Origin of the sequence: Eikenella sp. Marseille-P7795 (assembly GCF_916618725.1) — a bacterium.
In the GTDB taxonomy this organism is placed as follows: domain Bacteria; phylum Pseudomonadota; class Gammaproteobacteria; order Burkholderiales; family Neisseriaceae; genus Eikenella; species Eikenella longinqua.
In genome coordinates, this window is the sequence record NZ_CAKAJZ010000002.1 from 115344 (window position 1) to 171738 (window position 56395).

55 protein-coding genes and 3 pseudogenes (2 of these 58 only partly in view) are annotated in these 56395 nt (G+C 55.0%); 39 read left to right on the forward strand and 19 right to left on the reverse strand.

Annotated elements, in window-relative coordinates; genetic code table 11:
* Positions 1 to 166: the 5' portion of a PTS sugar transporter subunit IIA gene (locus LG371_RS03895; protein ID WP_225747789.1), read on the reverse strand. The gene continues 248 nt to the left of window position 1, outside the view; 166 of the gene's 414 nt are visible here — the first part of the coding sequence; its start codon is at positions 164 to 166; its stop codon lies beyond the left edge, outside the window.
* Positions 167 to 750: 584 nt separating this feature from the next.
* Positions 751 to 1235: pseudogene (locus tag LG371_RS03900) on the reverse strand (DUF456 domain-containing protein).
* Between LG371_RS03900 and LG371_RS03905 the strand changes: the two are divergent.
* Together LG371_RS03905 and LG371_RS03910 are read left to right on the forward strand one after the other, a co-directional pair.
* A complete protein-coding gene (locus LG371_RS03905) occupies positions 1132 to 1383 on the forward strand; it encodes a hypothetical protein (RefSeq protein ID WP_225748060.1) in 252 nt (83 codons plus the stop codon). The pseudogene LG371_RS03900 and the gene LG371_RS03905 sit on opposite strands and share 104 nt — an antisense overlap.
* A 48-nt stretch (positions 1384 to 1431) precedes the next feature.
* The gene (locus tag LG371_RS03910; protein WP_067589710.1) at positions 1432 to 2223 is read left to right on the forward strand and encodes an inositol monophosphatase family protein; all 792 of its coding nucleotides are present in this window, start codon (positions 1432 to 1434) and stop codon (positions 2221 to 2223) included.
* Positions 2224 to 2886: 663 nt separating this feature from the next.
* Here LG371_RS03910 and LG371_RS03915 read toward each other — a convergent pair.
* Complete coding sequence (locus LG371_RS03915) at positions 2887 to 3405, reverse strand: hypothetical protein (RefSeq protein ID WP_225747790.1); 519 nt, start codon at positions 3403 to 3405, stop codon at positions 2887 to 2889.
* A 77-nt stretch (positions 3406 to 3482) separates the two neighbouring features.
* A complete protein-coding gene (locus LG371_RS03920; protein WP_225747791.1) occupies positions 3483 to 5078 on the reverse strand; it encodes a peptide chain release factor 3 in 1596 nt (531 codons plus the stop codon).
* Between the two features lie 140 nt (positions 5079 to 5218).
* Between LG371_RS03920 and xseA the strand changes: the two genes are divergently transcribed.
* Positions 5219 to 6571 (forward strand): exodeoxyribonuclease VII large subunit, encoded by a 1353-nt coding sequence (gene xseA / locus LG371_RS03925; protein ID WP_370632662.1) that lies wholly within the window; start codon positions 5219 to 5221, stop codon positions 6569 to 6571.
* A gap of 159 nt (positions 6572 to 6730) precedes the next feature.
* On the opposite strand, the gene LG371_RS03930 is transcribed toward xseA, so the two are convergent.
* Positions 6731 to 6904, reverse strand: coding sequence for a hypothetical protein (locus LG371_RS03930; RefSeq protein ID WP_370632655.1), 174 nt, complete (start codon positions 6902 to 6904; stop codon positions 6731 to 6733).
* Between the two features lie 329 nt (positions 6905 to 7233).
* On the opposite strand from LG371_RS03930, the gene LG371_RS03935 reads away from it, so the two are divergent.
* Positions 7234 to 8598, forward strand: a complete 1365-nt coding sequence (locus tag LG371_RS03935; RefSeq protein ID WP_067589727.1) for an L-serine ammonia-lyase — start codon at positions 7234 to 7236, stop codon at positions 8596 to 8598.
* 198 nt (positions 8599 to 8796) lie between these two features.
* On the opposite strand, the pseudogene LG371_RS03940 reads toward LG371_RS03935, so the two are convergent.
* A pseudogene (locus LG371_RS03940) lies at positions 8797 to 10464 on the reverse strand (ABC1 kinase family protein).
* Between the two features lie 148 nt (positions 10465 to 10612).
* Here LG371_RS03940 and LG371_RS03945 point away from each other — a divergent pair.
* The 3 genes and pseudogenes from LG371_RS03945 to dapE all read left to right on the forward strand — a co-directional run bounded on the left by LG371_RS03945 (position 10613) and on the right by dapE (position 12732).
* The gene (locus LG371_RS03945) at positions 10613 to 11224 is read left to right on the forward strand and encodes a C40 family peptidase (protein ID WP_225747794.1); all 612 of its coding nucleotides are present in this window, start codon (positions 10613 to 10615) and stop codon (positions 11222 to 11224) included.
* A gap of 12 nt (positions 11225 to 11236) precedes the next feature.
* Entirely contained in the window at positions 11237 to 11455 is a 219-nt protein-coding gene (locus LG371_RS03950; protein ID WP_067589736.1) for a hypothetical protein, read from the forward strand.
* 148 nt (positions 11456 to 11603) lie between these two features.
* Positions 11604 to 12732: pseudogene (dapE, locus tag LG371_RS03955) on the forward strand (succinyl-diaminopimelate desuccinylase).
* 420 nt (positions 12733 to 13152) lie between these two features.
* Here dapE and LG371_RS03960 read toward each other — a convergent pair.
* The gene (locus LG371_RS03960; protein WP_225747795.1) at positions 13153 to 13956 is read right to left on the reverse strand and encodes a 1-acyl-sn-glycerol-3-phosphate acyltransferase; all 804 of its coding nucleotides are present in this window, start codon (positions 13954 to 13956) and stop codon (positions 13153 to 13155) included.
* A 20-nt stretch (positions 13957 to 13976) separates the two neighbouring features.
* Positions 13977 to 14726, reverse strand: a complete 750-nt coding sequence (locus LG371_RS03965) for a GNAT family N-acetyltransferase (RefSeq protein WP_067590333.1) — start codon at positions 14724 to 14726, stop codon at positions 13977 to 13979.
* Between the two features lie 560 nt (positions 14727 to 15286).
* On the opposite strand from LG371_RS03965, the gene rpmB reads away from it, so the two are divergent.
* The 4 genes from rpmB to lolD all read left to right on the forward strand — a co-directional run bounded on the left by rpmB (position 15287) and on the right by lolD (position 17923).
* Positions 15287 to 15520, forward strand: a complete 234-nt coding sequence (rpmB, locus tag LG371_RS03970) for a 50S ribosomal protein L28 (RefSeq protein WP_035579964.1) — start codon at positions 15287 to 15289, stop codon at positions 15518 to 15520.
* A 23-nt stretch (positions 15521 to 15543) separates the two neighbouring features.
* The gene (rpmG, locus tag LG371_RS03975; protein ID WP_067589743.1) at positions 15544 to 15699 is read left to right on the forward strand and encodes a 50S ribosomal protein L33; all 156 of its coding nucleotides are present in this window, start codon (positions 15544 to 15546) and stop codon (positions 15697 to 15699) included.
* Positions 15700 to 15999: 300 nt separating this feature from the next.
* Positions 16000 to 17250, forward strand: coding sequence for a lipoprotein-releasing ABC transporter permease subunit (locus tag LG371_RS03980; protein ID WP_225747796.1), 1251 nt, complete (start codon positions 16000 to 16002; stop codon positions 17248 to 17250).
* Positions 17243 to 17923 carry a lipoprotein-releasing ABC transporter ATP-binding protein LolD gene (gene lolD / locus LG371_RS03985; protein ID WP_067589749.1) on the forward strand — a complete coding sequence of 227 codons (681 nt, stop codon included), beginning with the start codon at positions 17243 to 17245 and terminating at the stop codon, positions 17921 to 17923. Before LG371_RS03980 ends, lolD begins: the two co-directional genes overlap by 8 nt.
* Before the next feature lie 213 nt (positions 17924 to 18136).
* On the opposite strand, the gene LG371_RS03990 is transcribed toward lolD, so the two are convergent.
* The 4 genes from LG371_RS03990 to LG371_RS04005 are packed head-to-tail and all read right to left on the reverse strand — an operon-like array spanning position 18137 to position 23923.
* Positions 18137 to 18871, reverse strand: a complete 735-nt coding sequence (locus tag LG371_RS03990; RefSeq protein ID WP_064087660.1) for a DUF4400 domain-containing protein — start codon at positions 18869 to 18871, stop codon at positions 18137 to 18139.
* Positions 18864 to 20912: a type IV conjugative transfer system coupling protein TraD gene (gene traD / locus LG371_RS03995; protein ID WP_049258643.1), complete on the reverse strand. Its 2049-nt coding sequence runs from the start codon at positions 20910 to 20912 to the stop codon at positions 18864 to 18866. Before traD ends, LG371_RS03990 begins: the two co-directional genes overlap by 8 nt.
* Positions 20913 to 23447: a MobH family relaxase gene (mobH, locus tag LG371_RS04000; protein WP_080984519.1), complete on the reverse strand. Its 2535-nt coding sequence runs from the start codon at positions 23445 to 23447 to the stop codon at positions 20913 to 20915. It lies immediately after the preceding gene.
* The gene (locus tag LG371_RS04005; RefSeq protein ID WP_153717614.1) at positions 23438 to 23923 is read right to left on the reverse strand and encodes a hypothetical protein; all 486 of its coding nucleotides are present in this window, start codon (positions 23921 to 23923) and stop codon (positions 23438 to 23440) included. The genes mobH and LG371_RS04005 overlap by 10 nt, the downstream gene beginning before the upstream one ends.
* Positions 23924 to 24632: 709 nt before the next feature.
* Between LG371_RS04005 and LG371_RS04010 the strand changes: the two genes are divergently transcribed.
* The 27 genes from LG371_RS04010 (at position 24633) to LG371_RS04140 (ending at position 46622) form a co-directional block, all read left to right on the forward strand.
* On the forward strand, positions 24633 to 25934 hold the full coding sequence (locus LG371_RS04010) for a GspE/PulE family protein (protein ID WP_081258883.1): 1302 nt from the start codon (positions 24633 to 24635) through the stop codon (positions 25932 to 25934).
* Complete coding sequence (locus tag LG371_RS04015; RefSeq protein WP_064087657.1) at positions 25934 to 26596, forward strand: thioredoxin domain-containing protein; 663 nt, start codon at positions 25934 to 25936, stop codon at positions 26594 to 26596. The genes LG371_RS04010 and LG371_RS04015 overlap by 1 nt, the downstream gene beginning before the upstream one ends.
* On the forward strand, positions 26577 to 26981 hold the full coding sequence (locus LG371_RS04020; RefSeq protein ID WP_153716081.1) for a hypothetical protein: 405 nt from the start codon (positions 26577 to 26579) through the stop codon (positions 26979 to 26981). The genes LG371_RS04015 and LG371_RS04020 overlap by 20 nt, the downstream gene beginning before the upstream one ends.
* Positions 26978 to 27499: an OmpA family protein gene (locus LG371_RS04025; protein ID WP_064087655.1), complete on the forward strand. Its 522-nt coding sequence runs from the start codon at positions 26978 to 26980 to the stop codon at positions 27497 to 27499. Before LG371_RS04020 ends, LG371_RS04025 begins: the two co-directional genes overlap by 4 nt.
* A complete protein-coding gene (locus LG371_RS04030; protein WP_049258635.1) occupies positions 27496 to 27801 on the forward strand; it encodes a type IV conjugative transfer system protein TraL in 306 nt (101 codons plus the stop codon). Before LG371_RS04025 ends, LG371_RS04030 begins: the two co-directional genes overlap by 4 nt.
* Positions 27801 to 28691: a TraE/TraK family type IV conjugative transfer system protein gene (locus tag LG371_RS04035; protein ID WP_064106238.1), complete on the forward strand. Its 891-nt coding sequence runs from the start codon at positions 27801 to 27803 to the stop codon at positions 28689 to 28691. Before LG371_RS04030 ends, LG371_RS04035 begins: the two co-directional genes overlap by 1 nt.
* A 13-nt stretch (positions 28692 to 28704) precedes the next feature.
* Positions 28705 to 29517 (forward strand): type-F conjugative transfer system secretin TraK, encoded by an 813-nt coding sequence (locus tag LG371_RS04040; RefSeq protein WP_153716079.1) that lies wholly within the window; start codon positions 28705 to 28707, stop codon positions 29515 to 29517.
* Between the two features lie 4 nt (positions 29518 to 29521).
* Positions 29522 to 30793, forward strand: a complete 1272-nt coding sequence (locus LG371_RS04045; protein ID WP_049258632.1) for a TraB/VirB10 family protein — start codon at positions 29522 to 29524, stop codon at positions 30791 to 30793.
* Positions 30790 to 31398 carry a TraV family lipoprotein gene (locus LG371_RS04050; protein ID WP_080984517.1) on the forward strand — a complete coding sequence of 203 codons (609 nt, stop codon included), beginning with the start codon at positions 30790 to 30792 and terminating at the stop codon, positions 31396 to 31398. Before LG371_RS04045 ends, LG371_RS04050 begins: the two co-directional genes overlap by 4 nt.
* 48 nt (positions 31399 to 31446) lie before the next feature.
* The gene (locus LG371_RS04055) at positions 31447 to 31776 is read left to right on the forward strand and encodes a TrbC/VirB2 family protein (protein WP_049258631.1); all 330 of its coding nucleotides are present in this window, start codon (positions 31447 to 31449) and stop codon (positions 31774 to 31776) included.
* A 53-nt stretch (positions 31777 to 31829) separates the two neighbouring features.
* Positions 31830 to 33737 carry a DNA topoisomerase 3 gene (locus tag LG371_RS04060; protein ID WP_225747797.1) on the forward strand — a complete coding sequence of 636 codons (1908 nt, stop codon included), beginning with the start codon at positions 31830 to 31832 and terminating at the stop codon, positions 33735 to 33737.
* Positions 33738 to 33739: 2 nt separating this feature from the next.
* Positions 33740 to 34318 carry a DUF882 domain-containing protein gene (locus LG371_RS04065; protein ID WP_064106235.1) on the forward strand — a complete coding sequence of 193 codons (579 nt, stop codon included), beginning with the start codon at positions 33740 to 33742 and terminating at the stop codon, positions 34316 to 34318.
* Between the two features lie 57 nt (positions 34319 to 34375).
* A complete protein-coding gene (locus LG371_RS04070; RefSeq protein ID WP_225747798.1) occupies positions 34376 to 35047 on the forward strand; it encodes a DUF3577 domain-containing protein in 672 nt (223 codons plus the stop codon).
* A gap of 136 nt (positions 35048 to 35183) precedes the next feature.
* Entirely contained in the window at positions 35184 to 35450 is a 267-nt protein-coding gene (locus LG371_RS04075) for a hypothetical protein (RefSeq protein ID WP_049258628.1), read from the forward strand.
* Positions 35447 to 35602, forward strand: coding sequence for a hypothetical protein (locus LG371_RS04080; protein ID WP_153716077.1), 156 nt, complete (start codon positions 35447 to 35449; stop codon positions 35600 to 35602). Before LG371_RS04075 ends, LG371_RS04080 begins: the two co-directional genes overlap by 4 nt.
* Positions 35603 to 36479: 877 nt before the next feature.
* Positions 36480 to 36683 (forward strand): hypothetical protein, encoded by a 204-nt coding sequence (locus tag LG371_RS04085; RefSeq protein WP_049258627.1) that lies wholly within the window; start codon positions 36480 to 36482, stop codon positions 36681 to 36683.
* An 81-nt stretch (positions 36684 to 36764) separates the two neighbouring features.
* The gene (locus LG371_RS04090) at positions 36765 to 37379 is read left to right on the forward strand and encodes a hypothetical protein (protein ID WP_064106232.1); all 615 of its coding nucleotides are present in this window, start codon (positions 36765 to 36767) and stop codon (positions 37377 to 37379) included.
* 32 nt (positions 37380 to 37411) lie between these two features.
* Positions 37412 to 37738: a hypothetical protein gene (locus LG371_RS04095; protein WP_049258625.1), complete on the forward strand. Its 327-nt coding sequence runs from the start codon at positions 37412 to 37414 to the stop codon at positions 37736 to 37738.
* 234 nt (positions 37739 to 37972) lie between these two features.
* The gene (locus LG371_RS04100; RefSeq protein ID WP_049258624.1) at positions 37973 to 38206 is read left to right on the forward strand and encodes a hypothetical protein; all 234 of its coding nucleotides are present in this window, start codon (positions 37973 to 37975) and stop codon (positions 38204 to 38206) included.
* Positions 38207 to 38423: 217 nt separating this feature from the next.
* Entirely contained in the window at positions 38424 to 38999 is a 576-nt protein-coding gene (locus tag LG371_RS04105) for a DUF3275 family protein (RefSeq protein WP_049258623.1), read from the forward strand.
* Between the two features lie 6 nt (positions 39000 to 39005).
* A complete protein-coding gene (locus tag LG371_RS04110) occupies positions 39006 to 39599 on the forward strand; it encodes a hypothetical protein (RefSeq protein WP_152907634.1) in 594 nt (197 codons plus the stop codon).
* 313 nt (positions 39600 to 39912) lie between these two features.
* Entirely contained in the window at positions 39913 to 40263 is a 351-nt protein-coding gene (locus LG371_RS04115; RefSeq protein WP_049258621.1) for a hypothetical protein, read from the forward strand.
* Positions 40264 to 40359: 96 nt separating this feature from the next.
* Complete coding sequence (locus LG371_RS04120) at positions 40360 to 42714, forward strand: helicase-related protein (RefSeq protein WP_080984516.1); 2355 nt, start codon at positions 40360 to 40362, stop codon at positions 42712 to 42714.
* Positions 42715 to 42935: 221 nt separating this feature from the next.
* Complete coding sequence (locus LG371_RS04125; RefSeq protein WP_225747799.1) at positions 42936 to 44045, forward strand: DUF6094 domain-containing protein; 1110 nt, start codon at positions 42936 to 42938, stop codon at positions 44043 to 44045.
* Positions 44046 to 44335: 290 nt separating this feature from the next.
* On the forward strand, positions 44336 to 45106 hold the full coding sequence (locus LG371_RS04130) for a hypothetical protein (protein WP_049258619.1): 771 nt from the start codon (positions 44336 to 44338) through the stop codon (positions 45104 to 45106).
* A gap of 133 nt (positions 45107 to 45239) precedes the next feature.
* On the forward strand, positions 45240 to 45998 hold the full coding sequence (locus LG371_RS04135; RefSeq protein ID WP_049258618.1) for a hypothetical protein: 759 nt from the start codon (positions 45240 to 45242) through the stop codon (positions 45996 to 45998).
* A 150-nt stretch (positions 45999 to 46148) separates the two neighbouring features.
* The gene (locus LG371_RS04140) at positions 46149 to 46622 is read left to right on the forward strand and encodes a hypothetical protein (protein WP_225747800.1); all 474 of its coding nucleotides are present in this window, start codon (positions 46149 to 46151) and stop codon (positions 46620 to 46622) included.
* Positions 46623 to 46705: 83 nt separating this feature from the next.
* Here the strand turns inward: LG371_RS04140 and LG371_RS04145 are convergent, their stop codons facing one another.
* The 4 genes from LG371_RS04145 to LG371_RS04160 form a co-directional block, all read right to left on the reverse strand.
* On the reverse strand, positions 46706 to 48265 hold the full coding sequence (locus LG371_RS04145; RefSeq protein WP_225747801.1) for a surface lipoprotein assembly modifier: 1560 nt from the start codon (positions 48263 to 48265) through the stop codon (positions 46706 to 46708).
* Positions 48266 to 48356: 91 nt separating this feature from the next.
* A complete protein-coding gene (locus LG371_RS04150; protein ID WP_225747802.1) occupies positions 48357 to 49340 on the reverse strand; it encodes a Slam-dependent surface lipoprotein in 984 nt (327 codons plus the stop codon).
* A 215-nt stretch (positions 49341 to 49555) separates the two neighbouring features.
* Positions 49556 to 52927, reverse strand: a complete 3372-nt coding sequence (locus LG371_RS04155) for a TonB-dependent receptor domain-containing protein (RefSeq protein WP_370632663.1) — start codon at positions 52925 to 52927, stop codon at positions 49556 to 49558.
* 405 nt (positions 52928 to 53332) lie between these two features.
* Complete coding sequence (locus LG371_RS04160; protein ID WP_225747804.1) at positions 53333 to 53515, reverse strand: hypothetical protein; 183 nt, start codon at positions 53513 to 53515, stop codon at positions 53333 to 53335.
* Between the two features lie 197 nt (positions 53516 to 53712).
* On the opposite strand from LG371_RS04160, the gene LG371_RS04165 reads away from it, so the two are divergent.
* Positions 53713 to 54411 (forward strand): recombinase family protein, encoded by a 699-nt coding sequence (locus LG371_RS04165; protein WP_049258613.1) that lies wholly within the window; start codon positions 53713 to 53715, stop codon positions 54409 to 54411.
* 70 nt (positions 54412 to 54481) lie between these two features.
* Here LG371_RS04165 and LG371_RS04170 read toward each other — a convergent pair whose 3' ends face one another.
* The 3 genes from LG371_RS04170 to LG371_RS04180 form a co-directional block, all read right to left on the reverse strand.
* Positions 54482 to 54847, reverse strand: a complete 366-nt coding sequence (locus LG371_RS04170) for a hypothetical protein (RefSeq protein WP_225747805.1) — start codon at positions 54845 to 54847, stop codon at positions 54482 to 54484.
* A gap of 41 nt (positions 54848 to 54888) precedes the next feature.
* Positions 54889 to 55830, reverse strand: a complete 942-nt coding sequence (locus LG371_RS04175; RefSeq protein ID WP_197903082.1) for a tyrosine-type recombinase/integrase — start codon at positions 55828 to 55830, stop codon at positions 54889 to 54891.
* Between the two features lie 64 nt (positions 55831 to 55894).
* Positions 55895 to 56395, reverse strand: the 3' portion of a protein-coding gene (locus LG371_RS04180) for a lytic transglycosylase domain-containing protein (protein ID WP_225747806.1). The gene runs 210 nt beyond the window's last position; only the last 501 of its 711 coding nucleotides appear in the window; its start codon lies off the right edge, out of view; it ends in the stop codon at positions 55895 to 55897.

The following is a 56395-nucleotide window of genomic DNA, read 5'->3' on the forward strand; positions in this document are numbered from 1 at the left end:
GCCGCTCCGCTTCCTTCTGCGCCCGCGCCATCACCGCCTCCGGCTCCTCATCCGGCCGCACGCCGATAATCGACAAATACTCCGGCATCTCGCCGAAAAAATGCTGCGCCAGCTTGCTATAAGACTCGCCCAGCGTTTCATGCGTCATAATCATCAAACCGATCATCTACTTCTCATTTCACTCAAAATTATTTTTCAGGTAGCCAATCATAGCAGAGAAAGGCTACCTGAAAACGTCAGCCTCAACTCAGTTCAAACCCAGCGCAGCAAAATTGCCGTAAAGACAAAATCATCCCGCCGTTTTTCAGGCAGCCCCATTTCGCCACAGGCTACCTGAAATCCAAACTCCCAACAAAACTTCCTGAAAAACCAAGCGCAGAATATCTTGATGTCAATACTTGGGGCTGTGACTTCTCTGCTGGCGCAGCCGAACGGAGCGCGGTTTTTCGGGAAACAAGGGCTTGCATGTTCGAAGCGGCGCAACCGCAAGTTGCGAGCCCGCCCGAAAAACTGCGTGGAGTGAGGGAAGTTTGGCGAAGCCAAACCTGTGCCCGCAGTCGCCTTTCTTTTGCTTCCTTTTCTTTGGCGAAGCAAAGAAAAGGAAGTGCCCGCGCCGGCATGAGGCGCAAGGGTGAATAGGGCAAGGATGGCAAAGGCTACCTGAAATTAGCAGGCCACCTGAAATCTCTCCCATGCCGTACAAAATATTATCGATACCAAGTTTCAAGCTAAAGTCCCAAAACCCTCAACTCACCCAATGATACACATACAAGCCCAAAATACTAAACAACACCACCAGCGCACAGCCCAGTTTCGCCACCACCCCGCCACCATGCCCAACAGCGTGCCCAGCCCCACCTTGCCCGCCGACCACAAACTGCGCCGCGCCGCAAACTCCCTGCCGCGCGCGCCCACCAGCGGGCCCAACACCATCCCCGGCAGCGCAAAAACAGCCCCCACCACACCGCCCGCCAGCGAACCCCACAGCGCCTGCCTGCTCGCCCCGTAAACTTCGCCCCCAGCAGCCCCGCCACATAATCCAACGTCCAAGCCAGCGCCAAAATCAGCCACAGCACCACCAGCGCCGTCGGGCCGATTACCTCGTAATCCTGGCTATAAGCCAACAACCACGTGCCCGCAAACATTATCGGCATCCCCGGCAGCAGCGGATGCACCGCCCCCGCCAAACCCGCCAGCAGCAACACCAGCGCCAACACAACCAACAAAGCCGTCATACCCGCTCCCAAACAAAACAATGATTCACCCCCGCAAAATAAGGCCGCCCCCGCCGATTTAAAGCCCGCCCGCTTTTGCCCGCCCGCCGCCCAAGGTATAATGCCGCCCCAACAATCGGCTGCCGCCCCGAGCGCAGCCCCTTTCTAATTTTCAGGTAGCCAGCCTGCCCACAGCCCGAATCGGAGAAAGAGAAACATGAACCCCGTCCTCAACACCGCCATCAAAGCCGCCCGCCGCGCTGGCGACATGATGCTGCGCGCCTCCAACAACCTTTCCGCCGTCAAAATCGACAGCAAAGCCTTCAACGACTTCGTGTCCGACATTGACCGCACCGCCGAAGAAATCATCAGCGAAATCCTGCACGAAGCCTACCCCCAGCACAAAATCACCGCAGAAGAAACCGGCACCTCCGGCCCCGAAAAAGCCGAATACGAATGGATTATCGACCCGCTCGACGGCACCACCAACTACCTGCACGGCCATCCCCAATACGCCGTCAGCATGGCCCTGCTGCACAAAGGCGTGCTACAAGAAGCCCTCGTTTACGCCCCCGAGCGCAACGATCTCTACCTCGCCTCGCGCGGCCAAGGCGCCCTGCTCAACGACCGCCGCATCCGCGTATCCAACCGCACCGAGCTCAACCGCTGCCTCATCGGCACCGGCTTCCCCGTGGTCGATCAAAGCATGATGGAAAGCTACCTGCAAATCCTGCAAAGCTTCCTTGCCAAAACCGCCGGCGCCCGCCGCGAAGGCGCCGCCTCGCTCGACCTCTGCGCCGTGGCCTGCGGCCGCTTCGACGGCTTCTTCGAATTCAACCTCAAACCCTGGGACATCGCTGCCGGCGCCCTCATCGTGCAGGAAGCAGGCGGCATCGTTACCGATATGCAGGGCAACGAAGGCTGGCTCGAAAGCGGCAACATCGTCGCCGCCCCGCCCAAAGTGCTGGCGCAAATGCTGCAAACCATCGCCCCGCATCTGCCCGCCTAATTTGCCGCACAATATTAAGGCTACCTGAAAACGCAATACAGCAAAGTTTCTACGAAGCTCCCGTTTTCAAGTAGCCTTTTCCCTGCTGACACGCCCGTACAAAGGCTATCTGAAAATACGAGATAAGGAGTAACACAATGAAAAAACAGATCATCACCGCCTGCCTCATCGCCATGTTGTCCGTCCCCGCCCATGCCGAACCCAACACTCAGGAAATACACGAATTCTGCAAATAACCGGCAATATCACCTACGACGCCGTACGCGCCAGCCTCAACGGTGAAAGCCGACAAACGGTACAGCGGAAACTGGAAGCCAGCTATATCAATCCCCTCCCAAACGATCCCAGAATACGCGAGCTAATGCGCGCGCAAGTCAAACACTCGCTGGATAAAGCCTATGACCTGTATCCATACCTAAGGAGGCTGCCTAGGTCGGAGCACACAAAAACCTCTGTTGCGGTGGGTAGAATCGAATATCAGGTTTGCATGGAACAATTTTTGAAACACGACAACAGCAAGCACAGGTCAGATTCACACCCCGCCAGATAATATCAACCTGAAATAAAACGACTGCTCCATTTAGCCTGCCCTGCTTAGCGCCAAACCAAAGGCTACCTGAAAACGCAATGAAGTTTTCAGGTAGCCTTTTTCACACCCACGCCCTACTCCGCCACCACATAATACCCCAGCCCATTCTCCCGCACCCTCACCCGCACCGTCTGCCCCGCCAAATCCTCCGGCGTACGCCGCAGCACACCCTCGTCCAGCTCAAAACGCATCCCGTCCTCCAGCTCCAGCACCCAAGATTTGAAAGCGCCCTTCTGCGTTTCCAGCAAACGCGCCTCCACCGACACCGGCTCAACCGGCAGCAGCGACACCAGCAACACCGCATTCACCAGCACCCGCGTCAGCACCCCCGCCATCAACACCCCCCACATCACGCGCGACATATCCCGCTTAAACCGATCCCCCGCCGGCAAACCTGCGCCGCCCTTGCGCAGACGGAAAAGCCAGCGCACGCACAGCGCCGCCAGCACGGCAAACACCACCCCCGCCAGCCAAGACGCCCCCTTCTTCCACGCCAGCGGCTGCGTCATCACCAACACCGCGCCCAACACCAGCGCCGCCGCCAGCGCCAGCTTGTTCCACCACTCCCACTCGCTCATTTTGAACCAAGCCATTCGTTTCCCCATCCGGTTAAGGGCTACCTGAAAACAGTGGAAACAAGATTGCCAAAATTTTCAGGTAGCCTCTTTATTCAGCTCAACTTCGCCGCGTGCTCGCGCGTTTCGTGGAACACAATATCCGGCCAGCGTTCCTGCGTCAGGTTCAGGTTCACGCGGTTGGGCGCGAGATAGGCCAGATTGCCGCCTGCATCTATCGCCAAATTGCCCGCGTTGGCTTTTTCAAATTCCGCCAGCTTTTTCTTGTCGTCGCACGACACCCAGCGCGCCGACCAGATGGACGCGCTGTCGAACACGGCTTCCACGCCGTATTCGTTGGCCAGCCGCGAGGTAACGACTTCAAACTGCAACACGCCCACCGCGCCCAAAATCAAATCCGCGCCGCTCATCGGTTTGAACACCTGCACCGCGCCTTCTTCGCCAAGCTGTTGCAAGCCTTTTTGCAGTTGCTTGATTTTCAGCGGGTTTTTTATGCGGACGCTGCGGAACAGTTCGGGCGCAAAGAAGGGGATGCCGGTGAACGCCAGTTGCTCGCCTTCGGAGAAGCTGTCGCCGATTTGGATGTTGCCGTGGTTGGGGATACCGATGATGTCGCCCGCAAAGGCTTCTTCCACCAGCTCGCGGTCGTGCGACATGAACGTAACCACGCTGGATGCGGCGATGTCGCGGTTGATACGCAGGTGCTTCATCTTCATGCCGCGCTCGAATTTGCCGGAGCAGACGCGCAAAAAGGCGATGCGGTCGCGGTGCTTCGGGTCCATATTGGCTTGGATTTTAAAGATAAATCCGGAGAATTTCGGCTCGTCCGGCTCAACCATGCGCACGGTCGCGTCGCGCGGTTTCGGCGCGGGTGCCCAGTCAATCAGCGAGTTCAAGATTTCCTGAATACCGAAGTTGTTAATCGCCGAGCCGAAAAACACGGGCGTGAGGCTACCTGAAAGAAATTCGTCCAAATCAAACTCGTTGGAAGCCGCCTGCACCAACTCGATTTCGTCGCGAAGCTGCTGGATTTCCAGCGGAAAACGTTTTTCCAGCTCGGGATTGTCGATGCCTTTGATGATGTCGAACTCGTGCGGCAGACGCTCGCCCCCCGCTTCAAACAGATAGATTTCGTCGTTCAGGATGTGGTACACGCCTTTGAAGTTTTTGCCCATGCCGATGGGCCAGGTTACCGGCGCGCAGCGGATTTTTAAAATATTTTCCACTTCGTCCAGCAATTCCAAAGAATCGCGCACTTCGCGGTCGTATTTGTTCATGAAGGTTACGATGGGCGTGTTACGCAGGCGGCAGACGTTCAACAGTTTGATGGTTTGCGCTTCCACGCCTTTGGCCGCGTCGATGACCATCAGCGCGCTATCGACAGCGGTGAGCACGCGGTAGGTGTCTTCGGAGAAGTCTTGGTGGCCGGGCGTGTCCAGCAGGTTCACCGTGTGGTCTTTGTAGTCGAACTGCATCACGCTGGATGCCACGGAAATGCCGCGCTGCTTCTCGATTTCCATCCAGTCGGAAGTGGCGAATTTGCCGGTTTTTTTGCCTTTCACCGTGCCCGCGCTCTGAATCGCGCCGGAAAACAGCAAGAGTTTTTCGGTGAGCGTGGTTTTGCCCGCGTCGGGGTGGGAGATGATGGCGAAGGTGCGGCGGCGGCGCACTTGGTCTGGAATATTGGACATGGCGGAAACCCGAATTGAAAACGGCGCATTCTAACATATCGCCGCGCGGGGTAAGGCTACCTGAAAATCCATCTGCCCGATTTTTCAGGTAGCCTTCCGGCTGTATAATGCCGCCTTCCATCATTCCCCTGCCCGATGCCATGTCTGACCTGTTTGCCCCCGCCGCGCTTTCCGTTTCCGAGCTGAACCATCTGGCCAAAACCCTGCTGGAAGACCAGCTCTCCGGCCTGTGGGTGGGCGGCGAGGTGTCGAACTTGGTGAAGGCGGCCAGCGGGCACTACTACTTTGTTTTAAAAGACCAACGCGCCCAAGTGCGCTGCACCTTGTTCAAACACGCCGCCCGTTCGCTGGCCGCGCTGCTGCGCGAGGGGGCGGAAGTGGAAGTGCTGGGCAAAATCACGCTGTATGAGGCGCGCGGCGAGTTTCAGATTAATGTGCAGGAAGTGCGGCGCAAGGGGCTGGGGCAGTTGTTTGAAGCTTATGAGCGGCTGAAGCAGCGTTTGCAGGCGGAAGGCTTGTTCGACGCTTCGCGCAAACGGCCGCTGCCCGAAGCGCCGCAGTGCATCGGCGTGGTTACCAGCCTGGCCGCGGCGGCGCTGCGCGATGTGGCCACCACTTTGCGGCGGCGCGCGCCGGATGTGCGCGTAATCGTGTATCCCACGGCGGTGCAGGGCGCGGGCAGCGAATTTCAGGTAGCCTCCGCCCTTGCCGCAGCGGCGGCGCACGGGCAGGCAGATGTGCTGATTGTGTGCCGAGGTGGGGGCAGCATGGAAGATTTGTGGGCGTTCAACGAAGAGGCGGCCGTGCGCGCGGTGGCGGCCTCGCCGATTCCCGTGGTGAGCGGCGTGGGCCACGAAACCGATTTCACGCTCACCGATTTCGCCGCCGACCTGCGCGCGCCCACGCCCACCGCCGCCGCCGAGCTGGCCAGCCCCAACCGCACGGAACAGCTCGGCAAAATGCAGCAGCTGCTCGGCCATTTGCGCCACACCCTGCAACGCCGCTGCACCGATGCCGCCCAGCGGCTCGACTGGCACGCCGCCCAACTGCGCCACCCGCGCCAGAAGTGGCAGGAGCAGCAGGCCGCCCTCCTGCGCAGCCGCCACGCCCTCGCCGGCCACATGCAGCGCCACCTGCTGCGCAAACAAGAACAGCTGGCCTATCTGGCGCAACTGTGCCGCCGCAGCCGCCCCGCGCCGCAGGCCGCCGCGCGCCAGGTGCAAGCCCAGGCCGTGCAACTCAACCGCCACCTGGCCGCCCTGCTCGCGCACAAACAGACGCAGTGCCAAAAGCAGGCCGGCATCTTGGAAGCCCTCTCGCCGCAGCACACCCTGGCGCGCGGCTACAGCGTGATCACCGACCGCGCGGGCAAGGTGGTGCGCGATGCCGGCCGGCTGCACAGCGGGCAGGTGCTCTCGCTGCATTTCGAAACCGGCACCGCGCAGGCGCAGGTGTTGCCGCGGCGCACCAGGCAGCAGGATTTGTTTGACTAGGCAGGCTTGCCGTTTGCCCGCCCTTGGCACGCAAATATTTTCAGGTAGCCTCATTTGCGCCACGGCGGGCAAATAAGGCTACCTGAAAAAGGAAAATGGCTTCCGCCGTGGAAGCCATTGGCTATTGCTGCGATTGCGTGCTGCCGGAAAGGCGCGGGTTTATTCGGGAGAAAAGCCTTCTTCCGTCAACGCGGCTTTGAATGCGGCGATGTCGAAGCCGTCGCCGTAAGTAATCACCACGCAGCCATCTTCGTGATTGGCGTTTACCATTCTCACGCCGGCCACGGTTTCGCCTTTGGCAACCAGCCGGTCCCCATCCGTTTTGTTCTGCATACCGGATACCTGAATCAACATTTGTGGCATATTAACCTCTAAATAATGTAGTCGATTAAAAAATATATCTATCTAAGCTTACTGCATTGTTTTGTGAAAATATGCAGTAGACGTCGCAAGTATTGCCCGCGTTTATGACTCCGTTATCCAAACTTCGTTACAACATTTAACAGGCAATAATGCGCATTTTGCCTAGATAACGCCCGGTTGTCTAGCCTTACAAAGAGAATAAATGCCACAGCCGGCATCTGCGCCACGCCGCCCGCCTAGGCTGCCACAGCCGGATTTGGTAAAATATTGAAAAATTACGACAGAAAGGCGGCAAAAGAATGATCAGTTTTTTTGATATGTTCAAAATCGGTATCGGCCCTTCCAGCTCGCACACTGTCGGGCCGATGCGTGCCGGGGCGCTGTTCCGGCAGCAGCTAATCGATCAGAAGTTATTAAACCGAATCACCCGTTTCCGGGCGCATGTTTATGGCTCTCTCTCCTTCACCGGCCGCGGCCACGGCACGGATTCCGCCATCATCGGCGGCCTGGCCGGCTACGAACCGGACACTGTGGACACCACCACCTTCCCCGAATTCATCCGGCAAGTGATGTCGAGCAAAACCCTTCCCGACATCAACGGCCACCAAACCCCGTTCGACTACATGCGCGATTTCCGCTTCCACTCCTCCTTCCTGCCCTTGCACGAAAACGGCATGCGTCTGGAAGCCTTCATTGGCGATGAAATCGCAGCGCAGGAAGTGTATTACTCCATCGGTGGCGGCTTCGTGGTCACCGAGCAGCAGTTTGCCAAAGCCGACCAGCAGCAGGCGCCGCTCAACGTGCCCTACCCCTACCAAAGCGCCGCCGACCTCATCCGCCAATGCAAAGAGCATAAGCTGAGCCTGTCGGAAGTCATCTTCCGCAACGAATGCGCACTGCACCCCGAAGAAGAAGTACGCGCTTACGCCCGCGCCATCTGGCAAACCATGAGCGACTGCATCCAACGCGGCCTCAACACCGACGGCACGCTGCCCGGCCCGCTGCACATCCAGCGGCGTGCCCCGCTAGTGAAAAAACAGCTCGAAAGCAACGCCGGCATCAGCAGCGACCCGATGGGCATCGTGGATTGGATTAACATGGTAGCCTTCGCCGTAAATGAAGAAAACGCCGCCGGCGGCCGCGTGGTTACCGCCCCGACCAACGGCGCCTGCGGCATCGTGCCCACCGTGCTCGCCTACTACGACCACTTCGTGAGCAGCCTCACCGACGAACAAGTGCTGCGCTACCTGCTCACTTGCAGCGCCATCGGCAGCCTCTACAAAATGAACGCTTCCATTTCCGGCGCCGAAGTGGGCTGCCAGGGCGAAGTGGGCGTGGCCTGCTCCATGGCCGCCGCCGGGCTCACCGAGCTGCAAGGCGGCAGCCCGGATCAAGTGTGCATTGCCGCCGAAATCGCCATGGAACACCACCTCGGCCTCACCTGCGACCCGGTAAACGGCCAAGTGCAAGTGCCCTGCATCGAGCGCAACGCCATATCTTCCGTGAAAGCCATCAACGCCTCGCGCATGGCGCTGCGCCGCACCACCGAGCCGGCGGTAACGCTGGACGAAGTGATCGCCACCATGTATGAAACCGGCCGCGATATGGATCAGAAATACCGCGAAACCTCCATCGGCGGCCTGGCCAAACATGTGTTGTGTTAGCTTGCTGATTTTAAAATTAAAGGAGTGTGGGATGCTGGTTCCACACGCCTTTTTGTTTTTCAGGTAGCCTGTATCCGCTGCCAGGAAAGCAAAAGGCTACCTGAAAAATCCGCCACCTCGTTTTCCGCTTCGCCGAAACCATTTTTCAGGTAGCCTCTCTCCTTCATCAAATTCCCTTTACGCTTGAAAAGTTTTGTTTTAATGTTTGCCCGAACGCCAAATAGCCCAGATAATCCACAGGCTGTTGGCGAAGGCCAAGAGGTAGCCGAAAAAGCCGAGAAACGATAGGCCGAACAGCTTGGGGCCGATGTTGCTGCTCAGCAAGATAGAGGAGCCGATAATCAGCGCGGCGGTTACCATGCCCATGGTGAGCCGGTTGGCGCTGTGTTCCAGATGCTGGTTGAGGCTATCGAGGCGTTTCAAATCGAGATTTACGTTTACGCGACCGCTTTGCAGGCTGCGGTTGAGGCGCAGCAGGTTTTTCGGCAAATCGCCCATTATCCGCCCCAGCATCCGGCTCTGCGTGCGGGCGCGCCGCCAAACGCGCTCGGGCGAAAAGCCTTGCCGGATCACGCTTTGCACAATCGGCTTGGCATGCTCCAGCAGCTGGAAATCGCCGTCTAGGCGCTTCACCACGCCTTCCAGGGTGAGCAGGGTTTTAAACAGCATCACCAAATCGCCGGGCAGCGCCAATTCGTGCTCGCGCATGATGCGGGTGAGATCGTTGATAACTTGGCTCACGCGCAAATCGCGCACGGCGGTGTGCTCGTAGTCGAGCAGCATTTCCATCACATCCGCGCCGAGCAGGTCTTCATCGGGCACATCTCCCTGCGCCCAGTTACCGAGGATGTATTGCACGGCGAAGGGGTCGCGGTGAATCAGGGCTTCGATTAAGGCGTTGATTTCCTGGCGGCGCACGGTATTCAGGTAGCCCACCATGCCGAAATCGATCAGCCCGACGCTCAAATCAGGATAGATGAAAATATTGCCCGGATGCGGGTCGGCGTGAAACAGGCCTTGGCCGAGAATCATGTGGAGCAGGGCATCGGTGATGCGGCAGGCCAGAAGGTGCCGCTCTTCCGCGCCCAGCGCTGCGATGTCGGCATCTTTCAGCAGCTCGGCCGCCATGTATTCCTGCACCAGAATCTGCCGGTTGCTATATTCGGGGTAAACCTTGGGGATATGAATGCCCGGGCGGCCGTCATACCAGGCGGCAAAACGCTGCATATGGCGCAGCTCGGCCGACAAATCGGTTTCCTTGGCCAGGCTTTTGGCAAAATACTGCACCATCTGCACCGGATGATAGCGGCGCGTTTCGGCAATTTCCGATTCTATCAATTGCGCCAAATAGGTTAGAATGCGCAAGTCTGCCTGAATCAGCGGCTCGATGTCGGGCCGGCGCCCCTTCACCGCCACTTCGCTGCCGTCGAGTAGCACCGCGCGGTGCACCTGCGCAATGGAAGCGCTGCCCACCGGATCGCTGTCGATATGCCGGAACACCTCTTCCGGCGCTCGCCCGAGCTGCTCGGCCAGCAGCAAACGGATTTCCTCAAACGGCAAGGGGTTAGCACGGCTTTGCAGCTGTTCGAATTCCTCAATCCATTCGGCGTTGAACACATCCACGCGGGTGGCCAGAATCTACCCCAGCTTGATAAACGTGGGCCCCAGCTCTTCAAACGCCAGCCGGAAACGGCGCGCAGTGCTCATGGCAACATGGTCGGCCGGCCGCCCCTCGCCGCCAAACCAAGAAGAGCGGTTCAGCTTGAGCCGGCCGAGGAAGCCGCCCAGCCCGTGCCGGGCAAGCGTGGACACGATTTGGCGCAACCGGTTGAGGTCGCCCCAAGCGAGAACGGCAGATTTAGCCATACGCATACCCCCTGCAAAATCTGTATCCATAACGGATACACAGCATAACACACCCGCCCCTTATAGCGCATACGCCGCCCGCCGCGCCGCGTTTCCGCCTCAATCCGAATACGCTATAACACGGCAAGAAACAGAAAGCTCCAAATTGATGAAGTGGATCAAGCAAGCAAGCATTTTCGCCCTCACGGCGCTCTCCCTCGCCCTCCCGCTCAGCGCCCAAGCCGCGCCCGAAGGCTTGGATAACGACGCGCTCGAACGCCTCATCCGCGAACGCACCGGCCACGGCAGCAACGCCTCATCCTCCTCATCCGGCCGCCAATCTTCAGGTAGCCGATCATCCTCCAGCAGCCGCTCCTCCGGCAGCCAAGACGAAGCCGGCGACCTCATCATGAACGCCATGAGCCTCATCGGCCTCTCCTACCGCTTCGGCGGCAACTCCCCCACCCAAGGCCTCGATTGCAGCGGCTTCATGCAATACATCTTCAAGCGCAGCATGGGCATCACCCTGCCGCGCACCTCCGCCGAAATGGCAACCGTGGGCCAGCAGGTCGACCGCGCCAACCTCAAGCCCGGCGACATGGTCTTCTTCGGCGGCGGCGGGCGCGTATCCCACGTCGGCATGTATATCGGCAACGACCGCTTCATCCACGCCCCCCGCACCGGCCGCGACATCGAAATCACCAGCATGAACGGCAACTACTGGAAAAACCGCTACATCACCGCCCGCCGCGTAGACCGTTCCACCCGCTTCACCCGCTAAAGGCACACACCCATGCACATGCCCGACATGCCCAAATGGTATAGCGACAACGGCGACATCGTTTCCTGCACCGAAAAAGTGAAAGTGATGCAGGAAAACATGCAAGAGCTCTACCAGCTCGCGCAAGACACCTTCGAAGACGCCCTGCTCATGGGCTGCGGCGAACAACAAGTGCGCGATTTCCTCGTCGAACTTATGCGCCATGTGCACAACCCCTACCGCCAGCCCTAAGCGCCGAGCCACAACAAAGGCTACCTGAAAATGCCACACCACTTTTCAGGTAGCCTCTTTCCATCCCGCATCAACGCCGCCCCAAGCCCTTGGCAAACCCCGCCAAACCCGCTATAACCCAGCCTTCCCCAATCCGCACATCCCCGCCATGACCGACACCGCCACCCTCCACCTCGCCAAACAACTCATCGCCCAACCCTCCATTACCCCGCACGACCACGGCTGCCAAGACATCATCGCCGAGCGCCTGCGCGCCATCGGCTTCACCATCGAAGACCTCCCCTTCGGCCGCACCCGCAACCTCTGGGCACGGCGAGGCAGCAGCGCCCCCCTGCTCTGCTTCGCCGGCCACACCGACGTCGTTCCCCCCGGCCCCGAAGCAGAATGGACATCCCCCTTCCAGCCCACCGAACGCCAAGGCAAACTCTACGGCCGCGGCACCGCCGACATGAAAACCAGCATCGCCTGCTTCATCACCGCCTGCGAACGCTTCACCGCCGCCCACCCCCACTTTTCAGGTAGCCTCGCCCTCCTCATCACCTCCGACGAAGAAGGCGACGGCCGCGACGGCACCACCCGCGTCGTTGACACCCTGCGCGCCCGCGGCGAACATATTGACTACGATCGTCGGCGAGCCCACCGCCGAACACACCCTCGGCGACACCATCAAAACGGCCGCCGCGGCTCCTCTCCGGCAGCCTCACCATCCACGGCAAACAAGGCCACATCGCCTACCCCACCTCGCCGCCAACCCCGTCCACCTCGCCGCCCCCGCCCTCGCCCAACTCACCGCCGAACACTGGGACAACGGCAACGCCTACTTCCCCCCCACCGGCTTCCAAATCTCCAACATCCACGCCGGCACCGGCGCCACCAACGTCATCCCCGGCAGCCTCAGCGTCCAATTCAACTTCCGCTTCTCCACCGAATCCAGCGCCCAAAGCCTCCAACAGCGCGTAGAAGCCATCTTGCAACAACACCGACTGAGCTACAACCTGCAATGGCAGCTCTCCGGCCAACCCTTCCTCACCGAAGCCGGCCGCCTCACCCAAGCCGCCCAAGCCGCCATCGCCGAAGAATGCCGTATCCAAGCCGCCCTCTCCACCGGCGGCGGCACCTCCGACGGCCGCTTCATCAAAGCCATCGCCAGCGAACTCATCGAGCTCGGCCCCGTCAACCAAAGCATCCACCAAATCGACGAACACATCGAGCTCGCCGCCATCCCCCGGCTCTCCGCCATCTACGAAAACATTCTGCGCCGCCTGCTATTAGATTGACACAGCAAGCAAAAAATTTTTCAGGTAGCCTGTACGTCCGCCACAGGCTACCTGAAAACATATAGCGAACCACCTTAACTTTCGCTACGGCGTTAGCTCGCCTTGCCGTACTCCTGTACTGTCTGCGGCTCGCTGCCTGGTATCGAAAGCTAATTTGATTCGCCATAGTGGACTAAATTTAAACCGCTACGGCGTTGCCTCGCCTTGTCCCGATTGTTGTGAATCCACTATATATCCCCATTACAGCAAAACACTTTTCAGGTAGCCTCCCCGCCCACCCAAAGGCTACCTGAAAAACAAGCGGAGCAAGTTTCTCCAAACACACCGCCTTGCCACAAAGACAGCATTTCCATCCCGCCCAAAACACCAAAGGCCGCCCCGCCCGCAAGCGAAACAGCCTTCGCAACATAACGCACACCCTTAAGCCGTGTGCTCAAACACTGCCCCCTTCTCCGCCACCACACTCTCCGGCGGCACACCGCGCAGTTCCGCCAGCTTGGCCACAATCTGCGCCTGCGCCACCGCACACAACTCCTGCCGCGTCTTACCCTGCGGCGCAATCGGCTCCAAGAAATACAGCACCGCCTCACTGCCCCGCTGCGGCAAAATCCGGCAAAACGACTGCCACAGGCTCATCTCGCCATAATAAGCCATATTGATATTCGGGCTGCCGTCCGCATTCGGATAATACGACAACACCGGCCACACCGCCTGATTGCCCACCACCGCCGTATCAAACAGCCCGCTCTTAAACGGCTTGATGCCCGTACCGTCCGTGCTCGTCCCCTCCGGGAACACCACCGCATAATCCTTTTCCGCCAAAATCTGCAGCAACACCTCCATCACCTGCTGCGAAGACTGCCGGCTGCCGCGCTTGATAAACACCGTGTCCACCCGCGCCACCAGCCAGCCGATCACCGGCCAGTCGCGCACCTCCTGCTTGGCCACAAAGCGCACCGCCTGCACCGAATTAATCAAGAAAATATCCAGCCACGACACATGGTTGCCCACCATAAACTGCCCGCCCTCGGCAAAAAACCGCTCCGAGCCGTGCACCGTCAGCCGAATGCCAAAAATCCGCATACACTGCCGCGACCAGCGCCGAATCCGCCACTGGCGTTTCGCCTTATCCTCGCGGCCGAAAAACAAGGCTACCTGAAAGCAGCCCCACAGCAAAATGGCGGCCACCCCAAATAGCCTCACAATCAGTCTGAGCCTACGCATCAGCTAACCTTGTTCCTGATTTATTTCACAAAATGTTTGGCATAACGCGGATGGATATTCTCCATCGGCATCATCACCAGCATATCGGCGCTGCCGAAATCCTTATCCCAATGCGGCTCGCCGCAAATCCACACGCCCGCGCGCAGATAACCCTTCATCAGCGGCGGCGCCTCCACGTCCAAATCCTGCCGCAGCTCATCCAGCGGCAGCGGCACTTTCGGGAACACGCGGTATTCTTCCGGCGAATAATGCGTCTGCTTCAGCTTGTGGAACAGGCTCGCGGCATAATCCCCGCCGTCGTCCATATGCACGCTGCCGCAGCCGATCATATATTCCAAGCCCTGCGCCTGCATAAAGCCGATCAAGCCCATCCACAGCAGCGAAATCGTGCCGCCGGTGCGGTAATCCTTGTGCACGCAGGCACGGCCCAGCTCCACCGTTTTCGGCAAAATATGCCGGATGCGCGACAAATCAAATTCCGAATCGGAATACCAGCCGCCTGCCGCCTTGGCCGCCTCTTTGGTAATCAGGCGGTAGGTGCCGATGATGCGGCCGCTGGCTTTGTCGCGCACAATCAGGTGGCGGCAGAATTCATCGTAGCGGTCGATGTCGCGGCCGTCTTCGGCATGGATGCCGGCGCCCATTTCCAGGCCGAATATCTCGTATCGCAGGCGTTGTGCTTCCGCCACGGCATCCGCTTCGCGGGTAACGGACACTTCGAGGCTACCGCTATCAACGAGAAGCCATTCTTGGTCTTTTGTCTGTTGCATGGGTTGCTCCGGGAAACGTGCTACATTCGCACAGGCCGAACTGTAAAGCCACACGGCGCAAGAGGCAAGCAAATTGTGTTGCCCGCCGTAGGAAATAAAGCCGCCGCCGCGCCTAACGCCCGAATCCGGCTCATGGTTTTGCCGCACGCGCCGGCACCCGCCTGCGCAATCGTTTCCTCGCGGCAAACAGCATCAGTAGCGCCAAACCGTTTTCAGGTAGCCTCAAACGCAATTTAAGGCTACCTGAAAAATATAGCGAATCAAATTAGCTTTCGATACCAGGCAGCGAGCCGCAGACAGTACAGGAGTACGGCAAGGCGAGCTAACACCGTAGCGAAAGTTAAGTTGGTTCGCTATACCAACCCGGGCAGCCGCACTTCCGCTGCAAGCAAAGGCCACCTGAAACAGCAGCTTGCCTGCCATGCGCCTTCCCCTGCATGTGTGGTTTCCCGCACCGCTTCCGCCGTTTTCATCACGATAAAACTTGAACCGGATATCTTTTCTATGGTATAAAGCAAGTTTCGTTTCTATCTAATATTTTTGAAGTTTGGAGAATAACCATGGCACGAGTTTGCAAAGTAACCGGAAAGCGGCCGATGTCCGGTAACAACGTATCGCACGCCAACAACAAAACCAAGCGCCGTTTTTTGCCGAACCTGCAATCGCGCCGTTTCTGGGTTGAGAGTGAAAACCGCTGGGTGCGTTTGCGCGTTTCCAACGCAGCTTTGCGTTTGATCGACAAAGTCGGCATTGATGCCGTTCTGGCCGATTTGCGCGCACGCGGCGAAGCCTAACCATTATTTAAGGAATCAGAGTCATGCGCGATAAAATCAAGCTGGAATCCACCGCCGGTACCGGCCATTTCTACACCACCACCAAAAACAAGCGGACCATGGCCGGCAAATTCGAAATCAAAAAATTCGATCCGGTTGCCCGCAAACACGTGGTTTACAAAGAAACCAAGCTGAAATAAACCTTTCAGCCGCGTTTCCACCGAGACACTGCATTCTCTGGCTCAGCAAGGGAATGCAGTTTTCTATATCTGCGCCCCGGAAACTGCCGTTAAATAGGGAAAATTCCACGCATACCCGCGTAATCGCCCCTGCCCTGCCATCCAATAAACGGTATACTGTGCGCCGCTTTGGGGCTACCTGAAAATTTGAGGCTACCTGAAAAACCCTCTCTGCCCCAACGACGCCGCTTTTAAAGCAATTACCGCACAACCCAAATCTTTTGCAGCCTGCCGCACGCAGCCTGCGGAGCAAATCCCACCATGCTTTCCCTCGAAACCTGGATCGGCCTGCGCTATATGCGCGCCAAAAAACGCAACGGCCTGATGTCCGTCATCAGCATCATTTCGATTTTCGGCATCGCCACCGGCGTGACCGCGCTGATCGTGGTGCTTTCCGTGATGAACGGCTTTCAGAAAGAAATCCGCGGCCAGCTGCTGCAAGTAACCCCGCATATGCAGCTGAGCTATCTGCAAGCCGAGCCGGGCGACGACTGGCGCAGCCTGGCCAAAATCGCGCAGGCCAACCCGCGCGTGCTCGGCGTGGCGCCGTATGTGAGCGGGCAGGCGCTCTTGGCCAATTCCGGCGAAGTACAGGGTGTACAGGTGAAAGGCATCGACCCGGCCGAAGAGCCGAAAGTGTCGGAATACGGCAGCAAACTGCCCAACGAGCTCTATCAGCGGCTTCATCCCGGCCAATTTGAAATGATTTTGGGCAAAGACATTGCCGACCGCCTGGGCGTACAGCCGGGCGAAAAGGTTACGCTGATTTCACCCGAAGGCAACGTCACCCCCATCGGCATGGTGCCGCGCATGAAGCAATTCACCGTGGTGGCCACCGTGTCCACTGGCATTTTCGCGGTGGACAACAGCCTCTCTGTAATCCACATCGACGACGCGAAAACCCTCTACCGCGCGGGCGACGGCGACGTGAGCGTGCAGCTACGCCTGTCGCAGCCGGAAACCGCGCCGGATGTAACCGCCGTAATCGTGCCCGCCGAGCAGCGCGACAAAATCGCGGCCTACGACTGGACCTACCAAAACCGCGATTATTTCCAAGCCGTGGAAGTGGAGAAAAAAATGATGTTTGTGATCATGTTCTTCATCAGCCTGGTGGCCTCCATCAACCTGATTTCCACACTGATCATGACCGTAACCGAAAAGCAGGCCGCCATCGCCATCCTGCGCACGCTCGGCCTGCCGCCGCGCGGCATCATGAAAATCTTCCTGGTGCAGGGCACGCTGCTGGGCGTGGTGGGCACCGCCATCGGCGTGGCGCTGGGCATTACCGTGGCGCTGAACGTGGGCGGCATCGTGGCCGGCATCGAGCAGATGGCCGGGCGCAAGCTGGTTACCTCCGCCATCTATTTCATCGACTACATGCCCTCGCAAGTGAAGCTTTCCGACGTGCTGGCCATCGTGAGCATTTCGCTCGGCCTCTCCTTCGTGGCCACCCTGCTGCCGAGCTGGCGCGCATCCAAAACCCAACCTGCGGAGGCCCTGCGCTATGAATAAAGAATGGGTAATCGAATGCCAAAACGTGGGCAAAGTGTATGACGACGGCAGCCTCAAAGTGGAAGTGTTGCGCGAAGTGGATTTTCAGGTAGCCTCAGGCGAAGGCATCGGCATCATCGGCGCCTCCGGCAGCGGCAAATCCACCCTGCTGCACATCCTCGGCGGGCTCGACAAGCCCACCAGCGGCGAAGTGAAAATCAAAGGCCAAGGGCTCAACAACCTCTCGCAAGTGGCCATCGGCCGGCTGCGCAACCGGCATTTGGGCTTCGTGTATCAATTCCACCACCTGCTGCCCGAGTTTTCCGCGCTGGAAAACGTGATGATGCCGCTCTTGGTGGCGCGGCGCAGCAAAGCCGAAGCCCAGGCCGCTACCGCCGAAATCTTAGAAAAGGTAGGCCTCGGCAGCCGCATGACCCACCGCCCCGGCGAACTTTCCGGCGGCGAACGCCAACGCGCCGCCATCGCCCGCGCCTTGGTTACCAAGCCCGACTGCCTGCTGGCCGACGAGCCCACCGGCAACCTCGACCGCAAAAACGCCACCCACGCGCTGGAAATGATGCTCGAGCTCAAACGCGAGCTCGGCACCGCCCTCATCGTGGTAACGCACGACGAGCAGCTCGCCAAACGCTTCGACCGCGTGCTCACCATGGACGACGGCAGCCTGCGCGGCTGAGCCCGCCCCGCCAAACCAACCCAAGCCGCCGAACCGGGCAACCATTCGGCGGCTTGGCTTTGAGCGCACATCAGGCTACCTGAAAACGATGTTTATGTAAGTCCAACTAGACGCTTGTCCACAAGGAACAGCTGAGAGAATTTTCGAGAACACCGTAAGAAAAAAATACACGGTAGCTGAAGATTACTCCAATATATGAATAATGGCAAGTGCTTACAGATATTTTTTAAGATATTTCGCTTGGAGATACACCATAGCCGCGCCGATGCAGATTGGAAGCAACAGCCACAATGGCGATAACGGCCATGGAGTAGAAAGATAGAGTACTGAACTGGTAGAAACAATGCCGGTACGCCAGTATTTGGCTCGATGGTAAATACCTGCGCTCTCGCGTGAGGCGTTTTCCTGACGGATGCGGCGTTGCACGAAACCGTCAATAACGGCCAGCAGTGACAGGTAAATGGCAAAGATACTAAGAAAGGCAATGTTGCCCAGTCGTAATGAAATAACACGGATTACCTGATCGAAACGCTCAAGATAGTCACGGTTAGGCTCGAGGAATTGCTCTTTTATACCGTAGCCGGTATCACCAGGGTTGCTTTCCAATAGATAATTCAACGGTATCCATTCATACAACACAGTGCTCAATGCGGTATAGGTATAACGGGTCAGAGTAAGATTAATACCGGTATCTGGATTCTTGTTTTCAGGTAGCCTGCCATCGTTTGTTGTCCATTTTTGCCATAGGCTTTGATTGCCCAGCTGCATGGTATTTTCCACTTCCTGCTGTAGCAAATCGGGGCGGTAGAAATAGCTTTGTAGCAAGATGGAACTGCCAAATAAAATGGCGATAACCAGCAGGATTATTTTTAATAACTTGACCGGTGCAGTTAGAAAGCGCAGTACCAGTGATTCAGCAATCAAGTCTTGGCGGTTGTTTTTAGCCATAGCTTCGCCCTTCTATGAAAACTGTTTCCTCTTCCTCCGTGTTTCGGCTCAAGCGCACGGTTTCACGCATCCGCTCAGCCATGTCGGCCAGGCTCTGCGGGATGTCGGCAGTAGGATCGGGCAGAGGTAAAGGCAGCCTTAACTTGTACAAGTTGCCGCCCTCCAGCAAGGCGAAAGCCTGCCCTTTTGGCAGGTTGGTCAGGTCTGACGGCATCAGCATGGGGACGGTTTCGCTGCTGAGGCGGTCTTCGTTGTGACTGGTAAAGTCTTCGTAACCTTCGGGAAAGGCGACATCGCCCGCTCCGGATACCAGCGTTCCGGTTACCACCCGAACGTCGGGCAGCTGCGAAGTCAGCATTTTGGCGGTCGATTCCAGTTTGACCCTCAGCATAATCATGGTATTGAAGTTGCCGCCCATTTGCTCAGCCTTGGCTTTGGAACCAATTTTGGCTTCCACATCCGACCAGGTCTGGGTGTAGGCGGTAACCTGGTAACCCGCGCCGCCAGCCTTGTTGAGCATAGGGATGAACTCATTGCCGATTAGCTCGTTAAACTCATCGGCATGAATGGCAACCATACGTTTTTTTGTCGGACCAGACTGACCATAGCCGTGGCCATGCTTATAAATTTGGCCGGCCAGCGAAGTCAGATCGGCAAACATGGCGTTGCCGACGGCGGCAGCCACTTCGGCATCGGTCAGCGCGTCCAGCCCGACGTAAACCACTGCGTTCTGCTCCATCACTTTGCGCCAGTCCATAATCGGACGGGTATCGGCCAAATCTTCGAAATTCGGGCTGATCAGCTCGGCCACGCGGCCGCTGGTCAGTTTTTCCAGCAAGGGATAGAGCGAGCTGACCAGTTTTTCAAAATAACTGCGCTCATTGCCCAAGATGCCGGTTACCGCATCGCTCACCGCATCATTCAGGTTTTTCTGCTTCAGGAAAGCGGACAGGCGCACCGCATCAATGCTGCGCCCGGTTTTGCTGACCTGCTTCTTCTCGGCATCGGACAAATCGAAATCATCAAAATCGTTTTTCCAGCCCGGGCATTCCCGGTTCAGGATAGAGGCAAAGTATTGTGCTGCTAGATCATCAACATTGACTGCACATCGGTAAATCAACAGATAGCTCGGTTTGATTGATAGGGCCGCCATCATCTTGCCCAATACATTGACGAAGCGCCAAACGAAATCGCGGAATGCTGCCGACTGCCCCTCATCCGGCAGCTGGTTGGCGATACGGGTCGCCACTTCGGTAATACGAGTAAAGTCACCGACCGGATTGTAGCGGCAGGACAGGTCGGGGAAGCCTAGGTGGAACATATAAAACGGTCGGCCCGCCTTCTTGGCGGCCAGATAATGCGTCAGCATCAGTTCGGCATCGCCCTTTGGGTCGAAAGTGATAACCGTATCGCCACGCGCGATATCCTGGTTGATCAAGATTTCCGCCAGTCGGGTTTTACCGACACGGGTGGTACCCAGCACGATGGTGTGCCCAACCCGTTCCGATAGGGCGGAGTAAATATCCCGCTCGTAAGGTTCCACTCCGTGCAATTCAGGTGCGCCACCTACCGGTGGCAGCGGAGCAACAGGGTTCCACCATGCCTGCCTAGCGGTCAGCCGGGTTAGCAAGGACTGTCCAGCGGTACGAATTTCCTGCTGCCGCGCCCAGCGATACAGACGGCCAGGTTCACGTAAGGATTCGTTTTCAGGTAGCCTAGCCATCAGCAGGCGTTGGGTGTGTGTCTGCGTCCATTTGAAACCGCGTCCTAGGAATAACGCCTTGTCGGATACAGGAATTTGCTGTGGTGTCAGCGCATAGAAGCTCAGGCGGCTTAAATTACGCCGATAGCGACGAATGCGTAGCCCTTGTTTGCAACGATAGCTGGCCAATGCTGTCAGCAGCGGTATGCCGGCATAGGCTGTCATAGAGGGGATTGGCAGGAAAACCAAGCTTAATGCACCAACTAGGTAGGCACTGCTACTGACGAACTCGTAGGGTTTGCGGTAGACGTTTTCTGGTGGTTGGATGGTTACACCCATTTATGTCTCCTGTCGGTTTTCAGACGGCAGGCCAGCGGCCAGCAAATCATATTCGGCAATGCTGATATCGGTATTATTGGGCGGGCGACCATCGGCACGAACAATATGCCGCAGGTTGCTCTCTGGAATCAGATAGCAGCAAAACAGCCGCCGCCGGACACCTTTGTTAGAGCCTTTATTGGTTTCGACATTAAATAGGGCGGTTTTTTTGCCGCGTTGATGTAGCTTCAGGCTGACAAAACCCCGCTGCGCCCTCAGTCCCGGGCAGTTTTCGTCATTCTTGTTGAACACACCGCCGGCATAATCCCGAAAGATAGCGGGAGAAACCAGCAGCATTCCTTGAGGTACGAAATGTACTGGTGCACCTCGTTGGTTGACGGCGATGCTGCCGTCGGTTAAACCATCGGCCAGCCAGCGCCAGAAATGACGACCATCCTGCTGCTGTCGCTGGCGAATATCGGACAAAGCACCGGAGGCTACTTCGCTATTCGCCACGGGTTCGATCTCCGGTTGTGCACTTTCCTCCGCTGTGATGTCTTCGGTCAAATCTTCAGTCAAAATAGACTCTACGACCAAAGCGTCTACGTTCGCTGTATCAGCAACATGATGCACGGCAACAGGTCGCGGTGATTCAGCCTTACCAGCTTGCCGCTGCCTTTGGATTTCTGCCAAGCCAGCATCAGCTGTTTCCTGTTGCGGTAGTTCGGCATCAGCCGGTTTGGCTACAGCATCGTTGTCAGCAAATATCTCTTTCAGGATATTCAATCCGGCTGGATTATTACCACTTGTTTTTTTGCCAGTTTTTTTATTTTTGACTGGTGAAGTGACTTGATCATCGGTTCTGGCAACATCTGGCGATTCTGTTATGGGTTCACTACTACCCGCAGCCGGTTGCAGTGCTTCAGTAGTCGTATTAACAGTTACTTCAGTTTCTGTCGCGGTTTCATCCAGAATATCCAATAACCCATGTTTTTCTAATAAAGCATCAATATCCCCTGCCTCAGTTACCAAATCGCTTGCCGGAACGGCTGATTCTGTTTTTTGTGGTATTACCTCGGAATTAGAAGGGGGCTCGGTTACTGCCTCAGTTTCACGTCTGCGTGGCGGTGGTGGAATAGCTGCGGCCACTTCCGGTGCAATGAGTTCTTGGGTATTTTTTGTATCGGTATCAACTAGGTCGTCTGTCGCTGCTCCAGTTTCAATCTCTTCTTCCCCTGCCGTCTTACGCGGTCGGTTGCTTTGATCCGCAGAAACTTTCAGGCTACCTGAAAATTCTGCTGGATATACTCCGTCTGGATACAAGGTTTCCAACTTAAAGGCCAGTACAGTAAAGCGTTGTGCTTTAACCTCACCGTCTTGGCGCATAAAACAGATATCAACGGAGGTTACGGCACGGTGTTCGTCCTGTGGATTGGGGAGTACCGCACCATATTCCAGCAAAGTGTCGAAAATGCGCTGATTGTCATTCGGGAAAGAGGGGGCAGCGGGATGATTATTACTGCGTAGAAATTCACGGATGAAATCGGGCACGTTTTTGGAGACCATGTAAACCGTATTCCCCTGGCGGAACAAGTCTCCACCGGCACGAGTCGCGATGCTGAACCAGCGGCCACGATCGGCCAGCATTTCGCGTAATGTTTCCATTACAGTTTCAATTAGTGGAGTACGTTTGGCAGTAGAAAAACGTTGTCGAGTGCCAGATTTGAGGTCGCGCGCGGTGGAAGCCATATCTGCTTCACGGACGATTTTGCCGAATGGACTGTGATCAGTGTGACCGGTCAGATATTGCCTCAATGCCAAAATCAACTTTGGATCACTGTCGCCCATCCAGCGTCGGACATGGGCGGGTACAATGGTTTGAAAAAATACCCAAGCAATTTCGGTATGTTCGGTATAAGCGGCTTTCTTGTCCGGAAATGAAACGCGGTAATAATTTCGACCACTCAGCGCCATACTTCCGGCATCCGGCATCCACCGGCTGCCATGATTTTGATTTGGGTGTTCGAACAGTTCCACATTAAACCCAGTCAGGGTCTTTCCAATATCGTGTAGTAGAGCAGCTACCATAATGCCGAACCGCCAAACCACTCCCAACCGAGCGATATCTTCTGTTTCAGCATCAGGTGGCCAGCTGTATGCAGCTGCTGCCATTAACGACAGAGCAGCCACATCCAATGTGTGCCGAACCAATCCACCGTCTCCTGCGTGGTGGTGCGATTCGGAGGCAGGTAGCCGCTGCACGAATGTAATGTACTCGTGCAACATAGGGAGTGCGTCTTTATGCCAGTTCTCGTCGGATAGACCGAGGTTAGCTCGGATGTTGGCTAGTTGGGGGGACAAGCTAAGGACATGAATAAGTTCTTCAGCAGAAAGAACCCGAAGTTTATCGCCGACAATATTCGGGGAAGTGACAGCTTCCGGTATCACCGATACGGGATTACCGGAAGATTTTGATGGAGATTGGGGACGATAAAATAAAAACAGCAGAATAAGTGCGGCTGCCATTGCGACTGCCGCATACCAAATTAATGACATGTGCGCATACCCAGTGCCGCTGCAAACCAAGATTCTGCATCAGCTGGCGACGTATGTGCCTGCTCCCCGATAAAGAGATCTGCCTCAGGATGGCGATCGATAAAGGTGCTAAAAGGCTCATGCAGGCTGTTCCAGTATTCAACCCAGGTATTCTCAATACTAAGCGAAGTATTATCCACCACACTACCGAGGCTGCCATCATAGACCACTGCGTGACAATGAAACCCCTCAAATTCAGTGGCTAGCAGTTGAATGACTGCGGCATCGTTCGAGTCATCTGGCAAAGTCTCAAACAACGAGATGGTCTTATCACACAGCCAATTAGTAGTGCACTCTTCGGACAGAGTCAGCTGCTCCAAAAATCCATTGCACTGAACGATACGGTGTGCCAAGACTGCCGGCCAATGGTTGGAAAGACTGCCGAAGCGTGTCAGGCACTGTTGCAGTTGCCAGAAACAGAAAGGGAACATCGGCATACGGAATCCTAGTTGAAATGCGGGCAGTATTCGTAAAGCCTCCCTTTGCGGCAAGTAACAATTGGAAAAAAGCGGATTCCTTTTGATGCTTGCCTTCCTGAGCATCTTGTGCTAGCGCAAGATGCTGCTTTTCCTTTTTTAAATATTTGTTATTTAAAATAAATAACAAATATTCTTCCCTTTAGGCGTTTCTCCGTTGGCCATTTTGCCTTTCCTTTTCCCATTTAGGCTGTTGCCCTTTCCATTTGGGCTGTTAAAAAAAAGCGATATGCGTAATTTAAGCATATCGCTTTTTGGCTTTTCTGATAAGCGCCATTACCGTTATTTGTTTATAAAACATATATTTATGCAAAATTCGCTTGTAATGGTGAATTTCACAGTTTTTCACATTCATGCACCAAATGTCAAGAAACAATATAACTTATTATTTTTCATATTGTTACGTGACCTAACAGCTTTTTTGCCTAACAATATCGCGCGGGTCGGAATAGCCATTAGGTTGTTCCGGCATGATTAACTGAAACAGCCGGATTGTGGGCAGATGGGGGCATCCGCCGCACACGGCTTCAATCACGGAGCCGCGTATTTTCCGGATCGGGTAGTCAATGCTTTGCCACCACCAAAAGCACGGCGCATATCGCACCGCGCCGAGACTATCCGATCCGGAGAGTATGCGGTATATCTTTAACCATATTGTCCAAACAGCATAATGGAAAACGTCCCAAACTCTGCCTTGCCAGCTGCTATGGATTGCTTGTTGCAAGACAAGGGTAAATCTTACGACTTAAACGTAGCTGCCCGCTTCATTTCCACTTCAATGGGAGATGAGGCGGCAGTAGCTTTTTTGAATTGGGTGTTTCCCTATGCAGCCTCTATTAAGGCTTCCGATATCCATTTTCGTGATCAGAAAAACGGCTGCCAAGTACGCTTGCGCAACCGCAAAATGCAAATGGTGGATAGCTGGCTATTCAGTAGGATGGCGGCTCAAACCATTGACGAAAAGATTCGTGCCAAATGCAATATCAGCAGTAGCGACCGCGAATCGCCGCAGGATGGTTCGTTTTGGTTGCTGGACCAAGAACGCAACAGCATGGTCGATGTTAGGGTCAGCATCCTGCCAACTCGCTATGGGCAAAGTACAGTTTGCCGCATCCTAAATCAGGAAAATGCTGGTTTCGGTCTGGATGCAGTTTATATGCCGGACTATGTGCGACACGCGCTGGAACAGGTCTTAGAGAGTAATGAGGGCATGATTTTGGTTTGCGGTCCGACCGGATCGGGCAAGTCATTTACACTCAATGCCTGCCTCAACCACATCAATAGAGAAGACATCCATTTATGTACAGCGGAAGACCCGATTGAATATCCAGTGGAAGGCGCAAACCAAGTCAGCATCCATCCAGTGCACCGTCCGTTTGCACGTGTACTGCGCAGCTTCTTGCGGCATGACCCTGATGTCATCCTAGTTGGCGAGATTCGTGATTTAGAAACAGCACAAACCGCTGTAACTGCCGCCAATACCGGTCATCTAATTTTATCTACTTTGCATGCCAATGATGCCGCACTGGCCTTATCTCGATTGGTTGGCTTAGGTGTGGAGGCATACCTGCTGGCCGATGTGATGCTGGCCTTTTTTTCACAGCGGCTGATGAATCGTTTGTGTCCACACTGCCGGATAGAGGTAACGCCTGATGCCACACAGAAACTGCCGACCCGGTTTCCGGCAGAGAAATATTTTCGGCGCAATAGCGCAGGCTGTGATGAATGCAACCATGAAGGCAACATATCACGTATTCCAGTAATGGAATTTGCCCTGAATTCACCGGAAGTACGACTGGCCTTGATTAATGGCGATAGCCAAGCCATGGAAAACGCATTGTTGCAGCAGCCTTCCTATCGAACACTGAGCGAAGCCGCATTAGAGATGTCGGCAGCCGGGCTGGTGGATTTTGACGAGGCATGCCATATCGGCAGTTTGGCCATCGACCGTCTATCTAAGGAGGCTGAATAATGCAGCATCTCGACCGTCGGGATTTCTTACTAGCCTGTGCAGCTGCAGGATTATCTCTTCGTGCAGCAGCAGATGATTTCAGCCTACCTGGACAGGATGAGCAGCGGAATAATCTTGCCGATACAGTTAAACCTTACCTTACTGTCGGCCCGTACCGTGAAGACTTGTATCGTGTTTATATGTTCCTTAGCTACGAATGCCCGTATTGTGAACAAACATGGTATGGCATGGGTGAATGGGGTCGTACGCTGCCTGATCCATTCCGCTTTGTCTATGTACCCATCTATACCGGCAACAAACGTCTTGATGCGGCAGCCACCGGTTTTTACATCGTGCGTGACCTGGCTCCGACCAGGATTGCTGACTATCAGCGACTGACCTTTGAGGCGGCTCGGACGGCAAAGAACGAACGGGATTTTATAGCTGTGCTTTATCGCATGGGCTTCAGCCGAGAGGCAATTAATGCTTCTGTGAGAAAACAGCTGACACAGGAACGCATGGCACGGGCAATGACCCTAGTGCGCCGTTATCGGGTAACGGCTACTCCATTTTTTGCTGTTGGCGGACGATATACCACACACGCAGGTTTTACCGGTGGCAATTATCAGATGCTAACTCAGCTTCTTAACGGCTTGGTATCCAATGTGGTTCAAAACAGGTAAGCCAGCAGCAGCCTTGTGCCTGTACGCATTACTGCTGCTGAATATTCCTCTGCCACCGAAATGCCTATTACCAGACGAGACGGAAACGATGCGTTATACCGGCAAGGAAATCCATCAACCGATTATGGCCACGTTACAGTTTGTCATTTCCGCCGGATGGCAGCCTACCTGCTTTGGCAGGTTTGAAACCGCATCTGGTTTTGGCTGGACACCCAGCACGGCAACGGCGTTGCAGGAGCACTCCTACCATATTTTTGATAGGCAACGTTTTACTGTCGGCACACTATTGTTACTCAGCGGCATACTGTCGCTGCTGCGGAGATTATTCCGGCATTACTGCAACCGTCGGCATAGCATTGCCGACACCAAACAGGATAGCGCATGAAAAAGACAAGTTTATCCTTATTGTTTTCAGTCGGCCTACTGGTTGCCTGTACCTCACAACAGGAGCCGCCTGAGCCACCGTTGGCACAGCGCACAGAATTAGTCGTGCTTCGGCAGAGTACTTACAGTGATGCTGCTTGGATTGATGAGGAAGAAGGGACGTATATCTGGCTGCCTCAGGCTATCAGCCCCTTTGGCATAAATCTGAGCTTTAACGATGCTGATGGACAGCACAAACTACTACACACGGTTTACTTTAAAACTGATTCAGCTGTATTGAGTACTGCTGAGAAACGGCGGTTGACACGGATGGCGCCAGTATTGCGCACACAGGGAGTAACCTTGTCTGGCTATGCCGATCCGCGTGCCAGCACGGCTTACAACAACCGATTGGCCAAACGCCGTATAGACAGTGTGGCAGCCTATCTAGGTAATTTAGGTGTCACGGTCAACCGAGAGTGTGTATTTGGCGAAACCCGTCTGCCGAATAGCGAATTATGCGAATGGAGGACTGAATGAGCAAAGCGGTAATTTTTCCTGAATATGTCGATACGTTGCCCCAATTCCTGTTTCTGGAATCCGACGATATCTCCATCTTTATTTTCGGCATGATTGTCGGGGTTATCCTGCAATATGCCTCCCGCAGCCCGGTCGGCATGATGGCCGGTATTGTTCTGGGGGTATGGCTGTCTTACCAGTACGTCAAATTCAAGCGCAACACCTTGCCCGGTACGCTGGTACACATGGTGTACGCTTTAACCGGCCTATTCCCGCTTAACGACCGTTATCCGAACGGTTTAACCAAAAGGGTGGATAACTGATGCAGTGGCCAACATTCAAAACCAAACTGCGTAAGGCTTTGGAAAGTAACACCATCCTAGGCCTTGTATGCTTAGGCCTGCTGTTTGTAGCGGTATTGCAGCAGATTAAAATTAATAGTCAACATGAACGTATTGCATTGAAGCCGCCAGGTGCCTTATCCGAAGAAGTCATTATTGGCTGGGATCATGCTTCGCAGGAATATCTTAATTCCTTTGCCCTCTATATTGTTGGCTCTATGTCTTCCGCCACCCCCAATACAGTGGATTACACCGCCAAGGTAATGGAGCCCCTGTTTGACCCACAACTGTGGCAGGTAATCAAGCCGCAGTTATTGGCAGTCAAAAACAATCCAAACTATATTGGCATTAACCCGGTCAGCAATTTTACACCGACTGCCAACCTGATTTACGAACCTAAAACTGGGAAAATTTTTATCCCTGGGAGAATTGTCTCCTCCGCCTACAGTAAGGGGGCGATGACCCAGTTAGGTGCAGTAGACGTAACTTACGAAGTGATTATCCAGATGGTGGACGGTATGCCTAGGGTCAAATCTTGGTATGTCTACCCCGGCGAGCCGCACACACTCAAATGGGCTGATCGCTATCCCGATAAAGCCGAACAGGAGGCTAAGGATCGGCAGGCACAGATACAGATCTTACCGACTGTTCCCGAAAGTGAAATCAGTTTCCCGCAGGATGCTCAGCCTGTGCCGCAACCGGGTACCGCTTCCGCAGCGGCCGCACCGATACCGGCTTCAGGTATACCCATTACGCCTGGACAGGGAAATATTCCGGGTGTCGTGATGCCTCCATCGGCAACCGAAACCACCCAGCCAGCAGAAACAGAGACCGCTCCACCGGCCGGACAGAGCCAGAGTGATTTGCTGTAAAGGATAAAACATCATGAAAAAGACAGCGTTAGCCTCTTTATCCCTGTTGTTGGTTACGATTATGTGGCCGGCAATAGCCGAGAACATTCCGAATAGAAGTAACTATGCCCGTCGCCGTGCGGTACAGGTTACCTCGCCTGTCGGATTGGAACGGATCAACAGCAACATCCAGGAAGGTCGAATACGCGGCGTACAGACAGTAGTGTCTTCCTATGGAGAAAACCACCGCATTCGGGTTTCCCGCAATCATCCCAACATCATCAACACCCCATTTGCCCGAGCTCATGCGGTCGGGCTAAAGGCCAACTACGATCTGGGCTCAAACGGCTCAGCCTTACTGGTTACCCCAAAAACTAGCAAACCGTTTTTTGTATCTATTACCGATGCGGATAACCCAACCGGGATACCCATTTCCCTGACCTTGGTTCCTTCCGCCGGTTTGGATTCGCAAACCATTACTGTGTCACTGGGCGGTCGACAGGGCGCTGGAGCCCGCGACAACGACGGCGGTTTCTCGCAACAGTTGGCGGCGGTTATGCGCGATATCGTAATGTTGAAAATTCCGGCAGGGTACAGTGTACGTCCGCTACAGAATACCTTTGTCATGGGGAACGGTATGCAAGTAGCACCGGTTGAACGCTACAGCGGCAACGAGTTCGATATCTACCGTTACCGCCTGAAAAACAACAGTCATCAACGGCAGATCCTTTCTGAAGAGATGTTTGGTGCCAATCCGCGTGTGGTCGCCGTGGCCTTCTATCCGAAAATCCAAGTTGGCCCGGGCGAAAGTACCGATGTGTTGATTATGGTTGGACGGGAGCAGTGAAGAAATGGGTATCCGTGAAAACTGGAATCAGAAAACCGGCAAACAGAAACGCAATACTGTACTGATCGGCGTATGTGGCGGGCTCATCGTGCTGGTTATTGCAGCCATGATTACCGATAGCATCAGGGGCACTAAATTTGGTCGCACCAAGACCGAAGTTACCCAGGTGGTTACCCCGAATCAGCGCAACCTGACGGTAGAGAGTCTAGCTGCCGAAATCTACGCACTGCGTCAGCAAATGCAGCAGCAACAGGCCAATCAGACTGCGAATCCGTCAGCTCTGACTGTCGACCAAGTACGACAAATAATTGCAGAACATGAGGCCTCCCGAATAGGTTCGGGCACCGGGCCTTTGTCTGCGTCAGAACCAGGGTTCATTCCTCCGGGAACCTTGCCGGGTGACAGCGGCGCCCCTCCGTTGGGAGGCGGGGGCAATTTTGGTAGCAGCAACGACACTTCTGCAGAAGAGGTCGACAGCAACCCCTACCAGTCACATACCAGTAATAGTGGTAATGCCCCATCAAGCCGTGCCGCTTCCGAAGCTGCTCCAGCCGATAATAAGCCAGCTGGAACAAATCGTACCGCCGGTAATCGGAAAAATGGTGCTCACGATACCAAAACCTACCTGCCGGCAGGATCGCAACTGTCGATTATTGCAGTTTCTGGCATCAATGCCCCCACCGGTGAAGCAGTAGGTGGCGGTACCGAGAATGCCATGCCTATCCTGCTGCGTGTGAAAGGATTGGCAACGATGGCCAACGGTTTCCGTTCGGATTTATCAGACTGTGTCATCATTGCCAACGCCTATGGGCAGCTAGCCGATGAACGCGCCTATGTACGTACCAAGTCGATTACCTGTATCCGTTCCGATGGCGTGGCAGTTGAGGCAACGATGAAAGGAACCGTCATCGGCGAGGATGGCAAACCGGGCTGGCGTGGCCGCCTAGTATCGCGCGATGGCAGAGCCATTTCGCAAATGATTAAAATCGGCATGCTCAATACATTCGGACAAGGCTCTGTGGCATTGGCTGGTACGGTCCGTATCGGTCATCGAGATGGTAGCGGCAACAGCATTAATATTGGCACCGGCACGCCTGGTCAGGTGGCCTTGAACAGTGCGGCTCAAGGGATCAACGATATTTTCGGGCGGGTGGCCAGCATTTATGAAAAATATGCCCAGCAATCTTTCCCAGTAGTGGAAATCCAGCCAATGCGCACCGGCGACATTCTGTTGCAGGAGGGCATTTCATTGGAATACGTAAAGGATAGAAGATGAGATCGACAACCCGTTTGTTACCTGCACTCCTGTTGTTGCTGGGCGGCTGTTCCTCCATGATGAATACCGGTTCTACCGAATTATCCTGTGGAACGGCCAATAGAGGGCGCTGCATGAGCATGAGCCAAGCCTGGGAAGCCAGTAGCGATTATCGACCGCAGGATCATGCCGTACCATCCGGCAACAAAAGCGGCGGGGTTACCCCATTTTTACCCGATCCTGTACCTAATATGGCAGCTATCGATGAGCCAAAGCCGCTACTGATGCCAGCCCAGGTACTCCGAGTGTGGGTTAATGCCTATGAGGACAGTAACGGCAATTTGGTTTACCCAACCCGGGTGTTCTCTGAGGTCACCCCACGTCGCTGGAATGTTGGTTATTCCGCAGCACAGATGATTCAGTCATCGCGTACCGTTACTCCGTTGGTTGCTGCCAGTCCGGCCACTGCGCCGACGGAGGAAACTCCACCTGCTGCTGCAACCGGAGTGGAGGGCAGCGATGCGCGGGCAACCGCAACGGAAGGAGAAGGAACAGAACCCGTTTCCGCTCCTACTACCCAGCCGGATACACTGCCACCTGGCACCCTGCCCCCACCTCTGCAATAACTTTTTCTCTCAGTGCAATTGAGACCACACTTTCATAAAGGAAACGTCATGCAAAACCTCAAACTATTTCGTAATTTGCGCAACTTCGTCAGCCATTGGCAGAACAAAGCCCGGCAGGCATTTCTATTCTTGCTGACCGGCCTGATGGCCGCTCCGGCCTTTGCCGGTTCGGATACCACTTTTTCTACTATGGTCGATTGGGTAAATGACAAATTGACCGGTTCTATGGGGGCATTGATCGCCATCATCGCCTTAGTTATCGCCATTATTTCATCCATGATGGGCAAATTCTCGGCCTTTTTGACGGTATTGGTTGTAGTGGTAGGCGCAACTTTGGGTGGTGCCATTGTTATCGGTTTCTTCACGGCAACCTTTTGATTCAGATGGATACAGTGTTCAGGTAGCCTAACCTGTATTGTGCAAACGGCATAATGATGAAGCTGTTTTTGTGTGAAAAACCTTCTCAGGCTAAAGACATCGGCAAAGTACTCGGTGTATTGGGCGGTCGGGATAACGGTTTTTTCCGCAAAGGGAACACGGCTGTTACCTGGTGTTTCGGCCACATGTTGGCCAATGCCATGCCTGCCGCCTATGGGGAGATTTATGCCGATTTCGGCAACACAGATGCTCTACCATTACTGCCTGACAAATGGCTGATGGAGGTCTCCGATTCTGCAGCCAAACAATTTAAGGTCATTCGTACCCTACTGGCCGAAGCGGATGAAGTTGTTATTGCTACCGATGCTGATCGTGAAGGTGAGGTCATCGGGCGCGAGATTCTGGAGTATTGTGGCTATCGCGGTAAAGTGTCCCGCTTCTGGACCAGTGGGTTGGATGCGGCTTCGGTAAAAAAGGCATTGGGCAAAATCATGCCCGGCGGCAAAACCGAAACCCTGTATCAGGCAGGCCTGGCACGCTCGCGTGCCGACTGGCTGGTGGGCATGAACCTCTCCCGCGCCTATACCGCTGCCTATGCCGAAGGCCGGGGCAAAGCACATACCTTGTCGGTCGGACGCATTCAAACGCCGACCTTAGCTTTAGTGGTACGCCGTGATGCGGCCATCGGTACCTTCAAACCTTATCCCTACTACACCCTGCGTGCGGTTTTTCAGGTAGCCTCCGGCAGCTTTGAGGCGCTGTGGCAGATACCTGATGCCCTGAAAAACCAAGACGGCCTGTGTACCGACCAGCAGGCTGTGGACAAGTTGGCGACCACACTGCCGGACAGCAGCGGCCGCATCGCCGCCGCCAAAACCGAACGCAAACACAGCCCACCCCCGCTGCCCTATAGCCTGTCCGCCCTGCAAAAGGCCGCCGGCAACCGTTTCGGCCTCAGTCCCGACAAGGTGTTGGACATCGCACAGGTACTGTACGAAAAGCACAAAATCACTTCCTATCCGCGTTCTCCCTGCCGCTACCTGCCCAAATCGCAGCAGGCCGAAGTGCCGGCCGTATTTGCCGCCATGCTGTCATTGGATCCTTCTTTGGGCAATGTGCTGAAGCAGGCCGATCCGGCTCGGGCTTCTCGGGTCTGGAACGACGGCCAGGTCAACAAACACTCGCACCATGCCATCATTCCGACCACGCAGGCCGGGATCGATTTATCTAAACTCAGCAAAGCGGAGCGCGATATCTACCTGATGATCCGCAACCGCTATATCGCCCAGTTCTATCCGGATTGCGAATACGACTCCAGCACGATAGAAGTCGAATGTTGCGGCCACCGCTTCCGTACCGTCAGCCGGCAACCGGTCAAACCGGGCTGGAAAAGCCTGCTGGGGGAAGAGGCGGAAGACGAAGTGGCGGGGGGGGATGAAGAAGGAGACAGTACTGCCCTGCCGCCGGTCGGCGAAAACGAAGCCGTCCGCTGCCGTTCCGCCGATGCCGCCCACAAAAAGACCGTCCCGCCGCCACGCTTTACCGAACCTTCGCTGCTGGACGAAATGCAGACCTTGTCCGATTTTTTGAAAACGGTGGACAACGCACAAATCAAAAAAGTGCTGCGCGCCACGGAAGGATTGGGCACGGAAGCCACCCGGGCCAATATTTTGAAGCGGTTGTATGAAATGGGATATTTGGAGAAAAAAGGGCGCAAGGTTTCGGCCACTGACAAAGGGAAACGGCTGATTTCCCTCATACCCGAAGCATTGGCCGATCCGGTTACCACCGCCAAATGGGAACTGGCTCTCGGCGGCATTGAGTCCGGGAAGCTCGGTTTGGCGGAATTTATGCACCATCAGTCTGCCTGGATCAGCCGTCTGGTGGCACAAGCCAAGGCTGATATAGCAAGCAAAAAGAAGTCTGCTCCGGCGGAAATGCCGACTGATAGAAAGAAATAACCATGAACGTCCTCAACCGTCGGCAGTTTCTCGGTACGGTTATCAGAACTGCCCCTGCTCTAGCGCTCTGCTCGGGCACAGTCTTGTTCTCCGACGAGGCATTGGCCGTAGATAATGGTGACTTTTGGCGGCGCGACCGCCTGATCGACATCCGGCGTACCGACACCGGCGAACGTCGAAGCATACGCTTCTATGCGGCTGGCCAAGGCTACCTGCAAAACGGCTACATGGCCGCCCGTTGGCTGCTGCGCGATGCCAAAGACCACAATGCCCTGATCAATATCGATATCGGCCTGCTCAACCTGTTATACGGCCTGCAGGAATGGGCACGCATTGCCGGCAAACCCAATCCGCTGCTGCAAATCAACAGCGCGTACCGTACCCGACGGCGCAATGCCACCATTGAAGGGGCTGCACAAAATTCTATGCATATTTATGGCAGAGCCGTTGATTTGACCATGCGTGGTATTAGCCTAAATCAGCTAACTTCCATGGCAGCACACTTCAATGCTGGAGGTATTGGCATTTACAACAGCTTTATCCACCTGGATACGGGCAGGGTACGCAATTGGCGAGGGTAATGAAGATAGGAACATGAAACATCATGATAGTGCTTGACAAAACCAGCGGGCAGTAGCATGATTAAAACGTATTTCAATGTTTTGTTGCTTTCATTCAAAAAGCAAAGGTGTGCAGCCGCTCAAGCACACAAACCGATTCGTCGGTTTTGCGGTTTTTTCAATCTGCCTCAAGCAGGCATTCTTTTCTTAACCCTTTGGGGATACTCATTCCCCAAACGGGCGTGGTGTATCCCCTGTTTATTTGGAGATTACATCATGTCTAACCAAGTTCAGAACGTACCCGCCTACTTCGATTTGACCGCCGACGGTGTCGGTTTTATGAACCGCCCCCGCGTGGTTCAAGGCAAACGAGGTTCCGGGCATGTTTACTTTTCCTGTACCATTCAAGCCCTGCACGGTGATGCTGACGAAAAGGCACGGTTCGACGTGCGAATCGTCGGCGGGAAAGCCAAAGAGTTGTTTGCCAAGTTACTGGAAGAATTTCCGGATTTGCTCAGCAGCGACTACAAACGCCGCCCCACCGTATTTATTGGGTTCCGTGTCGGTGACCTTCATCCTGTTGTTTTTGAGACCAACTCGAAAAATGACAAAAACGAGCCTGTAAAAGTAAACACCCCGTCTATTGACGCCCGGTTGTTGAAATTCAAGTTCATCAAGGTCAATCGCCAAGTTTGGTACACTGAAAAAAACGATACCCAAGCCCCAGTATCTGAAGATGCTGCCGCCTAAGTAACGTTTCAACCTGCAGTCCGTCTGCCTGAGAGGAAGTGAAAACTTCCTCTCCTTCACCCCGCCGGGGCAAACATCCCCGGTTTTCGGGTTCGTTTGCTCCGGCTTTTATCTTGTATTTTTGGAGCGTAGTATTATGAACCTGAACCTTTTCCGTGAATCCTATCGGAAATCCAAAGATCGCATTTTTCTGTTTCTGGAAAGAAATCAGTGGACTGGGAAACAAACCGATGCAGTTGCAGCAAAACTCGATATTCTCGGTGTTTTTCTTGTTACACAAGCTTGGTTTGGTTTAACCAAATACGATTGGCATTTTGGCTTGGCAATAATAGTTCTTTTACTCAGCCTAGTTCTTTGTGCTATATTGTGGACGACTGCTTTTATCCTGAAAGGATGGAAATGATGATTCAGCTATTTCTGACCCTGATGGTGGCTTGCATAGGCTTGTCTTTTGTAGCTTATATGCTTATTGAGGGTAAAAAAATCTCTGATAGCATGAGCGAAGAAGAAAAGGCAGCTTTTCGTGCCAGACATCATTTAGACAAACTGGATTAACCGATAACCCTTTTCAAACCCACTCCGGTGGGTTTGCCAAGCCGTATTGATACAGTAACGCTTGGCAAACCTATCGCACCGTACGGCTGCCTGAATCCGTACCGCTGCCCCGGCGGCGCAGGCTTTCCTCAAACCAAATTCTTTAAATTCCCCTTTTTATCCGGCCCCGCCGGAAAAATCCCTCCTCCTCTCTAGCTGCCTGATGATGCTGACCACAGTACGGTCGGCGACGGTACTGTGGTCAGCATCATCGGCATTCAGCCATTTTTCCGAAACAGGGTGGCGGCTCCCTTCACAACCGCAGGCTTACAACCATAAATTTGACTGTTTATTCGTGCCCGTCTTCTCGGGCGGGTACTGCTAAGCAGTTAAATAGCAGTTGCCTAAATTTTAGGCTTGATGCTTTTGTTCTTTAACAATCGGTACTTCAATACATTTTACCTGTACTTTTCCACAGGAACTGTGGATTGGTACAACTTGATATTTTGGCTTAAACGCCTTTGTTCACAAGGGTTGCCCGTTTTACGGGCAACTTACCATGCGGTTTTGCACGCAAGAGCCGCATGGTAAGTTGTTCGACAGTCGGCAGACTGCCTTCTCCCTACACTGCTCACGCTGTGTACCGTAAACCTTTTCCCACCCTCTTCTGAGGGTGGGCTTCCTCATCGCCCAACGGTGTTCAAGCAGGTTTTTCAGGTAGCCTTTTCCCAATTAAGGTTACCTGAAAAACCTGTTTCAACAGCCAGCAGACTGCCTTCTGCCTCGATACAGCCGTTAAACAGTATCAGCTGCATCCGTGCGGCCACGGTTTTTTCTTAACCCTATGGGGATTACGTCCCCATGCGGGGCACATCCCCTTTTTTTCAAGGAGACGGATATGTTCCGCAAATCTGTACTGACCGCCGCCATCGTGCGGTATTGCCCCATGCTGATCGGCCTGTTTATGGGCTTATCGTTGTTTTTCGGTATGTCGTTTGCCCTGTGGGGGCCTGAATCCGACCGTACCGCCTCTCTCTCGATGATGGTTTTGTCTGCCGTGTTGCTGCTGGCTTTTGCCACCTGCGACACTAACGAAGCCTAATCGTCTTTTTCCAACCCGCCGGGGATACGCTGTCCCCGCAAGGGTGCCGGCGTCTCCCCGTTTTCATACCGGAGGTGCACCATGGGTGCCGGAAACTACTCTTACTCTTCCCCTATTTTGCGCGACGACCATTCCGACCAATACAACCTGATGGTTTATGTGGACGAGTGGGGATATGCACGCGATGAAGACTTGTCGGATTTCGATCCGGATTTTCAGGACAGCATCCGCGAGGATATCCGCAGCCTGCTGTCGGAATACCTGAACGGTTTTACCGAACCATGCTACCGCTATCAACACGATGTCTGCAGGAGCAGCTTCAACAGCCATGAGGAATTGCTGGGCGAATGCGGCCGTATGGCCGTAATTGCTGCACCGACTTATTACGGCGACCGCATTGCATTGGTAGTCACCCCCAATGCCGAATGGCAGGAGAAAATCCATGTTGTGTTGTCCGACAACCCGCTATTTCCGGAACGGAAATACGGCTTAATCGACTGGCAGGCCTGTACGGCTGCCGAGCGCGCACGTTGGGCTTCGGCCATCCGTTCGATTGAGGGTGGTGGGCTGCACCGCGAAATGCAGGCGGTATTCCGCAGGCTGAAAAGCATCTTGGCCAATACCGCCGGTTTTGCCGCGCGGATGTCGTTCCGCAGTTCCGCCTGGACTTCCTGCTATTACCAACCCGCTGCCTAGGCAGCCTGAAAACCGACAAGGAGAAATCCCCGATGAGCCCTTATACACGAGGTTTCGAGCTGGTGCGCAAACATCCCGGAACCAGCGGTCAGATCGCCTTGGCCAAGTGCATCTTGTCCCTGTACGACCCCTGCCACGCTTTTTCCGCCGGCGAAGTGCTATGGAGCCTGGATCGCGAATACACCGATACGGTGCTGGCGATGCTGGCCGAATATGCCGAACGCGGCGAAACTGAGGAGTTGCGTCAGGCGGGAAGGTGGGTGTACCAAAACTTCCCTGGTCTGGTCGAGCTTTCCGATGCCATGCGTCAGGCGCGAACCGAGTTAGCCTTACGCAAAGAGGCTGGATACCACGCTTAACTGGACGGTTTCTGTTCCAACCAACCTGCTTTCGAGCAGGTTTTTTCAGACGGCCTTATCTGATTGCAGGCTGCCTGAAAAAACCTGTTCCAACAGCCGGCAGACTGCCTTCTGCCCCGATACAGCCGTTAAACAGTATCAGCCGCATCCGTGCGGCCACGGTTTTCTTTCAACCCTTTGGGGATGCACATCCCAAAAGGGAGGGTGTACCCCTGTTCTTTTGGAGATTGCATCATGAATACCCATCTTTTCCCCGCCTCGGATTTCGTTTTCGACAACAACGGCCAAGTCTATATTGCCCGTCGGCCGTGCGTGCTGCATTCTACCGCCGGTTTCTATATCGGCCGCGAATGTTTCGACCTCGAAATGCCCGATTGGCCACAACCCTACTCCCGCGAGAGTATATACTGGAAAACCCATCAGGAGGCGCAGGCCTGGCTGGATGCCGGAAACTGGCCGCAGCCCTGATTTTCCGAACCTGCTTCCGAGCAGGTTTTTCAGGTAGCCTTTTCCCAAATAAGGCTACCTGAAAAACCTGTTCCAACAGCCGGCAGACTGCCTTCTGCCCCGATACAGCCGTTAACCAGTATCAGCCGCATCCGTGCGGCCACGGTTTTCTTCCAACCCCGTGGGGAACATACCTGCGGGTATGCGTCCCCGTTTTTATCTTGCCTAGGAGGCGCATATGTCTTTTTCTTTACCCGGAACCCTCAACGTCATCGAGCGCAACGGCCGCAACGGACCGTTTACCGTGGCCGAACTGAATACCGATGTCGGCGTGTTCAAAATCAAGCACCGCGTGCTGGAACAGTTCGACCAGGGTGCGTATTCGGGGGTGTTTATCGTTACCCGCATCTACAACCAGTCTAACTTTTCCAAAGGACAGATTTGGGTCAGCCTGTGTGCCGATTTGGACTGGGATGCTTTGCAGATTATGGCGCAGAGTGAGCAGGTGCAGGTCAGCACCTCGATGGCGGTGGCCGAAATCGTTGGCGAAGACGAAGAAACCCACCCGCCGGCCGCAGCGGCTGCCACTCCGGCAGAGCCTGCTGCCAAAGCCGCACCGCCAATGGACGACGATGAAGCAGTGGCCGATATGGCTACGCTGCAACGCTTGTTGGCCGACCATGCTGCCTACGTCAAGCTCGACGCATCGATTGAGGACAGAACCCTGTTCCGTCAGCTGCGTGACGCTTTAAAGGAGGCGGGCTACCGTTTCGACGGTAACAACCAATCCTGGTTTCTGCCTCAGGTGGCGTAAGGAGGAATGATGCAGCTGTACCAAACTTCCGGTGGCGACCTGTTTGCCGATGCCTTCTTTATTTTGCACGAACGACTGATGTTTGCTTCACTGTACGGCCGTGATGCCAATATGCTATCGCTGTTGGCGCGGCTCAATAAGGGTAGTCAGGAACCGATCGGTTTCAGGCTACCTGAAGACCGACCATACTATCCGGTGTACCGTACCGCCCGTCATTTCTCCAACCTACACAAGCGAACCACCAAGCTGCACACCCGGCAGTACGGTGTGCTGCTGCACACCTTCCTGTATTGTGGCGAGCTGGTCGAACCTGACCGCGACAGCCGCAGCGCATGGGTGGTGGCAGACGATGTGTCGACTGATATGCAGCCATTGGTCTGGACCTGTCTCAGCCGCCTCTCTGACATCCCGTTGGATGATGCCTGGGCAGGTTTTGTAGCCACACGGCTGGAGGAGGTCGGCAGCCTGCAATACTTCCGGCCCGGTATGGACAGCGAAGCTTCCCTGGTCGGCATCAAAGCCTGCCGCATCAGCTTGCCTCCCGACTTCGATGCGATGCTCGGCGGTTGGCTAAAAAGCGGGCAATTGCCGCCTGTTTGAACCTGCCGCCCTGCGGTTTTTTCCGAACCTGCTTCCAAGCAGGTTTTTTCAGGTAGCCTTTTCCCAAATAAGGCTGCCTGAAAAAACCTGTTCCAACAGCCGGCAGACTGCCTTCTGCCCCGATACAGCCGTTAAACAGTATCAGCCGCATCCGTGCGGTTACGGTTTTCTTTCAACCCTGCGGGGCATCGCGCCCCGTCGGGCACGGTGTTGCCGCTTTTTTCAGGAGTACACCATGTATGCCCGATTTATTTGCGACGGAACCAGCCTTGCACTTCTTTCAACTGACTGGCAACGAAGAGGAGGATGAGTAATGAACCAACTTGGTTTGAACTGGGAATTTGTCGAGCAGTATTATCCCGACTACCACCGCAGCGATACCATCTGCCTATCTAATGATATGGCCGCCTGCTTCGAATTTGCCGAGCTTGATGCTGACGCTTTGGTTACGGAAGACACCGTGGCTGCCCTGAAGGCACAGGCCAGCTACAGCGAGCCTTCTGTTTATCAGGTTTGCGCGTTCGACGATTATGTCGGCAGCGGGATGACATTCGGTCAGGCAGCACAGGAAACTGATGACTACTGCCTGGCCGTAGCCATCCGCCATTGCACCGAACCCCTGCCCGAGCAATGCCGCCTGTGGGCGGATAATGTGCTGGGCTGATCCGTTTTTTTATCCGATCCCCCTGGATCGTCCACCCCAACGGGGCGCAATACCCCGTTCGCGGGGTTTTGCGCCCGTTTTTTATGGAGAACTACCATGCAAAACCCCGAAATTTCTTCTTACGGCGAAACGCTGTCTCAAGATACGGCTGTTCTTTCAGACAGCCTTCCTGCGGGAACGCCCGCCAACGAACTGTCCTTATCCGACTTTTTGGCCGACTTCGGCGATAGCCTGTTTGCCGCCGTTACCGAGCAGAACCGCCCGGTGTACCACGACCAGCAATACCCACTACACGAGCGTGTGCTTGACGGTCTGTCACGCAAACTGTTTGTCGCACAACGCAAAGTGGTACGTGCCATCAATCAGCAATTGCTAATTGAAGACAAGCCGGCCGCCATCATCAATGCGGAAATGGGTACTGGCAAAACCATGATGGCCATTGCAGCCGCAGCGGTCGCCCATGCCGAAGGCTTGTGCCGCACACTGGTACTGAGCCCGCCGCACCTGGTGTATAAATGGCGTCGGGAAATCCTACAAACCGTACCTGGTGCGCGAGTATGGATATTGAACGGCACCGACACACTGGCCAAGCTGCTGCGCATCCGCGCCATGCGAAAAAAGCCGGATGTGCCAGAGTTCTTTATCCTCGGTCGTGTACGTATGAGGATGGGCTTCCACTGGCGACCAGCCTACCGAACCAGTAAACGTTATGAGACTGACTACGGCACCGTGCCAGTGTTTTGTTGCCCAAAATGTGGCGGTGAAATACTAAATGCAAATGGTGAACCTTACAGTCTCGATACCTTAATCCAAGCTGATTTGACTAAAGAACGTCGCTACTGCCGCAACAAGCTACACGGCAAAATATGCGGCGAACCGCTGTGGACACTATGCCGCCCAAATGTTGCCACCTCCTCAGGTGTGTATGACAAGGTGCTAAAAACCATTTCCGGGCTGCCTGGAATTGGTCGCAAAGGCGCACAGAAACTAATCAATCAGTTTGGAGAAGAAATGCTGGCCGGTATTTTGGAAAACAACGTGCAGGCCTTTGCCAACCTATTGGACGGCGAAGGCGAGCTCGTCTTCGACGACCGCCATGCCGCCCGGTTGGAACGCGCCTTGGGCAAAACCGAGTTCTCGCTCGGCCAAGGCGGCTATCAGCCAACCGAATTTATCAAACGTTATCTGCCGAAGAATTATTTCGGCCTAATGGTGGTAGATGAGGGGCATGAGTACAAAAACTACGGTACTGCGCAGGGACAAGCTATGGGTGTACTAGCCCGCTGTACCCGTAAAGTACTGTGTTTAACTGGCACGTTAATGGGTGGCTACGCAGAAGACTTGTTCTATTTGTTGTGGCGACTCTATCCACAGGCCATGCTAGAAGATGGTTTTGGTTACAACAAATCTGGCTCACTGGCCGCTGCTTCGATGTCATTCATGCGCCAACATGGTGTGTTAAAAGACATCGTCAAGACATACGGTTCAGGTAGCGAATACAGCCAGGGTTCGTTTGTCAGTGCGCGAGCTAAGCGCAGCCAAGTACGCACTGCTAAAGCACCGGGTTTCTCGCCGCTAGGCATCATGCGTTATGTGCTGCCGATTACGGTGTTCCTGAAGCTGAGGGACATTGATGCCGGCGTATTGCCTTCCTACACCGAAACCTTCCGTCCAGTGGCGATGAGCGACGAGCAGGAAGCTGTATACCGGCAAATGTCGTCTACGCTGAGAAGCTACCTGAAAGCAGCATTGGCCAAAGGCAATAACACACTGACCGGGGTCGTAACCAACGCTCTCCTGGCCTGGCCGGATTGCTGTTTTCAAGCCGAACAGGTGTACTGGCGAAGCAACAATCAGGTTTTGTTTGAAACCGGTGCAGTATTCGGTGAAGACGAGCTATCTCCCAAAGAGGCAGATATGCTGGAATTGGTACAGGAGCAGTTGGCCAAAGGTCGGCGCTGCCTAGTCTATTCCACATATACTGACAGCCGTGATACCACATCCCGCCTACAGGCCATTCTGAAACGGCACGGTATCCACGCCGCCGTGATGCGAGCCTCAGTTAAAGCTGATGCCCGAGAGGACTGGGTAAATGACCGGTTGGATGAAGGTTGTCAGGTTGTCATCTGCAATCCAGAACTGGTTAAAACCGGCCTTGATCTGTTAGCCTTTCCAACTATCTACTTCATGCAGACAGGCTACAACGTCTATTCATTGATGCAAGCATCAAGACGTTCCTGGCGTATCGGTCAGCGTGAACCTGTAGAGGTGTATTTTGCCGGTTACATGGATACTGCTCAGCAAATCTGCTTGGAACTGATGGGGCAGAAAATCGCTGTAGCGCAATCCACTTCCGGCGACATGCCCGATACAGGGTTGGACATTCTGAACCAAGCTGAAGATTCGGTCGAGGTACAACTAGCCAAGCGGCTGGTAGAACGTCCAAACTGAGATAGCACCCTAATCCTTCTTACCCGCGTAAGCGGGTTTTTTCAGACAGCCTGCAAGCAAAAGGTTGTCTGAAAAAACCCGTTTCAACAGCCGGCAGACTGCCTTCTGCCTCGATACAGCCGTTAAACAGTATCAGCCGCATCCGTGCGGTTACGGTTTTCTTCCCCCAACCACGGGAGCCCGCTCCCGTGCGGCTCCCGTTTTTTACAGGAGCCTTCCCCATGTCTCAAAACCATCTGATGCACCCTCGCGTTGCCAACAACCATGCCGACAACGGCTATTTCCCGACCGATGACGCAACCTTGGCCGGCATTGCCGCACGGCTCGATATCGGCGGCGGCGATATCCGCATTTTCGATCCCTGCTGCGGTACCGGTGCGGCTTTGGCCAAGCTGTCCGAGCATCTGTCGGCCTGCGGTTCGTTGTGCCGCAGTTTCGGCGTGGAACTGGATGCGGAACGTGCGGCCGATGCTTCGGCCGTACTCGGTCACGTTGTCCGTGCCGACATCGAAAACTGCCTGTTGCAGCCCAAGACCGTCGGCCTGTTGTTCCTCAATCCGCCTTACGGTTATGCCAATCGCGACCAATTGTCATCCGAAAGCGGGCGGCGGCTGGAACAGGTGTTTCTCGACCGAACCATGCACGTGTTGCAGGAAGGCGGTATATTGGTGCTGATCGTGCCGGTGCAGTCGCTGAGCGAATCCTTTACCCGGGAAATCGCCTCACGCTTTACGGAACTGCGGATGTACCGCGCGGCCGTGGATACCTACAAACAGGTGGTCATCTTCGGCATCAAACCGCGCCTGCGCGCCGACATCGGCCGGTCTTTGGCCAAACGGCAGCAGGCAGTGCTGATGCAGCCTGAAAACGCCTTGCCGATACGCGAAACCGCAGCCGACTGCTGTTACGAAGTGCCGCCTTCGCCGGAAAAGCCGTTCCGCCCCATCAGCTTCAAGGTGGAAGCGGCAGGCCTGGCCGGAGAACTGGCCGCCTTGGGTTCGCAGACCTTGTGGCCGCATTTCGGGCAATGGTTTGCCGAAGCCCTGTCGCCGGACAAACGCCGGCCGCTGTGCGCGCTCGGCCAATGGCACGCCGCCCTGGCGCTGGCCGCCGGCCAGGTAAGCGGTATCGTGACCGCCGCCGACGGCCGCCGCCTGTTGGTCAAAGGCAGCACCTACAAGACCAAGGTAACGACCGCAGAGGAGCAGTATGGCGACGACGGCAACATTACCGTGACCACCACCGCGCTCGATCGTTTCGTCCCCAGTATCCGCGCTATCGACCTGACCGTCGGCAGCGACGGTTTCGGCGATGTGCTGACCATCAAATAGGCCTGGACAGGTCTGATATTTCCAACCCGTATTTTCAGGTAGCCTCTTTTGAGGCTACCTGAAAATTTCATCAACCCTGCGAGGGACTTCATGCAGGCTGCTTGCTTGACACCCAGGCCGTCTGCATGAATTGCTTCGGCAATCCGGCCGGCAGTCCGCAACTGCTTCGGTACAACCGTTAAACAGTACCGCCCGCATCCGTGCGGCCACGGTTTTTTTATCAACCCTGCGGGGCACAGCCTGCCCCGCACCGGGCAGGTTTCCCGCTTTTATTCCATCGGAGACCTGCCATGCAACCGTCTGCAACCTACGAACCCGGCAGCTATATCGTCTGGTTCGACAGTCAGTATGAAACCGCCGAAGCTGCCGCCGAGGCTTTAAACGGTACATCCCTGCCGCCCTTACAGCCCGGACAATCCCCTGAGGACCTTGTCCGCCAAAGGCTGCGTACGCTCGGCTATGCCGAAAACCTGCTGTCCGTACTCGAGCCCGTGGCCGAGTACGTGGCCAATGAAAACCGTCACGGCTCCGGGCCGAGCCGCTGCTATAACAGCCATACCGCAGCGGTGTTCATCCCGCCGCAGGCGGATACCCGGGCCTGGCTGGATGCTTTCTGCCGGCCGGACTTCACCCGGCAATTGTCGGACGAAGAGGCGGCGAAAGTGTTCGTCGGTGTGATGGAAGGCCGGACGCTCGGCTACTGCCTGGCCGTCTGCGCCGTCGAATCCGCCATGCCCGACGAAAACGATCCCTTCCTGCTGGTTCCGGCAGCCGCTTTGCCCGGCTACGACGATTTGGCCTACCTGCTCAAAGACGTGGAATACGCCGAGGGCAACTATGCCACCGTGCTGGCGCAGACCCTGTCGGCAGCGGATGCGCAATGGCTGTACGCGCGCAACCGCGAAACCGTATTCAACTGGATGATGAACCGGGGACTGGCCCTGCACGACTTCGGCTACAACGCCGACGTGGTGCTGGAACAGCCTGAAAAAGTCCGTTGGGAACTGGTTTACCGCTGGGCCTGCGATACCGTCAAAACCTACTTGGACAAGCTGAAATAGGCTGTCTGGATTTTTCTGAAAGCACTTGTTACCTGAAATGTGCGCCGGTTGTCCGGCGGTAACTTTTTTCCACCCCGAGGGGCCGTTTCCGCCCTTCGGGGCGGACCGGCTCCGTTTTTATAGGAGCTTTATCATGCCTAACCATGTTACCAACCAAATCACCGTCACCGGTCCGGCCGAATCACTGGCCGCCTTCCGGGCAGCCCTGCTGGTTCCAGGTGAGGCCGACAGTTACGGCCGCGATGACCTGCCTCAGGTAATCGTCGATTTCAACGGCATCCTCCCGATGCCGGCGTCCTTGCATCTCGAATTCGGTTCTGCCACCTACCGGGCGGAGATATGGAATGCCTTGGCCGACGATCTGCCGATTGCCAGCGAAGAGGCGGCCAAGCTGTATTGCATCGACCGTATCCGGGAACTGACGGCCGGCCATCTGGACTGGGAAACCGCCACCGTAGGCCGCCTGAAAGAAGTGTTCGGGCAGCATCCGGGATTGGCGGAACAATGCGGGCTCGACCTGCACTACGCCGAACAGATCAAGCGCAATATCGAACTGTACGGCAGCCCGACCTGGTACGAATGGTGTAACCGCAATTGGGGTACCAAGTGGAATGCCTACCACCAGCATATCGGCTATTTGGACGAGGGAGAGCTGTATCTTGAGTTCGATACCGCCTGGTCGCCGCCGGAGCCGGTGTACGAAGCCATTGCCGAGCGTTTTCCCGATTTACAGCTGGAAATCCGCTACATCGACGAAGGCGGCGGTTTCGCCGGTACTTACGAAATCAAAGACGGCATACTGTACGACCATCCCTGTTCCGATGAAGAGTTCCGCATGTTCGCCGAAGAACATTTCGGCTGGGATTATTCGGAAGACGACGATGAGGAATGAGGCCGTCCGGACAGGCTGCCTGAAAGCAGACGGAGCGAGCTTCTGCAACGCAGAAACTCAGTGTAGCTGATGGCAATTCCTTTCTTTTTTTTCAACCCTTGGCGGGAAAACCCCGCCGGGGTTTCTCCTGCCTGTTTTAGGAGAAACCCTATGACAACCGACAAGCAACCCCGCTTTACGGCGGAAACCGATTCGTACGACGGCCGAAAAAAGTTGGTCCTGCACCTGCCTCCGGGCAGCCCGCAATTGGACGACTTTTGGCGCAGCGACGAGCACGACTTCGAGTTACCCGATGCCTGTATCGAAATCGATATGGAAAAACTGCATCAGGCTTTGGCCGTTGTCCGCGCACACCCGTGGCTGTTCGAGCACGTCGCCATCGGCATCGCCGTCTATTCGGACGGTTATGAAGGAAAACTGCGTCAGAGCCGTTTGGAAATTACCTCGTACGGTCAAAACGGCTGCCTGATTTTCTATGTGCGGTTCGTCAATGATTGGACGGGAACGGACTATACCTTCGATGCCAGCGCATACTGGCCGGTGGAGGACGGTCGCGACCTGTACCAGTATTTGAAGGAACGACTGGGATTGCAGCCTGAAAACCGGCCGCAATCCGGGCAATAAAGCAGACGGCTGCCTTTAAGGCAGCCGTCTGTATTACCATCAATGGGTTTCCCAATAACGGATTTTAGTAATACAAAGAACCATTAAAACCGATAACGCAGGTTCACGAGCACTTCGTTTTGCCGATAGCGGTAGTAGTCAGCATTGCTGCGGTTTACGGTGTGCTTGAAGCGCAGCTCGGGGTAAATGCCGTGCCACTGCCAGCGCGGGAAGCCCAGCGCGGCAACGGCGGTGTATTGTTTGTCTTGGCGCCGCTCGCCGTTGCTTATGAAGCCGGCCGCATCATAGCGGCTGCGGCGGTGCATCAGCAACAGGTTGGCATAGGCGGTTTGGCCGAACATTTTGTAGAGCCCGAGGCGGACGGCGTATTCGCGGCTGGAAGCTGCTTCTTCGGCATAAGCCTTGCGGACGGCGTCCAGATTGGCAAACAGCCCCCAGCTTGGACCGGCAGCCCATTCGGCGCCGAGGCCGGCTTCGTATTGGCTGTAGTCATCGAAATAGCGGCGGTTTTGCCCGCTGTAATGATGGCGTTTGGCACCGCCGCGCAGGCTGGTCCGCCAGCGCGGGGAAAGGGTATGCGTCCATTCGGCATCGATGCCCCAGGCACGGTAATGGGTGTGCCGGTTGCGGAAGTCGTGTTCGAAATAAGGCAGCAGGGCGAAGTGGTTGCGGATGTCGGCGTAGTCGTAGCCGGCATACAGGGCGGTGGTGTGGTAGCTGTAGTCGGGCGCGATTGTCTGTTGGGGATCTTCGCGCCGGTAGCGTGTGCCGTAGGCCAAGCCGCGCAGGTGGAGGCCGTGGTGGCCGGCGAGCGGGATGGTGCGCAAGGCGGTGGCGCTGTATTGCCACATGGCTGAACCGACAGGTTCGGGCAGCAGGCGTTCGAGCAGGCACATGCCGGCGATTTGCCATACGCACTGCCGGCCGCCGACGGCCTGGTTGATGTTGTCGTTGTGGCCGTAGCCGATGCTGATTTGGCCGTGCCAGGCGCGGCGTTTGGCCAATTCGTTCTGATATTGCCCGACTAAGGCGCGGGTTTCTTCGGGCAGCCCAATGTCTACGGCACGGTGGAACTCGGCGGCGGCTTCGCGGTTTTGGTTGTCTTCGGTATAAACGCGGGCGAGTTCGAGGCTGATGCGGGCGTTACCGGGTTCGGCAGCGGCGGCACGTTTGAGCCGCGCGGCAGCCAGGCGGTAATCGCCCCGGGCGCGCGCCTGCAGGCCGGCGGCCAAGTCAAGTAACGCCGGTTTGTGCTGCGGCAACATCGCGTAGCGGGCGGCGAATTGTTCGGCCTTGTGCCATTGCTGCTGGTTAACGGCGTAATACAGGGCGCTTTCCAGCTCTTCGGCGCTATCGCCCACGGCATAAATTTGACCGCCTATATTGATGTAGCCGCCGTCGTTTTCCACATCGGCATCCTGCCCGCCGAGCCAGCCGCTTTCGCGGTATTGCCGGGTTTGGCGGTTGCCCTCGTCGAGCAGGCGGCGGCGTTCTTCGGCCGGGTCGTCGGCGCGGGCAACGGCGGGCAGCAGCAGGCACAGGGCGAGGAGGAGCGGCTTGTTCATGGGGGCTTTCCGGTGGTTTGTGTTTTCAGGTAGCCTTAGCCTTGTCCAAAAGGGGCTACCTGAAAACGGTTTGAACATTGGTTTGATTGATTGTTTATTCGATTGACGATAGGCGGTCCGAAATACTTCAGAAACCGCCCTTCCCATCTTACAGGTCTAACACACGGGATTATTGTGGCGGGATTTGCTTACCACCGAAGGCAATGTCCCTATCGACACCCGTACGATCCACAATACCGGCCAAGGCTTCCGCGCCGCTGCCGTAGAAGCGGCCGCTGATGTGTTCGTTAGCCTTGCCGTTGTCAAATATGCCGCGAGAATTAATATTGGTGCCGGCAAAGTCAATGCTATCCGAACCGCGCGTCAGATTGCCAATCAAAGAACCTTTACTGCCGCCGTAATTGGCAGTTAATGTGCCTGTGTAGAAGTCGTTCTGACCCGGTGTGTGTTTGTTCACGCCCAACACATTGTATTGTGCATTAACCAAATTCGGCATATTGGTGGTTGGGTTGTCGCCCACATACCAAACGGTGCGTTTGCCGTCCGCCATATTCAGGTCGGTGCTGTTTTGCGGCGGGTTACCGGCGCGCGGCGCCCATTCGCCGAAGAACACGTTGCCGTTCCTACCACCCATTTCAGGCACTTTAGCAATGACCAAACCGCCGAATTTGGGCGCGGCGGGGATTGCCGGGTTGGCCATCTGGCGCACGCTGTACACTTCGGTGTTGTTGTGGCGGTTTTCATACCACACCTGGCCCAGCGTCGGGTTGTAGAACCAGCCGATAACCGGTTTCACATCGCCCAAGCGCAGATACTGTGGATTGTGTGTGCCATCAACATTGGCATAGGGATCATTGCCGTTGATCGGTACCCTGCTATTACCGTGCCTATGTTTGATACCGATATACTTGACCGGGCCGTCATCTAAATTGATAGAGGTAGACCAGCTGTTCCCTCCATTGGTGCTGAATGCCAAACCGGCCTTACCGGCACCGAAAGGTTGCTTGTCAGAGGTGCCGGGGCGAACTGTCGTCGGGTCACTATTTGGATCTTGGCTTTTCCTTTGGCTGGAACCACCAGCCGGATCAGCCGCAGCCACACCAAAAATGCCGCACAGCAAGACGGCCAACAGGGTTTTATTACGTATAGACATAATCGTTTCCTTAATTAAGAGTTAAACAAAAGCCACCGTTTTATTGCCGCCGAACCGGCGGAAAAAACGGTAAAAACCATTGCCCCGGATAAACGGGGCCGGTTGGGTTTGCGTGTCCGGTGTGTTCAATTATTTGTTGTTATGCTCAATCCGTTTTCAGGTAGCCTTCCCGCCATACCTGCAGGCTACCTGAAAACCCCCACTCCTCCCTGCGACTAGAACTTGGCAGTCAGCCCAAAGGTAACCGTCCGACCCGGCCCGGGGGCGGCAACGTTGGACATCGGGTCGAGATAGTAGCGGTTGGTCAGGTTGGTGATACTGAAGTTGACATTGAGGTTTTTGTGCAGCTGGTAACGGCCATACACGTCCCAAGTCAGGGAAGGGCGCCAATGGTGGGGCTTGCCGGTGGTATCGAAGATGATGCCCAAATTCTTTTGCAGCAGTTGGTCGTATTGCTTGGTGTTGACCCGGCTGTGGTAGATGCCGCGCAGGCCGAGCTCCAGTTTCTCGCCCAACAGGCGCACCCCAGCATCCAGGTTTATTGAATATTTCGGCTGCAAGGCCTGATAGCCGCGCGTACTGCCGTAGCCGCCTTCGATGCAGATCGGCACGCCTTTGGCGCCATAAGGGTCGTAATCGAAAGCGGTATCGCGGTCACACATCTGCTGTTTCAGGCGGTAGGTGGCACCGAGCGCGGCAAAGAAGCGGCCGGTGTCGATGCGGCTCTGCCATTCCAGCCCGGCGGTGTCCTTGCGGTCGTACTGCACGGTGCGGAAATAATCTGTGGTTTCGATCACATTTTGGATACGGTTGCGGTAGTAGGTCAGGCGCATATCGCCGGCACGCAGCCGGCTCCAATACGGGGCAAAATTGAAGCTGTAGCCGATTTCCCAGCTGCGGCTGCGTTCCGGCTTGAAGCGGAAAATTGGGGCCTTCGGCATACCGACATAGGCCACGTCGTTATAAAAACTACCCACCTCATACACGCTGGGGAAGCGGGTCATCTGCGCATAGCGTACGAACAGGCGGCTGTTGTCGGTCAGGTCGTAGCTGACGGCGATGGTCGGCGCCCAGGCATGGGCACGGATCGGTTTGGGCTGCGCCCAATACTGTTCCTCGGTATAGTGCCGACCGATGATTTTGGGACCGAGACCGGTATCATCACCGTGCTCGGGATAGCCGACTTGAAAATTGGTTGCTTTTCCCGCTAGGTTATGAGCAAGGCAAGAGGTCGCATCACTTCTTATACAGCCCATAGGATTCCCCACGCCTGCCCAATATCGATAATGCGTCCCGTGCAGCCCCTGCGGATTGGTCACTTTTTCCTGATAATTGCTGACGAAATCATGAAAATGCTGGGGCAATGCGCCGCTGTCCAGCTTGCCGTTGACAAACGGCACATAAACGGGGCGCACCCGATAGAGCGGTTGGTTCTGTGCCTCGTTAACCCCGCCGAACCGTCCGTCAGAATAGGCACGGCCATCGTTGCCGATATACACATAACCATCGGTACGATACGGGCCGTTATAGTATTTCGGCAAATGGTAACGGGCACCGTGCGCCTGTTCTGCCTGTTCTGCCGCGGCAATGGCGGCAGCATCGCCTGACTGATACGCCTGCCGAAGCTGTTCGGCCACCACATTCCAGTCACGCCGCTCCTGATCGCCTGCCAGTTCGAAATACGGCAGATAGGCACCATCGGCATAAGACTGGTTTCCATCGCCTGCCTGATAGCGCGGGTCACGGCGGGCACGCCCTTCCGCCAAGGCGGTATCGAAGCCCCGGAAGTTGTGGTAGCGGATGCCGGCGGAGATTTTCAGGCGGTCGGTGGCCTGCCAGTCGAACACCAAATTGGTGCCCCATTCGCGCCGCTCGCCGCCCCTGGGCCCGGCCAGCTTGGTCAGGCCGGTTACCATGCCGGCCAGGTTGAACAGGTCTTTTGAATTGACGATTTCCACTTCTTCCGCCAGTTTCTCTTTCTGATAATCGGCGGCCAAAGTCATGCTCAGGCGGTCGCTGAGGCGGAAGCGGTTGCTGATATCGAAACCGGTGCGGCTGACGCGGGTTTTCTGCTCGGCGCCGGAAAGCACGCGGAATCGGCCGTTGTCGTTCGGGGTCATGGCCAACACCTGTTCTTTGGTCAGGCCGTTGACGCCGAAATCATTCATCAGGTCGTTGCAGCTGCTGTAGTTGTCGACGTGCTCGGGCGGTATCCGGCCGCGTTGGGTACACCAATACCAAACGTCGTAGAAGGGATCGGGGTAGGCGGAAGACAAATCCATGCCGCCGCTCTGGTGGCGGGTGCTGTTGGTTTTGATGCGCCACAGGTTGGCCTGCAGGTCGATCCAGCGGCTGCCTTCCGGCTTCCAAGCCCAGCCGAGCTTGTAGGTATCGGTGCGGATAGAGGAATCGATGCTCTGCGCCTGTGGCGACAGTTCTCTGGGGCGGCCGCTGGGATTATGCTCTTCCATATTCATCACATAGGTGGTGTGGAAGGGGTTGATTTCGCCGAAGCGCACGTCGGTGCGCATATATTGCCAGCCGAGCCGATGGCTGCCGGGCAGGTGCCAGTTGTTTTTCAGCAGCAGGGTTTTGGTTTCGGTGTTGCTGTTGAGCACTTCCACCCCGGGGTGGTAGATGCGCGCCATATTGGGTACGAAGGTGGCGGAGTTTTTGCAGTTGAAGTCGCTGCCGCCTTGGTCGTAGCAGCGTTGCAGGTCGTATACCGGGTTATTCAGGTAGCCTTCCGCCCCCTTGGTGCCGGCAAAGTAGTTGCCTTTGTTGCGGTAGCTGTAGGCGGCCAGGCCGTCTGAAAGTTCGGTTTTGAAGGCGGCGGCGGCCATATAGCTGCGGTCGCCGCCGAAGCGCCAGTTGTCGCGGCCGCTTTTGTGTGCGGGCGGGGTAAAGTTGTCTACCACCAACGCCTGCGGGCTTTGCTGGCCGGTGAGCGGGTCGACGCCGCCGCCCGCGCCGTCGGCGGTGGCACCGAGCGGCAGGGTGCGGTAGTCTTCCCAGCCCAGCCATTGGTTGAGGTTGTTGGCCGGGCGGCGGCTGTTGTTGGCAAACTCGGTTTTCAGCTGGAAGCCGAATTTCTGCCCTTCCGGCACGATGTCGTCGGCTTCGATGGTGCGGATGGTGACCGCGCCGCCGACGCCGGATTTCACGCCGCGTGTGAGGGCGGGGCTTTTTTCTACAGCGATGCTGCGGAACAGGGCGGGATCAAGATAGTTGCGGTCGCCCACGCCGTAGTTGTTCATCCATACGTCTATGGTTTGCTCTGTACCATCCACGGTAACGGGGATGCGGCCTTTGCCGGTGATGCCGCGGATATTGGGCGTAATCGCGCCGCCGGCGGTACGGGTGTTCATGTTGTATACGCCGTTGAGGCCTTTGAGCACGTCGCCGGCAGCGTTGACTTGGAAACGCTCGAGATATTCGCGCCCCACGTAAACATTGGACACGTTTTTGCGGTATACGTCGTCGGCGCCGCGCTGATCGGGTCGTCGGCCTTTGATTTCGATGGTTTCCAGTTCGGCGGAGGCAGGCTCCCTGCCGTTGGCGGCGAGGGTGTCGGCGGCGGCCTGCATGTGGGCAAAGGCACCGGTCAGCAGCACGACCAATAGCTTGGGGCAAAAAGATTGGGTTGTCATATGAGGGAAGAGATAGAGGGATGAGAAATGGAAGAAAGATTAAATCCCCTATTGTTTATAGGGATATAGCCGAAGTGATACGGTGTATGGATAATAATAGAAGTAAGAATTATTTTCAATAAAAGCTAAGGCTATGGCGCTACCCGCTAGTTGCTGCCGCGATTGCTCAAATGGCTGGACGGGAGCAGTCTCTATTCTTGATGCCGGTGCATACTGGCCGGTGGAAGACGGCTGCCTTGAGGGCAGCCACTTTATTTGGCACACTGAAACAGATTCGGCAGCCATTCTCAGGCTGCCGAATCTCCAGTCTTTCTTTCTACTCCGTATCCCGCCAAATGACGTTCAGCATGATTTCTGACGCTCCGCACGGCGTTGGTGCAACTTCCCCAGCACCTCGTCATGCGTATGGTAGGTTTCACATTTCAGTCCTTCTTCAACCTTTTTGCGAAACCAAGCGCCGTAATCGTCGGCTTGCTGTCGGGTGTCAAACTCGGAAATGCGGTAGTTCAGTATGGCGGTATTCATGGGTTGTCCTTTGACTATGCTGCACCTTCTTAAAGAGGCCGGTATTCAGAACTATATTTTTCATTCTAGCATACTCGCCAGCAACGAAGCCTACCCGTGTCTGATTTCTGCTACTTTTTAGGTATACTCAAAAAGAATATTGAAAAGAACAGTTCTTTTTGTATTGCATCCGTACTTAAAAAGTAGTAGCATAAATTATGGACTTAAAAAACACAGGCATTAGCAAGACAGCCCGAATCTATTTCCGGGTTTCAACCGACGAGCAAAATTTAGAACGTCAGCATCAGTTGATCGAGCGAGCAAAGGCACAAGGATTTTATATTGCCGGTATTTACTCAGAAAAAGCATCTGGCGTTAATCCTGATCGCTCAGAACTGCGCCGCTTGATTAACGATCTGCAAACCGGTGACTGGGTAATCGCTGAAAGTATCGACCGCATTACCAGATTGCCACCTGCAGAGGCAGAACGGCTGATTGATGAGATCACTGCCAAGGGGGCAAAAATCCAAGTTCCGGAAATTTTCGATTTTGAAGAACTGGGTGTTTTCTTTGAACAAGATGGCTCACTACCTGGCTATTTGTTACAACCCCTATTGGCCGCTCTGCAAAAGATGTTCCTACGTATTGCATTAAATATGTCGCACCAGGACTGGGCTGTGCGCAAACGGCGGCAGAAAGAGGGAATAGCCTTAGCCAAACGGCGCGGTGGTTATCGGGGACGACAACCTGACAAGTCGCTACATGAGAAAATCATTAAACTGCGCCTACAGGGATTCAGTATTACTCAAACTGCGCAGACACTTGGCTGCAGCGTATCCACAGTAAACCGGGTCAGCCGGCAACACAAGAAAAGAATGGGTACGCTTGATGAAAACCAGCCTGGTATTTTCAGGTAGCCTGTCACAAATTTAAATTAAAGGCAGACAGAATAAGGTCTCTGCCTGCCTTGTTTGAACGTAGAGTTGATTATGGTCGCTCTGCAACATCCTTGCTCGGACGGAAACATAACGCTTGGCGTGTCCGATCACAGTTTTTTGAAGTAAAGACATAACGCTGGCTGGAGTACCTCGGATAATCAGGGTTACGTCGAATGTAACCCCACTCTAACATCTGTTGATGGGTTACGCCGTGTGGATCACAGGTATTGCAATGTGGGCCGGCATTGGGGAAAACACGATCTGTTTGACGGTTGAGGTTCTGTACACCTTTATCAACTCGAGTGGCAACCGCGTTGAGCGGGTTATCCGACCAGTTGATACTGCCGTCTGGATTGGTAGAACAGGCTGTCAGTAGTGCCAAAAAAAAGATAGATACCGTGTACTTCAGTTTCATGGGCGCGCCTCCTTAAGTGCGGATAAACAATAATGCAGTGATTATCTGTTTAAATGTTGATAAAACGTTGCCTTAACGAAATCATTATCCAAATGAGTATACATTTGCGTGGTGGCCACACTACTATGGCCAAGCAGGATTTGCACAAAACGCAAATCATGTGTCTGCCGGATAAAATGAGTAGCACAAGAATGCCTGAGCATATGCGGAGTTAGCCGAAGCTTATCTACTAATAACTCGTTTGCCAAGTTATGCAAATGCAGTCGGACGGTACTATTCGTAATCTTATTGCCATAACGATTTGTAAATAAATAGTTTACTTTGACCTTGACCAGAGAATTACTGCGCGATTGCAAATACTCTTTGATTCGTTGAATAACACAGTCCGTAATTGGTACCAGTCTTGTTTTATTACCCTTACCAGTCACTTTAACTTGTTTTTGGCTGAAATAAAGATCGGATAAAGTTAGAGAAGTTACCTCAGAAACCCGCAATCCGGAATAAGCCATTAATTCAAACATACAGATATTACGCAAGTACATCCATTGAGACTGTCGACGTATAGGAGGGGTGTCGAGAATCTTGTCCAGTATTGGCATGTCTACTGCTTTAGGCAGCGTTTCCGGTAGTTTCGGTAAGTCAAACTTGAACCGATCATAAGAAATATTCAAAACATCGGTCTTGACCAGGTATCGGATCCAACTGCGCCAAGCGCAGATATAACGTCGGATGGTGTGTGCACTTAAGTCAGGGTTGTTGCTTTGTTTAATGACGACCGTTTTCAACAAAGCAGACTCAGTACAGATTTCCGGAAAATTAGAGAAAGTTTTGCTGTCCGGCCATGCTTCTAATAATGCAGCAAACTGCCTCAGGTTATTTCGATACCCTTCAATTGTCCCATCTGCCATACACCTAGTCTGGCAATAGTCTAGGAACGATTCAAGATGCTGATGCAGTTGGGCAGATATTTCAGACTTTAACATATTGGCTTCCTTGTAATAATTAAAGAAAGTGGCAGATATTTACCAATATGCAGTCTAAGTAGTTTCAGTAGATATTGCTGGTATGTGACTGATATACGCTGCTACCTGTCTCAGACTTGGTTTGGCTGTACCGTGGTTTTCCAACCTGTGCAACATGGAGATTAGCTGAGGCATGGGGGATTACATGATTTGCAGCTGAAGAAGCAGCCTTTCGTTTGAACTCCACGTACAACGCGGTAACATTACGGACATAGTGCTGTGTCTCAGCAATCCTAGGTACGCGATTTCCTGCCCGACTTACCCTGCGAGGACCGGCGTTGTAGGCAGCAAGAGCTAGGTCTAACCGACCAAATTGATTATACATTTGACGCAGGTAACGCGCTCCGGTGCGGATAGAGACTTCCGGAATAAACAGGCTCGATGGATGAACGTGCATCCCTAAAGCAGTTGTCGGCATGACTTGGGTTAGCCCACTAGCTTGGGCAGGAGATACCGCCTGATGGTTATACCTGCTTTCGTAAGCGATCAGGGCTTTTAATAACTCCGGTTCTACACCTTCCTGTCT

What these genes read in the sequence shown, in the direction of transcription:
- LG371_RS03910 (WP_067589710.1), top strand. Translation starts at nt 1,432, where the DNA reads ATGAACCCCGTCCTCAACACCGCCATCAAAGCCGCCCGCCGCGCTGGC.
- LG371_RS03915 (WP_225747790.1), bottom strand. Translation starts at nt 3,405, where the DNA reads ATGGCTTGGTTCAAAATGAGCGAGTGGGAGTGGTGGAACAAGCTGGCG.
- LG371_RS03920 (WP_225747791.1), bottom strand. Translation starts at nt 5,078, where the DNA reads ATGTCCAATATTCCAGACCAAGTGCGCCGCCGCCGCACCTTCGCCATC.
- xseA (WP_370632662.1), top strand. Translation starts at nt 5,219, where the DNA reads ATGTCTGACCTGTTTGCCCCCGCCGCGCTTTCCGTTTCCGAGCTGAAC.
- LG371_RS03930 (WP_370632655.1), bottom strand. Translation starts at nt 6,904, where the DNA reads ATGCAGAACAAAACGGATGGGGACCGGCTGGTTGCCAAAGGCGAAACC.
- LG371_RS03935 (WP_067589727.1), top strand. Translation starts at nt 7,234, where the DNA reads ATGATCAGTTTTTTTGATATGTTCAAAATCGGTATCGGCCCTTCCAGC.
- LG371_RS03945 (WP_225747794.1), top strand. Translation starts at nt 10,613, where the DNA reads ATGAAGTGGATCAAGCAAGCAAGCATTTTCGCCCTCACGGCGCTCTCC.
- LG371_RS03950 (WP_067589736.1), top strand. Translation starts at nt 11,237, where the DNA reads ATGCACATGCCCGACATGCCCAAATGGTATAGCGACAACGGCGACATC.
- LG371_RS03960 (WP_225747795.1), bottom strand. Translation starts at nt 13,956, where the DNA reads ATGCGTAGGCTCAGACTGATTGTGAGGCTATTTGGGGTGGCCGCCATT.
- LG371_RS03965 (WP_067590333.1), bottom strand. Translation starts at nt 14,726, where the DNA reads ATGCAACAGACAAAAGACCAAGAATGGCTTCTCGTTGATAGCGGTAGC.
- rpmB (WP_035579964.1), top strand. Translation starts at nt 15,287, where the DNA reads ATGGCACGAGTTTGCAAAGTAACCGGAAAGCGGCCGATGTCCGGTAAC.
- rpmG (WP_067589743.1), top strand. Translation starts at nt 15,544, where the DNA reads ATGCGCGATAAAATCAAGCTGGAATCCACCGCCGGTACCGGCCATTTC.
- LG371_RS03980 (WP_225747796.1), top strand. Translation starts at nt 16,000, where the DNA reads ATGCTTTCCCTCGAAACCTGGATCGGCCTGCGCTATATGCGCGCCAAA.
- lolD (WP_067589749.1), top strand. Translation starts at nt 17,243, where the DNA reads ATGAATAAAGAATGGGTAATCGAATGCCAAAACGTGGGCAAAGTGTAT.
- LG371_RS03990 (WP_064087660.1), bottom strand. Translation starts at nt 18,871, where the DNA reads ATGGCTAAAAACAACCGCCAAGACTTGATTGCTGAATCACTGGTACTG.
- traD (WP_049258643.1), bottom strand. Translation starts at nt 20,912, where the DNA reads ATGGGTGTAACCATCCAACCACCAGAAAACGTCTACCGCAAACCCTAC.
- mobH (WP_080984519.1), bottom strand. Translation starts at nt 23,447, where the DNA reads ATGTCATTAATTTGGTATGCGGCAGTCGCAATGGCAGCCGCACTTATT.
- LG371_RS04005 (WP_153717614.1), bottom strand. Translation starts at nt 23,923, where the DNA reads ATGCCGATGTTCCCTTTCTGTTTCTGGCAACTGCAACAGTGCCTGACA.
- LG371_RS04010 (WP_081258883.1), top strand. Translation starts at nt 24,633, where the DNA reads ATGGAAAACGTCCCAAACTCTGCCTTGCCAGCTGCTATGGATTGCTTG.
- LG371_RS04015 (WP_064087657.1), top strand. Translation starts at nt 25,934, where the DNA reads ATGCAGCATCTCGACCGTCGGGATTTCTTACTAGCCTGTGCAGCTGCA.
- LG371_RS04020 (WP_153716081.1), top strand. Translation starts at nt 26,577, where the DNA reads ATGTGGTTCAAAACAGGTAAGCCAGCAGCAGCCTTGTGCCTGTACGCA.
- LG371_RS04025 (WP_064087655.1), top strand. Translation starts at nt 26,978, where the DNA reads ATGAAAAAGACAAGTTTATCCTTATTGTTTTCAGTCGGCCTACTGGTT.
- LG371_RS04030 (WP_049258635.1), top strand. Translation starts at nt 27,496, where the DNA reads ATGAGCAAAGCGGTAATTTTTCCTGAATATGTCGATACGTTGCCCCAA.
- LG371_RS04035 (WP_064106238.1), top strand. Translation starts at nt 27,801, where the DNA reads ATGCAGTGGCCAACATTCAAAACCAAACTGCGTAAGGCTTTGGAAAGT.
- LG371_RS04040 (WP_153716079.1), top strand. Translation starts at nt 28,705, where the DNA reads ATGAAAAAGACAGCGTTAGCCTCTTTATCCCTGTTGTTGGTTACGATT.
- LG371_RS04045 (WP_049258632.1), top strand. Translation starts at nt 29,522, where the DNA reads ATGGGTATCCGTGAAAACTGGAATCAGAAAACCGGCAAACAGAAACGC.
- LG371_RS04050 (WP_080984517.1), top strand. Translation starts at nt 30,790, where the DNA reads ATGAGATCGACAACCCGTTTGTTACCTGCACTCCTGTTGTTGCTGGGC.
- LG371_RS04055 (WP_049258631.1), top strand. Translation starts at nt 31,447, where the DNA reads ATGCAAAACCTCAAACTATTTCGTAATTTGCGCAACTTCGTCAGCCAT.
- LG371_RS04060 (WP_225747797.1), top strand. Translation starts at nt 31,830, where the DNA reads ATGATGAAGCTGTTTTTGTGTGAAAAACCTTCTCAGGCTAAAGACATC.
- LG371_RS04065 (WP_064106235.1), top strand. Translation starts at nt 33,740, where the DNA reads ATGAACGTCCTCAACCGTCGGCAGTTTCTCGGTACGGTTATCAGAACT.
- LG371_RS04070 (WP_225747798.1), top strand. Translation starts at nt 34,376, where the DNA reads ATGATTAAAACGTATTTCAATGTTTTGTTGCTTTCATTCAAAAAGCAA.
- LG371_RS04075 (WP_049258628.1), top strand. Translation starts at nt 35,184, where the DNA reads ATGAACCTGAACCTTTTCCGTGAATCCTATCGGAAATCCAAAGATCGC.
- LG371_RS04080 (WP_153716077.1), top strand. Translation starts at nt 35,447, where the DNA reads ATGATGATTCAGCTATTTCTGACCCTGATGGTGGCTTGCATAGGCTTG.
- LG371_RS04085 (WP_049258627.1), top strand. Translation starts at nt 36,480, where the DNA reads ATGTTCCGCAAATCTGTACTGACCGCCGCCATCGTGCGGTATTGCCCC.
- LG371_RS04090 (WP_064106232.1), top strand. Translation starts at nt 36,765, where the DNA reads ATGGGTGCCGGAAACTACTCTTACTCTTCCCCTATTTTGCGCGACGAC.
- LG371_RS04095 (WP_049258625.1), top strand. Translation starts at nt 37,412, where the DNA reads ATGAGCCCTTATACACGAGGTTTCGAGCTGGTGCGCAAACATCCCGGA.
- LG371_RS04100 (WP_049258624.1), top strand. Translation starts at nt 37,973, where the DNA reads ATGAATACCCATCTTTTCCCCGCCTCGGATTTCGTTTTCGACAACAAC.
- LG371_RS04105 (WP_049258623.1), top strand. Translation starts at nt 38,424, where the DNA reads ATGTCTTTTTCTTTACCCGGAACCCTCAACGTCATCGAGCGCAACGGC.
- LG371_RS04110 (WP_152907634.1), top strand. Translation starts at nt 39,006, where the DNA reads ATGATGCAGCTGTACCAAACTTCCGGTGGCGACCTGTTTGCCGATGCC.
- LG371_RS04115 (WP_049258621.1), top strand. Translation starts at nt 39,913, where the DNA reads ATGAACCAACTTGGTTTGAACTGGGAATTTGTCGAGCAGTATTATCCC.
- LG371_RS04120 (WP_080984516.1), top strand. Translation starts at nt 40,360, where the DNA reads ATGCAAAACCCCGAAATTTCTTCTTACGGCGAAACGCTGTCTCAAGAT.
- LG371_RS04125 (WP_225747799.1), top strand. Translation starts at nt 42,936, where the DNA reads ATGTCTCAAAACCATCTGATGCACCCTCGCGTTGCCAACAACCATGCC.
- LG371_RS04130 (WP_049258619.1), top strand. Translation starts at nt 44,336, where the DNA reads ATGCAACCGTCTGCAACCTACGAACCCGGCAGCTATATCGTCTGGTTC.
- LG371_RS04135 (WP_049258618.1), top strand. Translation starts at nt 45,240, where the DNA reads ATGCCTAACCATGTTACCAACCAAATCACCGTCACCGGTCCGGCCGAA.
- LG371_RS04140 (WP_225747800.1), top strand. Translation starts at nt 46,149, where the DNA reads ATGACAACCGACAAGCAACCCCGCTTTACGGCGGAAACCGATTCGTAC.
- LG371_RS04145 (WP_225747801.1), bottom strand. Translation starts at nt 48,265, where the DNA reads ATGTTCAAACCGTTTTCAGGTAGCCCCTTTTGGACAAGGCTAAGGCTA.
- LG371_RS04150 (WP_225747802.1), bottom strand. Translation starts at nt 49,340, where the DNA reads ATGTCTATACGTAATAAAACCCTGTTGGCCGTCTTGCTGTGCGGCATT.
- LG371_RS04155 (WP_370632663.1), bottom strand. Translation starts at nt 52,927, where the DNA reads ATGCAGGCCGCCGCCGACACCCTCGCCGCCAACGGCAGGGAGCCTGCC.
- LG371_RS04160 (WP_225747804.1), bottom strand. Translation starts at nt 53,515, where the DNA reads ATGAATACCGCCATACTGAACTACCGCATTTCCGAGTTTGACACCCGA.
- LG371_RS04165 (WP_049258613.1), top strand. Translation starts at nt 53,713, where the DNA reads ATGGACTTAAAAAACACAGGCATTAGCAAGACAGCCCGAATCTATTTC.
- LG371_RS04170 (WP_225747805.1), bottom strand. Translation starts at nt 54,847, where the DNA reads ATGAAACTGAAGTACACGGTATCTATCTTTTTTTTGGCACTACTGACA.
- LG371_RS04175 (WP_197903082.1), bottom strand. Translation starts at nt 55,830, where the DNA reads ATGTTAAAGTCTGAAATATCTGCCCAACTGCATCAGCATCTTGAATCG.